This window comes from Hymenobacter convexus (assembly GCF_030580955.1).
Lineage (GTDB): Bacteria > Bacteroidota > Bacteroidia > Cytophagales > Hymenobacteraceae > Hymenobacter.
The window spans coordinates 340,091-397,761 of the sequence record NZ_JAUQON010000005.1 but is presented as its reverse complement, the minus strand read 5'-3'; the positions used below and the strand labels follow the sequence as shown (position 1 = coordinate 397,761).

The 57,671-nt window shown below is 62.0% G+C and carries 45 protein-coding genes (2 of these 45 running past the window's edge); 26 read left to right on the top strand and 19 right to left on the bottom strand.

What is annotated here, in order from left to right; translation table 11 throughout:
• From Q4S41_RS13405 to Q4S41_RS13380, 7 genes are all read right to left on the bottom strand, one after another.
• On the bottom strand, positions 1-970 hold the 5' portion of the coding sequence (locus Q4S41_RS13405) for a porin (RefSeq protein WP_305031632.1). Its footprint begins 194 nt before the window's first position; the window shows 970 of its 1,164 coding nt (coding positions 1-970); it begins with the start codon at positions 968-970; its stop codon lies off the left edge, out of view.
• Positions 971-1,040: 70 nt separating this feature from the next.
• Positions 1,041-2,519 carry an outer membrane beta-barrel protein gene (locus Q4S41_RS13400; protein WP_305031631.1) on the bottom strand — a complete coding sequence of 493 codons (1,479 nt, stop codon included), beginning with the start codon at positions 2,517-2,519 and terminating at the stop codon, positions 1,041-1,043.
• A gap of 85 nt (positions 2,520-2,604) precedes the next feature.
• Positions 2,605-3,165 (bottom strand): potassium-transporting ATPase subunit KdpC, encoded by a 561-nt coding sequence (gene kdpC / locus Q4S41_RS13395; RefSeq protein ID WP_305031630.1) that lies wholly within the window; start codon positions 3,163-3,165, stop codon positions 2,605-2,607.
• A 140-nt stretch (positions 3,166-3,305) separates the two neighbouring features.
• Positions 3,306-5,351, bottom strand: a complete 2,046-nt coding sequence (gene kdpB, locus Q4S41_RS13390) for a potassium-transporting ATPase subunit KdpB (protein WP_305031629.1) — start codon at positions 5,349-5,351, stop codon at positions 3,306-3,308.
• A 120-nt stretch (positions 5,352-5,471) separates the two neighbouring features.
• Positions 5,472-7,172 carry a potassium-transporting ATPase subunit KdpA gene (kdpA, locus tag Q4S41_RS13385; protein ID WP_305031628.1) on the bottom strand — a complete coding sequence of 567 codons (1,701 nt, stop codon included), beginning with the start codon at positions 7,170-7,172 and terminating at the stop codon, positions 5,472-5,474.
• Between the two features lie 123 nt (positions 7,173-7,295).
• Positions 7,296-7,373: a K(+)-transporting ATPase subunit F gene (gene kdpF, locus Q4S41_RS24590; protein WP_369811300.1), complete on the bottom strand. Its 78-nt coding sequence runs from the start codon at positions 7,371-7,373 to the stop codon at positions 7,296-7,298.
• Positions 7,374-7,680: 307 nt separating this feature from the next.
• Complete coding sequence (locus Q4S41_RS13380) at positions 7,681-7,848, bottom strand: hypothetical protein (protein WP_305031627.1); 168 nt, start codon at positions 7,846-7,848, stop codon at positions 7,681-7,683.
• Positions 7,849-7,988: 140 nt separating this feature from the next.
• Here Q4S41_RS13380 and Q4S41_RS13375 point away from each other — a divergent pair, with 140 nt between their 5' ends.
• On the top strand, positions 7,989-8,300 hold the full coding sequence (locus Q4S41_RS13375) for a hypothetical protein (protein ID WP_305031626.1): 312 nt from the start codon (positions 7,989-7,991) through the stop codon (positions 8,298-8,300).
• Positions 8,301-8,319: 19 nt separating this feature from the next.
• Here Q4S41_RS13375 and Q4S41_RS13370 read toward each other — a convergent pair whose 3' ends face one another.
• Positions 8,320-9,681 (bottom strand): sigma-54-dependent transcriptional regulator, encoded by a 1,362-nt coding sequence (locus Q4S41_RS13370; RefSeq protein WP_305031625.1) that lies wholly within the window; start codon positions 9,679-9,681, stop codon positions 8,320-8,322.
• A 355-nt stretch (positions 9,682-10,036) separates the two neighbouring features.
• Between Q4S41_RS13370 and Q4S41_RS13365 the strand changes: the two genes are divergently transcribed.
• Complete coding sequence (locus Q4S41_RS13365) at positions 10,037-10,246, top strand: hypervirulence associated TUDOR domain-containing protein (protein ID WP_305031624.1); 210 nt, start codon at positions 10,037-10,039, stop codon at positions 10,244-10,246.
• A 174-nt stretch (positions 10,247-10,420) separates the two neighbouring features.
• Positions 10,421-11,707, top strand: coding sequence for a DUF418 domain-containing protein (locus Q4S41_RS13360; protein ID WP_305031623.1), 1,287 nt, complete (start codon positions 10,421-10,423; stop codon positions 11,705-11,707).
• Between the two features lie 198 nt (positions 11,708-11,905).
• Here Q4S41_RS13360 and Q4S41_RS13355 read toward each other — a convergent pair whose 3' ends face one another.
• On the bottom strand, positions 11,906-13,489 hold the full coding sequence (locus Q4S41_RS13355; RefSeq protein WP_305031622.1) for an amino acid permease: 1,584 nt from the start codon (positions 13,487-13,489) through the stop codon (positions 11,906-11,908).
• A gap of 251 nt (positions 13,490-13,740) precedes the next feature.
• Here Q4S41_RS13355 and Q4S41_RS13350 point away from each other — a divergent pair, with 251 nt between their 5' ends.
• Both Q4S41_RS13350 and Q4S41_RS13345 read left to right on the top strand, forming a co-directional pair.
• Positions 13,741-14,163, top strand: coding sequence for a hypothetical protein (locus Q4S41_RS13350; RefSeq protein WP_305031621.1), 423 nt, complete (start codon positions 13,741-13,743; stop codon positions 14,161-14,163).
• 170 nt (positions 14,164-14,333) lie between these two features.
• Positions 14,334-14,777 (top strand): hypothetical protein, encoded by a 444-nt coding sequence (locus Q4S41_RS13345; protein WP_305031620.1) that lies wholly within the window; start codon positions 14,334-14,336, stop codon positions 14,775-14,777.
• A gap of 74 nt (positions 14,778-14,851) precedes the next feature.
• Here Q4S41_RS13345 and Q4S41_RS13340 read toward each other — a convergent pair whose 3' ends face one another.
• On the bottom strand, positions 14,852-15,787 hold the full coding sequence (locus tag Q4S41_RS13340; protein ID WP_305031619.1) for a T9SS type A sorting domain-containing protein: 936 nt from the start codon (positions 15,785-15,787) through the stop codon (positions 14,852-14,854).
• A 710-nt stretch (positions 15,788-16,497) separates the two neighbouring features.
• Between Q4S41_RS13340 and Q4S41_RS13335 the strand changes: the two genes are divergently transcribed.
• From Q4S41_RS13335 to sbcD, 3 genes are all read left to right on the top strand, one after another.
• Positions 16,498-17,874: an MBL fold metallo-hydrolase gene (locus Q4S41_RS13335; RefSeq protein WP_305031618.1), complete on the top strand. Its 1,377-nt coding sequence runs from the start codon at positions 16,498-16,500 to the stop codon at positions 17,872-17,874.
• A gap of 46 nt (positions 17,875-17,920) precedes the next feature.
• Complete coding sequence (locus tag Q4S41_RS13330) at positions 17,921-18,793, top strand: metallophosphoesterase (RefSeq protein WP_305031617.1); 873 nt, start codon at positions 17,921-17,923, stop codon at positions 18,791-18,793.
• 86 nt (positions 18,794-18,879) lie between these two features.
• The gene (sbcD, locus tag Q4S41_RS13325; protein ID WP_305031616.1) at positions 18,880-20,139 is read left to right on the top strand and encodes an exonuclease subunit SbcD; all 1,260 of its coding nucleotides are present in this window, start codon (positions 18,880-18,882) and stop codon (positions 20,137-20,139) included.
• A gap of 134 nt (positions 20,140-20,273) precedes the next feature.
• Here sbcD and Q4S41_RS13320 read toward each other — a convergent pair whose 3' ends face one another.
• A complete protein-coding gene (locus tag Q4S41_RS13320; RefSeq protein ID WP_305031615.1) occupies positions 20,274-21,197 on the bottom strand; it encodes an alpha/beta fold hydrolase in 924 nt (307 codons plus the stop codon).
• A gap of 226 nt (positions 21,198-21,423) precedes the next feature.
• Here Q4S41_RS13320 and Q4S41_RS13315 point away from each other — a divergent pair, with 226 nt between their 5' ends.
• Positions 21,424-25,140: an AAA family ATPase gene (locus Q4S41_RS13315; RefSeq protein ID WP_305031614.1), complete on the top strand. Its 3,717-nt coding sequence runs from the start codon at positions 21,424-21,426 to the stop codon at positions 25,138-25,140.
• Between the two features lie 10 nt (positions 25,141-25,150).
• Here the strand turns inward: Q4S41_RS13315 and Q4S41_RS13310 are convergent, their stop codons facing one another.
• Positions 25,151-25,390, bottom strand: coding sequence for an HNH endonuclease (locus Q4S41_RS13310; RefSeq protein WP_305031613.1), 240 nt, complete (start codon positions 25,388-25,390; stop codon positions 25,151-25,153).
• A gap of 268 nt (positions 25,391-25,658) precedes the next feature.
• On the opposite strand from Q4S41_RS13310, the gene Q4S41_RS13305 reads away from it, so the two are divergent.
• From Q4S41_RS13305 to Q4S41_RS13290, 4 genes are all read left to right on the top strand, one after another.
• Complete coding sequence (locus Q4S41_RS13305) at positions 25,659-26,102, top strand: hypothetical protein (RefSeq protein WP_305031612.1); 444 nt, start codon at positions 25,659-25,661, stop codon at positions 26,100-26,102.
• A 117-nt stretch (positions 26,103-26,219) separates the two neighbouring features.
• Positions 26,220-26,534, top strand: coding sequence for a thioredoxin (trxA, locus tag Q4S41_RS13300; RefSeq protein ID WP_305031611.1), 315 nt, complete (start codon positions 26,220-26,222; stop codon positions 26,532-26,534).
• 135 nt (positions 26,535-26,669) lie between these two features.
• Positions 26,670-28,985, top strand: coding sequence for a TonB-dependent receptor (locus Q4S41_RS13295; RefSeq protein ID WP_305031610.1), 2,316 nt, complete (start codon positions 26,670-26,672; stop codon positions 28,983-28,985).
• Between the two features lie 2 nt (positions 28,986-28,987).
• Positions 28,988-29,842 (top strand): DUF4249 domain-containing protein, encoded by an 855-nt coding sequence (locus Q4S41_RS13290; RefSeq protein WP_305031609.1) that lies wholly within the window; start codon positions 28,988-28,990, stop codon positions 29,840-29,842.
• Positions 29,843-29,940: 98 nt separating this feature from the next.
• Here the strand turns inward: Q4S41_RS13290 and Q4S41_RS13285 are convergent, their stop codons facing one another.
• From Q4S41_RS13285 to Q4S41_RS13275, 3 genes are all read right to left on the bottom strand, one after another.
• The gene (locus Q4S41_RS13285; protein ID WP_305031608.1) at positions 29,941-30,762 is read right to left on the bottom strand and encodes a purine-nucleoside phosphorylase; all 822 of its coding nucleotides are present in this window, start codon (positions 30,760-30,762) and stop codon (positions 29,941-29,943) included.
• 139 nt (positions 30,763-30,901) lie between these two features.
• Positions 30,902-32,674: a signal peptide peptidase SppA gene (gene sppA, locus Q4S41_RS13280; RefSeq protein WP_305031607.1), complete on the bottom strand. Its 1,773-nt coding sequence runs from the start codon at positions 32,672-32,674 to the stop codon at positions 30,902-30,904.
• 208 nt (positions 32,675-32,882) lie between these two features.
• Entirely contained in the window at positions 32,883-34,211 is a 1,329-nt protein-coding gene (locus Q4S41_RS13275) for a replication-associated recombination protein A (protein ID WP_305031606.1), read from the bottom strand.
• Positions 34,212-34,302: 91 nt separating this feature from the next.
• Between Q4S41_RS13275 and Q4S41_RS13270 the strand changes: the two genes are divergently transcribed.
• A complete protein-coding gene (locus tag Q4S41_RS13270; protein WP_305031605.1) occupies positions 34,303-35,235 on the top strand; it encodes a DMT family transporter in 933 nt (310 codons plus the stop codon).
• Here the strand turns inward: Q4S41_RS13270 and rhuM are convergent.
• On the bottom strand, positions 35,232-36,218 hold the full coding sequence (rhuM, locus tag Q4S41_RS13265) for a virulence protein RhuM/Fic/DOC family protein (protein ID WP_305031604.1): 987 nt from the start codon (positions 36,216-36,218) through the stop codon (positions 35,232-35,234). The two genes, Q4S41_RS13270 and rhuM, sit on opposite strands and share 4 nt — an antisense overlap.
• A 119-nt stretch (positions 36,219-36,337) precedes the next feature.
• Entirely contained in the window at positions 36,338-37,732 is a 1,395-nt protein-coding gene (gene lpdA / locus Q4S41_RS13260; RefSeq protein ID WP_305031603.1) for a dihydrolipoyl dehydrogenase, read from the bottom strand.
• Between the two features lie 224 nt (positions 37,733-37,956).
• On the opposite strand from lpdA, the gene Q4S41_RS13255 reads away from it, so the two are divergent.
• Entirely contained in the window at positions 37,957-38,907 is a 951-nt protein-coding gene (locus tag Q4S41_RS13255) for a tetratricopeptide repeat protein (RefSeq protein WP_305031602.1), read from the top strand.
• A 201-nt stretch (positions 38,908-39,108) separates the two neighbouring features.
• Here the strand turns inward: Q4S41_RS13255 and Q4S41_RS13250 are convergent, their stop codons facing one another.
• Positions 39,109-40,350: an NAD(P)/FAD-dependent oxidoreductase gene (locus tag Q4S41_RS13250; protein ID WP_305031601.1), complete on the bottom strand. Its 1,242-nt coding sequence runs from the start codon at positions 40,348-40,350 to the stop codon at positions 39,109-39,111.
• Between the two features lie 100 nt (positions 40,351-40,450).
• Between Q4S41_RS13250 and fabG the strand changes: the two genes are divergently transcribed.
• The 9 genes from fabG to Q4S41_RS13205 all read left to right on the top strand — a co-directional run bounded on the left by fabG (position 40,451) and on the right by Q4S41_RS13205 (position 54,114).
• The gene (gene fabG / locus Q4S41_RS13245) at positions 40,451-41,200 is read left to right on the top strand and encodes a 3-oxoacyl-[acyl-carrier-protein] reductase (RefSeq protein ID WP_305031600.1); all 750 of its coding nucleotides are present in this window, start codon (positions 40,451-40,453) and stop codon (positions 41,198-41,200) included.
• A gap of 123 nt (positions 41,201-41,323) precedes the next feature.
• Positions 41,324-41,983 carry a YiiX family permuted papain-like enzyme gene (locus Q4S41_RS13240; RefSeq protein ID WP_305031599.1) on the top strand — a complete coding sequence of 220 codons (660 nt, stop codon included), beginning with the start codon at positions 41,324-41,326 and terminating at the stop codon, positions 41,981-41,983.
• A gap of 67 nt (positions 41,984-42,050) precedes the next feature.
• On the top strand, positions 42,051-44,132 hold the full coding sequence (locus Q4S41_RS13235) for a VWA domain-containing protein (RefSeq protein ID WP_305031598.1): 2,082 nt from the start codon (positions 42,051-42,053) through the stop codon (positions 44,130-44,132).
• Between the two features lie 128 nt (positions 44,133-44,260).
• Positions 44,261-44,947 carry an NAD-dependent epimerase/dehydratase family protein gene (locus Q4S41_RS13230; RefSeq protein ID WP_305031597.1) on the top strand — a complete coding sequence of 229 codons (687 nt, stop codon included), beginning with the start codon at positions 44,261-44,263 and terminating at the stop codon, positions 44,945-44,947.
• A gap of 143 nt (positions 44,948-45,090) precedes the next feature.
• Positions 45,091-46,221, top strand: a complete 1,131-nt coding sequence (locus tag Q4S41_RS13225; protein WP_305031596.1) for an MBL fold metallo-hydrolase — start codon at positions 45,091-45,093, stop codon at positions 46,219-46,221.
• A gap of 91 nt (positions 46,222-46,312) precedes the next feature.
• Positions 46,313-46,900, top strand: a complete 588-nt coding sequence (locus tag Q4S41_RS13220) for a pseudouridine synthase (RefSeq protein ID WP_305031595.1) — start codon at positions 46,313-46,315, stop codon at positions 46,898-46,900.
• 16 nt (positions 46,901-46,916) lie between these two features.
• Positions 46,917-47,903 carry an alpha/beta hydrolase gene (locus Q4S41_RS13215; RefSeq protein ID WP_305031594.1) on the top strand — a complete coding sequence of 329 codons (987 nt, stop codon included), beginning with the start codon at positions 46,917-46,919 and terminating at the stop codon, positions 47,901-47,903.
• Positions 47,904-48,050: 147 nt separating this feature from the next.
• On the top strand, positions 48,051-49,634 hold the full coding sequence (locus Q4S41_RS13210; RefSeq protein ID WP_305031593.1) for a hypothetical protein: 1,584 nt from the start codon (positions 48,051-48,053) through the stop codon (positions 49,632-49,634).
• A gap of 109 nt (positions 49,635-49,743) precedes the next feature.
• A complete protein-coding gene (locus tag Q4S41_RS13205; RefSeq protein ID WP_305031592.1) occupies positions 49,744-54,114 on the top strand; it encodes an nSTAND1 domain-containing NTPase in 4,371 nt (1,456 codons plus the stop codon).
• 144 nt (positions 54,115-54,258) lie between these two features.
• Here the strand turns inward: Q4S41_RS13205 and Q4S41_RS13200 are convergent, their stop codons facing one another.
• Entirely contained in the window at positions 54,259-54,756 is a 498-nt protein-coding gene (locus Q4S41_RS13200; RefSeq protein ID WP_305031591.1) for a hypothetical protein, read from the bottom strand.
• Positions 54,757-55,049: 293 nt separating this feature from the next.
• On the opposite strand from Q4S41_RS13200, the gene dnaK reads away from it, so the two are divergent.
• Both dnaK and Q4S41_RS13190 read left to right on the top strand, forming a co-directional pair.
• Positions 55,050-56,975 carry a molecular chaperone DnaK gene (gene dnaK, locus Q4S41_RS13195; protein WP_305031590.1) on the top strand — a complete coding sequence of 642 codons (1,926 nt, stop codon included), beginning with the start codon at positions 55,050-55,052 and terminating at the stop codon, positions 56,973-56,975.
• Between the two features lie 163 nt (positions 56,976-57,138).
• On the top strand, positions 57,139-57,671 hold the 5' portion of the coding sequence (locus Q4S41_RS13190; RefSeq protein ID WP_305031589.1) for a hypothetical protein. 67 nt of this gene lie beyond the right edge of the window; the window shows 533 of its 600 coding nt (coding positions 1-533); it begins with the start codon at positions 57,139-57,141; its stop codon lies beyond the right edge, outside the window.

Sequence of the window (57,671 nt, the reverse complement as noted above, 5' to 3'; positions counted from 1 at the left end):
CGCCGGCCGGGTCGTGGTAATACTCTACCCGACCCACGATGCCGGTGCGCGCGGTGGTGCGGCGGCGCACGATGAGCGAGGCGCCTTGCCAGGCGTTGTAGCCGCTTTGCTGGTATTTTTCCTCCCAGCCGGTATCGAAGGCAGCCGCGAGTTTCCACTTCGCCGAGGGGTCGTAAGTGACGTAGAAATTGTGGAAATAGCGCAGCTGCCGGCTGATGGAATCGGGGGCGTTGCGGCCCTCGCCCACGAAGGTGCTGGAGTTGAGCAGCCACTTGGGGCTGGGCCGGAACTGCACCTGCGTGCCCACGGCCTCGTTCTGGTTGCGGTCGCGGATGACTTGCCAGCCGTTGATGGCTAGGAAAGACACCAGCCACTTTTTGCCGGGGTCGTAGGTGAGCTTGGCCCCGGCCTCGTAGTAGGGCGAGTTGTCGGCCATGATGGAGCGCGTCAGGGTAAGGTTGTCGCGCGAGTTCGGTCCTTCCAGGCCGATGTGCGAGAGGAAAATACCGGCGTCGAGCCAGAGGTTTTTGGCCACTTTCACGCCGCCCCAGGCCTCGTAGATGTTCTTGAACACCCCCGGCTCGGCGGCGTAGTTGGCATCGGGGTAAGTGCCGGTCTGGATGGCGAAGGTGCCCCGGAACCGGTCGCTGGTGTAGCGCGCGCCCAGCAGGGCCAGGTTCACGGCAAACTGGTTGTGCAGGTTTTCGGAGTAGATGAAGCCCGGCCGCGTGAGGCTGGCGGGGTTGTTGAAATCGTAGCCGTAGTACACGCCCACGTAGCCGAAGAATTCGGGCTTGGGGTCGGCCTGGGCCGTGTCGGCCGCGGCGCTGGCAGTTTGGGCGGCAGCAGTGGCCGTGGGCGCGACGGGCGGTGCGGTGGTCGTGGGCGCCGGGGGCACGGCTTGGGCCTGCAGGCGTGCCGCCGGCCAGCCAGCCGCGACGAGGGCACAAAGTAGCGCTGCTGATTTCATGAGAAGACGGAAAAAAAAGGGAAAACGGCCGGCTGCGTAAGCCGGCCGTTTTCGGCGTGAAGAATGGGCGTTAGAGCCGGAAATTAACCGCGAAGATGAGGCGGTTCTCGTAGTCGCGCAGGTCGGGCTGCCAGTTGGCGGGCAGGGGCTGGTCGGCGTAGCCGCTGGGCGAGGTGGTGCCGCCGGGCCCGGCGAAATAGGGCACGTTGGCCGAGCGGTGCAGGTATTCCACGCGGAGGGTCACGTAGTCGGAGGGCATCAGGTCCAGGGTTAGCGTGGCTTCCTTGGCGGTAAGCTTGCTGGCGTCCGCATCGGTGAAGCCCACCACCGAGGGGTTGAAGCTGAGGTAGCGCGAGGGGTTTTTCACGAAGCCCACGCGGGTGGTGAGGGCCATTTTATTCTTGGCAAACCACAGGCGGTTGGCAAAGGAGCTTCCGAACATGAAGTTGTCGCGGGCCTTCACCTCGTTGCCGGCCGCATCGGTGCCGCTCTGGAAGCCGTAGTGCGTGTTCAGGCTAAACGCGGCCTGGGTGATGCCGCGCAGGGCTTTTGCCTTGTCCTTGTGATAGTAGCGCGCCACGATGGAGTTGTCGTGGTGGAAGCGGTTGACGTTGGGGTAGGCCGCCCGGCCGATGGCCGCCGAGTCGGTGCCGGGGCGCGAGTCGTTGCCGTAGTAGAAGTTGGCCACCAGCTGCAGGTTCTCGTTGGGCCGGAAGTAGTTGGAATTGCCGATGGACGGGCGCTTGTTGAATGTATTGTAGGTCTGCCAGCCGTTCATCAGCCACAGCTCGGTCTTGAACTTCTTGCTGGGGTAAAACTGCGCCCGTGCGCCCTGGAAATAGAAGGGCGTGAAGTCGCACACCAACGAGCGTTGATAGCTCCAGTTTTCCTGCGTCACGTAGCTTTCCAGGCCGATGTAGCTCATGAAAATGCCCAACTCTACGTTCAGGCCGTAGGCCACGTTGAAGTGGTAGCCGGCCGCCGCCTCGCGGATGTACTTCAGGTTGTTGCCGGTAATGCCCGTGCCGTTGTTCACGCCATTGGCCCCGATGGTAGTGCCCGTGTTGCGCCCACGTAGCACCGAGCCGTCGGTTTCCTGTACCACATTTAGCATCGAGCCGGTTTGCAGCCACAGCCGGCCGATAATATTCTTGTAGTTCGACTCGATGCCGATGCTGGCCAGGGCCAGCGAAAACTCGTTGGCGCGGCCCGTCACGGCCGAAATCGTCTGGGTATGGTCGAGCGGCCGGGCGAAGTTGTAGTTGTAGTAGCCATCCAGAAAAGTGGTGGCCGTGAGTACGGTTTCGCCGTCCTTGTCCTGGAACTGGAGCGGGAAATTCTGCTGGCGGTTCTGGCCGTTCACCCAGCTCAAATCCATGCCGTCGAAGGGGACTTTAGCAGTTGAAGCAGCGGTGGTATCGGCCTTGGTGGCCGGGTTTTGGGCGGTGGCCGTTTCGGTGGTCTGAGCCAGCGCGGCGGGGAGGGTGGCAGTGGCCAGCGCGGCTGTCAGCAAGGTAGCAGGCAGGGCGCGGCGGGAAATGTTTTTCATCGGAGATGGGGTGGGAAATAGTGCCTCCACCGGCTGCTGGGGCAGCACGGGGAGGACTTTTGAAATAGGAAATGCAGTAGAAAGCTTAGCGGGCGGCCAGCGCATCCAGCGCCAGGTTCAGTTTCAGCACATTCACCCGGTCGGGGCCGATGAGGTTGGTTTCAATCTGTTGCTGCACCAGCGCCTGCACGCGGGCCGCATCGAGCTTGCGGACGCGGGCCACGCGGGGCACCTGCACCAGGGCGCCGGCCGGCGAGAGGTGCGGGTCGAGCCCCGAGCCGCTGGCGGTAATGAGCTCAGCGGGCACGTCGGCCGCTTTCACGCCGGGGTTTTGCAGCAGAAAAGTGTCGAGGCGAGCTTTCACCACGGCCAGGTATTCGGGGTTGCTGGGTCCCTTATTGGAGCCAGAGCTGGCGTCGGCATGATAATCGGCCGCCGAAGGGCGCGAGTTGAAATACGCGGGCTTGTCGAACTTCTGGCCCACGTTGGCGAAGCCCACCACGCGGCCGTTGCGGCTGATTTGGACGCCTTCGCCCTGGCCGGGCGCCAGTTGGGCCACGGCCCACACCAGGGCGGGATATAACCCGCAGCACAGCACCATCAGGGCCAGGGTGAAACGCAGGACGGAAAAGAGTTGGGATTTCATGGGAACTTGGTTTTTGTCATCCTGAGCGCAGCGAAGGACCTTATCCCGACTGCACAAGCAGGGTGTAATTGATTTGGCTGATAAGGAAAGATGCGCAAGCGTGATAAGGTCCTTCGCTGCGTTCAGGATGACAGATATGATTACAGAAACGCCCCGACAATCAGGTCAATAATCTTAATGCCGATAAACGGCACCACCACCCCACCCAAGCCATAAATCAGCAGGTTCCGGCGGAGCAAAGCCGAGGCCCCAATCGGCGTATAAGCCACGCCCTTCAAGGCCAGCGGCACCAGCGCCGGGATGATTAGGGCGTTAAAAATCACGGCCGAGAGAATGGCCGACTGCGGCGACTTCAGGCCCATGATGTTGAGCGCGCCCAGGGCCGGAATGGCCACCATGAACAGCGCCGGCACGATGGCGAAGTACTTGGCCACGTCATTCGCAATCGAGAACGTGGTGAGCGTGCCGCGCGTCATGAGCAGCTGCTTGCCGATTTCGACCACTTCGATGAGCTTGGTGGGGTCGTTGTCAAGGTCGACCATGTTGCCGGCTTCCTTGGCGGCTTGGGTACCCGAGTTCATGGCCACGCCCACGTCGGCCTGGGCCAGGGCGGGGGCGTCGTTGGTGCCATCGCCCATCATGGCCACCAGCTTGCCCTGCTGCTGCTCGGTGCGGATGTACTGCATCTTGTCCTCTGGCTTGGCCTCAGCGATGAAGTCGTCCACACCGGCTTTTTCGGCGATGAAGCGGGCGGTGAGCGGGTTGTCGCCGGTCACCATCACGGTTTTGATGCCCATCTTCCGCAGCCGCTCAAATCGCTCCTGGATGCCGGGCTTGATGATGTCCTGCAATTCCACCACGCCCAGCACCCGGTCGTTTTCGCTCAGCACCAGCGGGGTGCCGCCGTTGCTGGCAATGGTCACCACCTGGTCGGCGGTGGCCTGCGGGAAATCGTTGCCGGCCGCGTTGCTCAGGGTCCGAATGGCATCAGAGGCGCCTTTGCGGATGCGGGTGCCGTCGCCCAGCGTCACGCCCGACGAGCGGGTCTCGGCGGTAAATTTGATAAGCTCGGCGCCATCGAGTCGGCGCTGCAGCGACGTGGGGTCCACCTTGTTGTCGCGGGCCAGCTCCACAATGCTTTTGCCTTCGGGAGTTTCATCGGTTAGCGAACTTAAGGTGGCGAATTCCACGAACTGCGTCATCGCCACGCCCGGCGCGGGCCAGAAATGCGTGGCTTTGCGGTTGCCAATGGTGATGGTACCAGTCTTATCGAGCAGCAAAACGTCGATGTCGCCGGCAGTCTCGACGGCCTTGCCGCTTTTGGTGATGACGTTGGCGCGCAGGGCGCGGTCCATGCCGGCGATGCCGATGGCCGAGAGCAGCCCGCCAATCGTGGTCGGAATCAGACACACAAACAGGGCGATAAACGAGGCCACCGCAATGGGCGTTTTCGAGTATTCGGCGAATGGCTGCAGGGTCACGCACACAATCACGAACACCAGCGTAAACCCGGCCAGCAGGATGGTGAGGGCAATTTCATTCGGTGTTTTCTGCCGCGAGGCGCCCTCCACCAGCGCAATCATCTTATCCAGAAACGACTCGCCGGGCGCCGTCGTCACCTGCACCACAATGCGGTCGCTCAGCACCTTCGTGCCGCCCGTGACGCTGGATTTATCGCCGCCCGCCTCCCGTATCACGGGGGCTGATTCGCCGGTAATGGCCGACTCATCAATGGTGGCGAGGCCCTCGATAATCTCGCCGTCGGTGGGGATAATTTCCCCGGCTTCGACTACGAAAATCTGGCCTTTTTGCAGCTGGGCCGAGCTCACGGCCATCATTTTGCCGTTGTCGAGGCGCACGTTGGCGGGCGTGTCCTGGCGGGTTTTGCGGAGCGAATCGGCCTGCGCTTTGCCGCGTGCTTCGGCAATGGCCTCAGCGAAATTGGCGAAGAGCAATGTCAAAAACAGCACGATGAACACCGTCAGGTTGTAGCCGAAGCTGCCCTGCGCCGCATCGGGCCGAAACAGCAGGCCGAGGGTGACGAAGAACATGACCACCGTGCCGATTTCCACGGTGAACATCACCGGGTTGCGGAACATGGTGCGCGGGTCGAGCTTCACGAAGGCCTGGCCGACGGCTTCGCGGACCAGCGCGGGTTGAAATAAAGAGGGGGATTGGGTTGCCATGGGAAATGTCATCCTGAGCGCAGCGAAGGACCTTATCACGCCCTCACTACTGGAGTTACTTGATGCGACGAAAGCAGCCGTGATAAGATGCTTCCTTCGTCAGCATGACAGATTTTAGTGCTAGTACAGCGTGAAATGCTCGGCCAGCGGCCCCAACGCCAGGGCCGGGAAAAAGGCCAGCGCGGCGATAATCCAAATCACGAAGAAGACCATCACGCCGAACGTGGCGGTATCAATGCGCAGGGTGCCGGCACTTTCGGGGATGAATTTCTTGCGAGCCAGCAGGCCGGCGATGGCCACCGGGCCGATGATGGGCAGGTAGCGGGCCAGTATCATCACGATGCCCGTCGAGATGTTCCACCACGGCGTGTTGTCGCCCAAGCCCTCGAAGCCGGAGCCGTTGTTGGCGGCCGAGGAAGTGAATTCGTAGAGCATTTCCGAGAAGCCGTGGTAGCCGGGGTTGGCCAGCCAGCCGGCGTATTCGGTGGGGTTGCCAGCGTAGATATGCGCCGACATCGCGGTGCCGGCCAGGATGAGCAGCGGGTGCAGCAGGGCCACGATGATGGCAATTTTCATCTCTCGCGCCTCAATCTTCTTGCCCAGCAGTTCCGGGGTGCGGCCCACCATCAGGCCCGAGATGAACACGGCGATGATGACAAAGACGAAGAAGTTGAGAAAGCCCACGCCCACGCCGCCGTAAAAGGCGTTGGTCATCATGCCCAGCAGCTCGGCCATGCCCGAAACGGGCATGTGGGAGTCGTGCATAGAGTTCACCGAGCCGCAGCTGATGACGGTGTTGGTGATGCCCCAGTAGGCCGAGGCCGCTGCGCCGATGCGCACTTCCTTGCCTTCCATGGCGCCCAGGCGCTGGTCGGCTCCCATGTGGGCGATGGCGGGGTTGCCGTGCATCTCATAGTACACGGTGGGTGCCAGCAGCATCAGGAAGCCCACCGTCATCACGCCCATCACCATGTAGGACAGCTTCGGCCGCTTGAGATAGTAGCCGAAAGCAAACACCATGGCCAGCGGAATGAGCACCAGGGCGAAGTTCTCGACGGCATTGGTGAGATAGGTGGGGTTTTCGAGCGGGTGGGCCGAGTTGGCTCCGAAGAAGCCGCCCCCGTTGGTGCCCAGCTCCTTGATGGCAATCATGGCGGCGGCCGGGCCGCGGCTCACGTTCACGGAATCGCCCTGCACGGTCATGATGGGGGCTTTGCCGGCCCAGTTCATGGGCGTGCCCTGGAACACCAGCACCAGCGCCACCGCCGTGGCAATGGGCAGCAGCACGCGGGTAATGCTCTTTACAAAGTAGTTGTAGAAGTTGCCCAGCTTCTCGGTGGTGCCCTCTTTCAGGGCGTTGAAGACGACCACAGCGGCGGCCATGCCGGTGGCGGCCGTCACGAATTGCAGGAAGGTGATGGCGAGCAGCTGCGAGAAGTACGTCGCGCCCGACTCGCCCGAATAGTGCTGCAGGTTGCAGTTCACCAGGAAGGCAATGGCCGTGTTAAACGCCTGGTCGGGCGTCATCGAGGGGTTGCTGTCGGGATTAAGTGGCAGGCTGCCTTGAAAGCAAAACACCAGCATGGCCCAGATAAACCAGGCCAGGTTGATGGTGAGCAGCGCCACCAGGTGCTGCTGCCAGGCCATGCCCCGATTGGCATCGATGCCACCGACGCGAAACAGCAGCCGCTCCAGCGGCGCCAGAAAATCGGTCCAGCTTTTGTCGCCGCGGTAAATCGTGGCCAGGTAGCGGCCCAGCGGCAGCGCCAGCAGCATGGTGCTGCCGAAGACGACGAGGATGCCGAGGAGGTCTTTGTTCATGGGTTTTAGGGGTTGCAGTAGCGCGTCATGCAGAGCGCAGCGAAGCATCTCGCTTGGGGAAGTAATTCAATCTGATTAGGTGAAGCATGCGAGATGCTTCGCTGCGCTCTACATGACGCTTTATTAAAATTTCTCGGGTCTGAGCAGCACGTAGCAGAGATAGCCGAACGTGGCAATGGCGAGCAGCAGCAGGGCGAACATCATGGCAGCTGGGGATTAAATGTTATCGAAAAAGTCAACCGACTTATAGAAAAGCCAGAAGCAGCCGAGGCCGGCAACGTAGAGCACCGGAATGAAAATGAGCGAGTTCATAAGAGGCGTGAAATGATGTCCAATACCCGCTGGCAAGGACTGGCCCCAACCTGGGCCAAGCGCCAGATTTTTGCTGTAAAAGCTTGACAAACAGAGGATATAAATTTTTATTCACCTCCTGAATGCCACTGGGTGAGGGCTTGTGCCGTAGCGTTTTGCTACGGGTGTCCGTGCGAAACGCTACCCTCGCTCCGGCTTAGGGCAGCGGGGCGTAGTGTAGGCGGGTGTAGGCCTGATACAGGCCCACGGGCATGAGCGGGCGGGCGAGCTGGTTGCCGTAGGTGCTGCCGTCGAGGCGCCGCCAACCGGTTAGTGCTGCACCGAGCGGTTGGCCAGTGGAACCGATGGGTTGAGGGCCTGGCATTTTGCTAGGGCAGGACTTGCAATGTGGAAGGGGGAAAACTAGCTAAAACCTGTTTAGATGCCTGAAAACAGGCTTTGGAAGGCCTGGCACCGCGTTGGCTCGGCTGTGGCTTGCTCACCGCCCCAATAGCCTCCCGTTTTATGCCCGACCTGCTCACCGAAATCACGAACGCCGCCAAAGCTTACTATGCGCAAGCCGGCTCCTTCACCCTGACCGCTACCGATTTCTATGATTGGATGGCAGAGCTGCCCGTGACCCGACAAGCAGAGGTATCAGCCCGCGGCTTCGGGGCCAGCCACGCCGAGCCCGATTTTCTGCGTCGCTGCCTGGAATGGCGCGGCTATAGTATGCGCGAATTCATGGCCGGGCGGCTGTCCGCCGATGCCTTTGCGCTGTGGATGAGCAACGGTCAGTTTAACGGCGACTTGCCCCCGCACGCGGTATGCCGTTAGGACAATACCGTTTGGAATATTACAGCCCGTATTCCTGAATTTTGCGGTAGAGCGTGGTGTGGGCCACGCCCAGCACCCGGGCGGCTTCGGCTTTATTACCACCTGTTTCGTGCAAAATGCGCTGCACGTGCTGTTTTTCCACGTTGCGCAGCGTCCGCCAATCGTCGGATGCCTCAGCCGGAGATTCGGGCATCACGGCCAGCTGCACTTCGATGGGCAGGCCCGCCACGGTGAGTGGTTCATCGGCCGGGGTGAGGATGGAGGCGCGCTCCAGCACGTTCTTGAGCTCGCGGACATTGCCCGGCCAGGAATAGGCTTCCAGGGCCTTCAAGGCTTCGGGCGTAAGCTCCAGCGGCTGCCGGCGCAGCTTGGCGGCAAAGTGCTGGGCAAAAAACCGGGCCAGGGCGGGCACATCCGTGCGCCGCTCGTGCAGCGACGGCACGGCAATGACCACCACGGAGAGGCGGTAGTACAAATCGGCCCGGAAATGGCCGGCGTCCACTTGCTGGCGCAGGGCCCGGTTGGTGGCGGCCACCACGCGCACGTTTACACGCGTCGGTTTGGAATCGCCCAGCTTGGTGAATTCCTGCGTTTCGAGCGCGCGCAGCAGCTTGGCTTGCGCCACCGTTTCCAGCTCTCCGATTTCATCCAGAAACAGCGTGCCCCCATTGGCTTCTTCAAACAAGCCTCTCTTGTCCCTGTCGGCCCCGGTGAAGGCGCCCTTGCGGTAGCCAAACAGTTCCGATTCCAGTAGCTCCTTCGGGAAGGCGCTGCAGTTCAGGGCCACAAACGGCTTGCTGCTGCGCGGGCTGGCGTGGTGAATGGCCTGGGCGAAAAGCTCCTTGCCCGCGCCGGTGGGGCCTTCCAGCAGCACGGTGGCCTCGGTCAGCGCCACTTGCCGCGCGGTCTGTTTGGCCTGCTCCAGCGTCGGCGACTGGCCAATCATAGAATCGAAGCTGTACTGCGCGCCCACGCGTTTTTCCAGGCTGGCGACGCGGCGTTGCAGGCGGGCTTTTTCGGCCGCCCGGTCCACCACCACCACAATCTGCTCGTCGGCATCGCCCTTGGTCAAATAGTCGAACGCGCCGAGCTTCATGGCCCGCACGCCATCGGCAATGGTGCCGTAGGCCGTCATCAGCACCACTTCGGCCAGCGGCGCGAGGGCTTTGTAGCGGGGCAGCAGGTCGAGGCCCCGGCCGTCGGGCAGCTTCACGTCGGAGAGCACCACCAGCACCTCTTCGGCGTGGTCGCGCAGCGTTTCCAAAGCGCGGTGAGCGTCGGGGGCTTGCAGCACGGTGTAGCCTTCCAGCTCCAGGGTGCGGGCCACGGCCTGGCGCAGCACGGTTTCATCGTCGATGAGCAGTAGGGTACCGTGGGGCATCAAAGAGAGTCAGCTAGAAAGCCATGGACGAGTCTCAAAAAACCAATAAAAGACTCGAGGGGCGCAAATAACGCCACGGAATGCTACATCAGGGCAACTGAACCGCTTTCATTGGGCTGCGCAGCAAAATGGACCGTGCGTAATAGAAGATTCAGGAGCAGTTCAGCCATAGGCAAATTCCTACGCACGATTCCAGCCCAGCGCACGAACTTTTGCGAATGTCCCCAACTCATATTTGCTCAATAGCGCTTGATATTTATACCCTGGCTGACAACGGTTCAGGCAAAATGCAAGTAATAATTACCTGACGCGGGTTCCGCCCACCGTTCTTATCCATCCTTCCTCCCTCCTTACCATGCGCAAAGGCACCAAAGTCACCTGGAAATACGGCACCGGCACGGCCACCGGCAAAATTGAGTCCGTCCACAAAGAACCCATTGCCCGCACCATCAAGGGCGCCGAAATCCATCGCAACGGCTCGGCCGACGACCCGGCCCTCGTCATCGTGCAGGAAAACGGCGACCGGGTGCTCAAGCTAAAAAGTGAGGTAAAATCGGCTACCTAAACACTTCACAGGGTCCCATCACGGCTGGAGCACGCTCATTCAGCAGCGGTTGTGTGCGAGCACCTACCTGACCAGAGTGTTTAACAAAGAAAAAACAAGTCGTTAAAAGTCAAAACAATCTGTATTATTTACTAATATTACAGATTGTTAATCGCCTTGCTTTTTTCTTTTTGAATGAATAACACCGTTACTCCATCAGCCGCCGCGCCACTGGAAGAGTCAGACCGTTCCGACCTTTTGGACGCCCTGCGCGGGTTCGCCCTTTTCGGCGTGTGCCTGGCCAATTTGTTCACCTCTTTTTCCCTCTGGGGCGAAACCGGTGCGTCGGCGCCGGCCAGCCTGGCCACCGCGGCCACCGACCCTACCGCCGCTTTCCTCATTCGAGCCTTGGTTGACGGCAAGTTTTACTCCCTGTTTTCCTTACTGTTTGGCATCGGCTTCGCAGTGCAGCTCCAACGCGCACAGGCCCGCGGCGATACCAAGCTGCGCACCTACCGGCGGCGCCTGTGGGTGCTGCTGGCAATTGGGCTGGTGCACCTGCTGCTGGTCTGGAACGGCGACATTCTGGCCTTTTACGCCCTGGTCGGCCTGCTGCTGGTGCGGCTACGCAATATTTCCGACCGGGCCCTGCTGCGCTGGGTCGTGGTGTTGCTGCTACTGCCGGTGCCACTCTGGGCTGTTTTCTGGCTGGGCGGTGGCTGGAAGGCCCCCGTGCCGCTCACGCCCGGCTTGCCGTTTTACGCTGTTGGCGGTGCCCTCGCCACTTCAATGAAGATGACCACCTTTTACCAGGCCGTAGCCACCAAAAACTGGGGCACATACCTGCGCGTTCTGCAGGGGCTGGTTTTCTTCCGGTTTGGCGGCTTGCTCTTTCAATGGCGGATTTGCAAGGTACTGGCCATGTTCCTGTTAGGACTTTGGGTGGGTCGGCACCAGATTTTCCGCAGTCCGGCGGCTCACCTGCCGCTGCTGCGGCGCGTGGCCGTGTGGGGCCTCGCCCTGGGCCTCCCCGCCAACCTGCTCAGCGCCTACCTCAATGCCGGCAGTGCCTACGACAATGGCGAGGCCCTGGGGCTGGCCCACGCCGCGCTCTATGCGCTGGGGGTGGGCCCCCTGGCCCTGGCGTTTGCGGCGCTTTTTGCGCTGGCCTGGCTGGGACCGGCCCGGGGCGTGCTGCGCCATTTGGCCCCAATGGGCCGCATGGCCCTCACCTGCTACCTTACCCAGAGCCTGATAGGCGTTTTTCTTTTCTACGGCATCGGGCTGGGCTGGATGGGCCACGTGGGCCCCACCCTGCTTTGGCCGCTGGCCATCGCCATCATTGCCGCGCAGCTCATGGTTTGCCGCTGGTGGCTGGCGCGCTTTCGCTTCGGGCCCGTGGAATGGCTGTGGCGCAGCCTCACCTACCGGCAGTGGCAGCCGTTGCGCCGGGCGGCTCCCGTGGCAGTCGCAGTTGGCTAGTTTTGCTGGTTGAAACGCGGAATGACGGGTACGAAGCAGCACCGGGCCGGGGTGCCATGGTTCATCCCATCAACTAAGTGCTTCCCTTCGCGTCTCCAACTTGTGCCATTCGTCTTCTTTTTCAGTATGGAAATAAAAAGGCATAAAAAAATCCCCGCCAGGTGACTAGCGGGGATTTTTTGTTTTAAGCAGACTCCATTACCGGTTATTCGGGTCGGGCTTGATGAAGGCTTCTTCCTCCATTTCGGTGGGCACCACCACCACACCCTTCTGGAGCATGGAGTTTTTCTTGCCGTAGAGGAAGTACACCACGAAGCCGAGCAGCATCCAGCCCAGGGCCAGTTTCAGCGTGTTCGAGTCGAGGGCCAGAATCATGAGCGTGCAGATGGCCGCGCCCAAAATGGGCACCAGCGGGAAACTGGCCGACGAAAGCGGCGAGCGGAACGGCCGGGGCTGGTCGGGGTCCGATTTGCGCATGAGCCACACGCCGATGCTCACCAGCACGAAGGCCAGCAGCGTACCAAACGAGGTCAAGTCGCCGGCCACCGAGCCGGGCACGAAGGCCGCAAACGCGCCCACGAACACCAGCAGGGCCAGGTTCGACTTATAGGGCGTGTTGAACTTCGGGTGCAAGTCGGAGAAGGCTTTGGGCATCAGGCCATCCTTGGCCATCGAGAAGAACACACGGCTCTGGCCCATGAGCATCACCAGGATAACCGACGAGAAGCCGAGCAGAATGGCCACCGTCACGGCCGTGCCGAGCCACTCGTAGCCGGGCATGTGCGCCTTGATGGCGTAGGTCACCGAAGCTTCGCCGCCCAGGGCCGGGTCGGCGAATTCGCGCCAGTTGGCCACGCCCGTCAGCACGTGGCCGAACAGGATGTAGAGCACCGTGCACACGGCCAGCGAGCCGAGAATGCCAATGGGCATGTCGCGCTTGGGGTTTTTGGCCTCCTGGGCGGCCGTGCTCACGGCATCGAACCCGATGAAAGCGAAGAACACAATGGCCGCGCCGCCGAGGACGCCGCCCCAGCCGTGCTTGTTCCAGGCGGTGTACTCGCGCACCACCACGCCGGCGGCGTTTTTCACGGGCGCGGCGTTGTCCGGAATCAGGTAGGGCGTGTGGTTGGCGGGGTTGATGAACTGCCAACCCACGGCAATGAACACCAGCACGATGGCTACCTTCAGCACCACCACAATGGCGTTGAACATGGCCGATTCCTGTGTGCCCTTGATGAGCAGCAGCGACAGCATCACGATAACGAACAGGGCCGGCAGGTTGATGAGGCCGTGTTCCATCACGCCATTGACCACGGCGCTTTCGAAGGGCGAGTGGCTGAGATTATACGGTAAACTGGTCCCGAATACCTGCAAGAGCTTGTTGAGGTATTCGCTCCAGGCAATGCTCACGGTGGCCGCGCCCAGCGCGTATTCCATAATCAGGGCCCAGCCAATCACCCAGGCCACAAACTCGCCCATGGTGGTGTAGGCATAGGTATAGGCCGAGCCGGCAATGGGAATCATGGCCGCGAACTCGGCGTAGCACAGGCCGGCGAACACGCAGCCGATGGCGGCCACAATGAAGGCCAGCGTCACGCCCGGCCCGGAGGCTTGGGCGGCGGCGGCGGCGGTGCGCACAAACAGGCCCGCCCCGATGATGGCGCCCACGCCCAGGGCCACGAGGTTGCCGGCGCCCAGCGTGCGCTGCAAGGTGCCGTGCCCGGTGGAGTTGGCCTCGCCCAGGAGCACGGCCAACGGTTTTTTGGCGAAAATACTTGCCATGTGTTAGGTGTAAAGGAGGAAGAAGTGTGAAATAAAAAAAGGTTGAAACAAGATGTTCCGACACCAATTGCCCAGGATTTCAACCACGGCACCAGCGGCGGGCCCGAAATATAGGCAGCAAACGTCCTTCTAGTTGGCCGGGAGGCTTCGCTCCGCAAACGTGGCCGGGGTTTCGCGGCGGCTCGTCGGCGCTTAAACCCGCCCAAGCGGCCGCCGTCCAAGCCCGTGTTTTACTACTTCCCTGCCCCTCCATGAAAAAGATACTCGTTTTGCTCGCCACGCTGCTCACCGTTGGCCACGCCGCCTCGGCACAGGCGCCAGCCAGCGCGGGTGCCACGCCGGCCCCGCAAAAATCGCCCGACCAACAAGCCGACCGCCGGGCCCAGTACCTCGCCAAGGAGCTCGGCCTCAGCGCCGACCAGCAGGCCCGGCTCACGCCCATTCTGCTGGCCCAGCGCCAGGACATGCTGGCCCTGCGCGACAAAGTGCAGGCCACCGGCCGCCAGCGCGGCATGGGCCAGGAGATGAAAGCCACCCAGGCCAAGTACATTGACCAAATCCGGGCCGTGCTCACGCCCGAACAGTTTGCCAAGTTTGAGCAGTTGAAAGATGAGCAGTGCGACAAGCTGCGCGAGCGCCGTGCCAACGGCCAGGGCCTGGGGGCAAGGCAATAATCGGTGGCCTTCATCTGCGAAAAAAGGCCGTTTATCGATGAATAAGGGACGGCTCAGCCGGTGCCTCACACTTGGCATACTGCTTGCAAATACCCTGGCAAGCAAACGCAGCAAGCCGCTTGTTGCTCTTTCCCTCTAAAACCACCCTTCATTCCTTCTTCTTAATCCTCATGAAAAAGACCCTGATGTTGCTCGCGGCCCTGGCCTTCACCACCGCCGGCACTAGTTTCGCCCAAACCGCCCCGACGGCTACTACCAAAGTAAAAATGCACGGTGGCAAAGGTGCCCACGGCCCGAAAGACCCCGCCAAGATGGCCGACCACAAAGCCGGCAAAATGGCCAAAGAACTGGGCCTCAGCGCCGACCAGGAAGCCAAAGTAGAACAGCTTTTCCTGGCCCGCCAGCAGGAAACCCAGGCCCTGAAAGCCAAGTACGGCGCCGACCGCAAAGCCGGCCGCACCGAGATGAAAGCCTCGCACGACAAATACGAAGCCCAGCTCAAATCCATCCTCACGCCCGAGCAATACGCCAAGTTCGACCAGATGAAGGACGAGCACCGCGGCCACGGCGGCAAAGGCCAGGCCGGCAAAATGAAAGTAAAAGCCAAAGCCTAATTGACCACTTGCAACCATAAAAAAGCCCCCACCTAGCAGTGGGGGCTTTTTGCGTTCATTTGTTTTCGTTGTGCCTAATGCATCACCGAGATTCGTTGCGTCGTAGCCACCCCACTGGGCTTCTTGATGGTAATGAAGTATAGCCCGGTAGGGGCAGCCGAGAAATCCAGCTCACCCGACATGCCGGTGAATGCCTGCACCCGGCCCGTCGCGTCATAAACCCTAACGGTGCTTCCTTCGCTATCGGGCAAATGAACGCGCCCGGTGGTCGGATTAGGATAGGCCAGCGCACCACTGGCCTTGGCGCTCTGGGTTGCCAATGGCGAGCCGGCATAGCGCAACACTACATCTGTTCCGGGAAACCCCGATGGAGGACTGTATGGAGCATTGTTCAGAAAGTTAACGGCCGACCAAAGTTGGTCGTCGGCGCCCAATGCTAAATCGACATAAGGCAAAGTATCAACGACTCGGGTTTGCCAGGTCAGGCCGTCGTCGGATGAAGTAGATATTGTACCAATCCCCGTCCAGAATAAGGCGCTGACATAGGTACCCGATGTGCCAGGTTTCGTCGTCATGCTATTTACCCCGTAGGGTAACGCGTTCACGACGGGCGTCCAGGTAAGGCCGCCGTCGGTGGTGCGGGCCAGGTGTTGGTAAGCATCGAAAGCCAACCCATTGAGAGCATCCCGAAATGCAATCCCGTGCAAGGTGGTACCCACTCCCGTACTGGTATAGGCCCAGGTCAGGCCACCGTCCAGCGTTTGCAGCACGCTGCCATTGGAAAGGGCGAACCACAGGTGTGAACCTTTGGCTGTTTTGGCTACAATGGTGCCCCCACCCGGGGGGACTGGCAGGGTAGCTGGCAGCATCGTCCAGGTAACGCCCGCATCGCTGCTACGGTAAATTTGCCAGGTGGTGCCATTGCTGCCCAAGGCCGGCGCAACGCCCGTCGTGGCATCAAAAAAATGTATTTTCTCAAAAAATGCGGGCAATGGTGAGGCGATAGTCACGAAACCAGGGGTAGCCGGGTTATTGCTGATACCGCTTGTAGTTCGTCTTAACGAGGCAGTTATAGGTGTAGGCCCACCATTCGTCCAACGATGGGTGAGTGACCACGCCGTATTGCCGTCAAGGGCGGACAAGTCCCATGGTACGTCGCCATCATACGTTCCACCAAAAGAATAATCTCGCTCACGTTGCCAGGTTAGTCCATTGTCAGAGGTCTTGAAAAACCCACCATACCTGATACGAAAGTCAAGGGTAGTATAGGTACCCCACAGAACGCCCGGCCCTGAGGCGACAATTTTAGTGACTTCAAATCTATCACCCGCATACTTGGGCGCATTGGGCATGGTTACCCAACTTTGGGCATGAGCTCGTTCGGGCAGGGCCAGGCACACGGACAACGCCGCCATTGCCAGCCCTTTGCGCATAGTAGAGTTAGGTAGCATCGGAATATAGAAAAAGTGGAGGACAGATAAATGTAGTTCGTTTTCCCCGATTCAATACAATAACACTCAATAACTAGCTTGCACCCGCACAGCTTTTTATTATTTAATTATTTTACAGAATAGTGGTAATCGCGCAAAATCATGCCGGCTCTGATTTCGGATGTTTGAAGCGCCACAGTTCACCGAACATTGACAAGCTAAATCTGTCTATGCTTTCCGCTGCTTGCTTATATTTGGCCAAACCACCCGGTTAAAAACCACCCCTCGCTATGCCTCCCCTCCCCAGTAGCACGGCCTCGGCCGTGCAAATACAGCAGTTTTACGACAAGGGCCTGGCCCATGCCAGCTACGCCGTACGCTGCGGCCGTCAGGTCGCCATCATCGACCCGGGCCGCGACCCCCAGCCCTACTACGACTTTGCCGACGAGCACGAGGCGCGCATCATCGCCGTGATTGAAACGCACCCGCACGCCGACTTTGTGTCGTCGCACCTGGAAATTGCCCAGGAAACCGAAGCCACCATTTACTGCAGCCAGCTGGTGGGCGCCAAGTACCCCCACAAAACCTTCGACGACGGCGACCGCCTCAAGCTGGGCAACTACGAGTTGCACGCCATCAACACCCCCGGCCACTCGCCCGACAGCATCAGCATCCTGCTGATGGACGACATGGCCCAGAGCCGGGCTGTGTTCACGGGCGACACGCTGTTTGTGGGCGACGTGGGCCGGCCCGACCTGCGCGAAGACGAGGCCGTGGGCGGCCACAAGCGCGAAGAGCTGGCCGCCCAGATGTACCGCAGCACCCGCAACAAGCTCATGACCCTGCCCGGCAGCACCAAGGTGTACCCCGCGCACGGCCCCGGCAGCCTTTGCGGCAAAACCACCAGCACCGACCTCGACTCCACCATTGCCAAGGAGCTGAAAACCAACTACGCCCTGCAACCCATGTCGCAGGATGAGTTTATCAAAGTTCTGCTCGAAGACCAGCCCTTTGTGCCCAAGTATTTCGGGCACGATGTCAAAATCAACAAGCTGGGCGCCCCCAGTTTCGAAGACAGCATCCGGGCGGTGCCGCACCCCGGCAGCGCCGCCCTGGAGCCCGGCGTGCTGGTTATCGACGCCCGCCCGGCCGCTAAATTCCGCGCCGGCCACCTGCCCGGCGCCATCAACCTGCAGGACGGCGGCAAATTCGAAACCTGGCTGGGCTCAGTGGTGGGCCCCAATGAGAAGTTCTACCTGCTGGCCGACTCGCAGATTGCGCTGGACACGGTGGTGCGTAAAACCGCCAAAATTGGCTACGAAGGCAACATTAAAGGTGCCCTGCTGGCTCCCACGCTCCTGCCCGAAACCGCCCCGGCCGTGGATGTTGAAGCCGTGCGTCAGCACCCGGAAGCTTTCACCATCGTCGACATCCGCAACCACGCCGAAGCCAAAACGCCGGTTTTTGACAATGCCCTGGTCATTCCGCTCCCCGAGCTGCGCGAACGAGCCCACGAAATCCCAACCGACAAGCCCGTCCTGATTCATTGTGCCGGTGGTTACCGCTCGGCGGCCGGGGCCAGCATTGTGCAGGCGGCGCTGCCCGGCGCGCAGGTGCTCGATTTAGGCGAGGCCATTACGGAGTTTCAGAAAGCGGCGGTGCATTAGCTGTCATTAACTAGTAGCGAGCAGTGCCGTCAGATAAATCCTGCATTTGTTTGACGGCATTGCTTGTTTAAAACAGCATCTTCTATTTCATTCTGTGGGAAAGTCCCGGCGCAGTTTTATCAAATATGGCTTAGCCCTCACAGCTGGAACAGTTGCAACGGACGCATTTTGGATTGAGAAGCATTTCTTTGAAATCAATGAGTTTCACCTCCGGGCTGCAACTGCGCAAGCCCCTAGTATCAAGCTTGTTCAGCTCTCGGATTTACATCTTCAGACTATCGATTCTCAAATATTTCGCCTGTCTCAAAAGATTAATGAGCTAAATCCTGACCTGCTTGCTATAACCGGCGATGCGCTGGATAAAACGGACAATATCTTGTTGCTTGACGATTTCTTAAGGCTAATTAATCCGTCTATTCAGAAGGTAGCTATTCTGGGAAACTGGGAGTACTGGGGTAAAATTGATTTAATTCAGCTGAACAATATTTACAAGCAATACAACTGCGAATTATTAATTAACCAGACTAAGCAGTATTCCTTTGCCGGCAAAACAATAGCCATTACAGGAATAGATGATTTCGTTGGCGGCAATTCCAATTTTGGCTTAGCAACAGAAAAAATTCAACCGAGCGACTACCACGTGGTGCTGAACCATTGCCCCGAATACAGCGCCCACATTGCCGCTGCAGCCAATGAGGCCCTTCCGATTGACTGTATTTTGTCGGGCCACACGCACGGCGGACAAATAACGCTGCTGGGCTATGCCCCTTTTCTCCCCCCGGGAAGTGGGAAATTTTTAAAAGGTTGGTATGAGTTTGACAACTGCCGGCTTTATGTGTCAAAAGGAATGGGTACCAGTATGATACCGGCCCGATTTGGAGCCCGGGCTGAAATAGCTGTTTTCCATTTCCCTGTTTAGCAGTTTCTTTCCCCAGCTATATTCTGGTTTTTTCAATTCTTCCTTTTCCTTCGCGTCTTGGGTATCTTTGAGATTCACTCTACCCTATGCGCGTCCTTCACACCGCCGATTGGCATCTTGGCCAGCATTTCCTCACCGGGCAGGAACGCACCACCGAGCAGCAGGCTTTTCTCGACTGGCTGCTGCTGACGGTGCAAACGCAGGCCATTGACGTACTGGTCATTGCAGGCGACATTTTTGATACCCAAACGCCGTCGTACACGGCGCAGGAGTTGTATTACACCTTTTTGGTGAAGATGCAGGCCACCGGCTGCCGCGACATCGTGGTGGTGGGCGGCAACCACGACTCCCCCACCATGCTCAACGCCTCGCGGCAGTTGCTGCGGCGCCTGCGCATCCATGTGGTGGGTGGCGTGCCCATCGACCCCACCGAGCAGATTCTGCACCTGAACGCGGCCGACGGCCGGCCGGGACTGGTGGTGTGCGCCGTACCTTTTTTGCGCGACCGCGACATTCGGCTGGCCGTGGCCGGCGAAACGCTCGACGACCGCCAAATCCGCATCCGCCAGAGCATTGCCGACCACTACGCCGGTCTGGCCAACCATGATTCGGTGCTGCGGCTGCGCGAGCAGGACGTGCCCGTGCTGGCCACCGGCCACCTCTACGCGGCCGGCGGCGAAGCCCGCGAAGGCGCCGAGCGTGACGTGCACATCGGCGGGCTGGGACTGATTGGGGCCGAGCATTTCCCCACGGCGTTCGACTACGTAGCGCTGGGCCACCTGCACCGCCCGCAGCTGGTGGGCGGGCGGGCGCATATCCGCTACTCGGGCTCGCCGGTGCCGCTGTCGTTCACCGAAGCCAACGACAAGCAGCAGGTGTTGCTGCTGGAGTTTAAGGGCGCGGGCGTGCCGGTCATTACTAGCCTGCCGGTGCCCGTGACGCGGCGCCTGCAGCGCTTCCACGGCACGCTGGAAGAAGTGGAGGCCGACATTCTGGCCTACGACAACTCGGCGTTTCAGCTGGTGGCCTGGGCCGATGTGCTGGTGCGCTCCGACGAAACGCCCGCCGAAGTGCAGCGCCGCGTGCAAGCCGTGCTGCAACTGCAAAAAGCCCAGGTCCTGGCTCCGAAAGGCATCCGCCACCAGCGCGCCACCGAAGCGCCAGACCTGGCCGAAAACGCCATCCCGCTGGCCTTGCTGCACGAGTTGACGGTGGATGAGGTGTTTGGCCGGCGCGTGGCGGGCCTGCCGCCGGAGCGGGCGGCGGCCCTCACGGCCACTTTCGGCGAGCTGCGACAACTGCTGAATGAGACCGACCCGCAGGCCTGGGGCGGTGAGTCGCTGTGAGAGAGCCAAGCACAACAAGAACGTCATGCTGAGCGCAGCCGAAGCATCTCACCCGCGCAAGTAATTGATTTACTATGGCATGCGAGATGCTTCGGCTGCGCTCAGCATGACGTTCTTGTTGTGCTTGGCGATTCTTAACTAGCCCGCTTCCTTCCCAATAGCCACAAGCTACCCAGCATCAGCGCCGCCACGCCCGCTGCCACAGCGACTACTGAAACTTGCTTTTTAATCACAGCGCCAGTTGGCTGCCGGGCAATATCCGCATCGCGGAAATTCTGGCCTGCGGTGGCGGCCAGAATTAGACGCACGGTTTCGGCGGGTTGGTCCCACTGCGGAAAGTGGCCGCAGTTTTCGAACCAGTAGAGGCGGGCGTCGGGGAATTTTTCGAGGGCTCGCGGGGCCTGGCGCGTAAGGCAAACCCGGTCCTGCCGGCCCCAACCGATGACCAGCGGCGCGTGGATGCTGCCCGCGGGCGCGCCCTGCTGCACCTCGCCGTAGGCCAGATTATCTAGTAACTCGTCGAATGAAGGCGCGTGCGCAAAGCTGCGCATCTCATCGAGCGCCACGTGGGCGGGCAACTGCCACGGGTGGGCCGAAAACTGGGCAAACAGGGCCGTGCGCGTCACGGCGTTGCCGGTCAGGAAGGGCATGACGGGCTGCAGGGCCCGTACCAGCTTCGTGGAAACCGCCACGCTGTGGTAGAAAACCGGAATTTCCCAGCCCTGCCAAAAGCCGCCGGGGTCGAGCGATACCACCGCGCCCAGCACGCCGCCCCGCCGGGCCAGCTCCAGCACCAGCCGGGCGCCCATGGAGCTGCCCACGGCGTCGATACCGAGCAGGTTTTGTTCGCGCAAAAATGCCGTTACGGCATCGGCCAGGGTGCCGATGGTGACGGGGCCGGCCAGCGGCGGCGTGTTGCCGAAACCCGGCAAATCGACGGCAATGACTTGGCGCTCAGCGGCCAGGTCTTCGATGATGGTTTGCCAGGAGCGCCAGCTGCCGCCGATGCCGTGCAGCAGCAGCAGGGGCTTGCCCGCTCCGCGTCGGATGTGATTCATAGTCATTGGATTGATTTTAGCGGCTTATTCGAGGTTGGCCTGCCGCCCGGGATTGGCAATTGCCGGTATGGGAGTGCTCAACGGCGCGGCGCGGGGCAGAGTTGTGGCCGGGCAGAGCGGCGGGCGCCCGATGCAGGGAACCCAAACCGGCCGGGCGGCCTTTTTCAGGCCGATTCTGCCGGGGGCCGCCGTACCTTCGGGAAAGTATTTTGGGAGAATTATCCGCATGAAAATTATCAGCGTCCGCTTCGCTAACCTGAACTCGCTGCCTGGTCCGTTCCTGATTCGCTTCGATGAAACGCCCCTGGCCGATACGGGGCTGTTTGCCATCACGGGGCCCACCGGCGCGGGCAAAAGCACGCTGCTCGACGCCATTTCGGTGGGCCTCTACGGCCGGGTGCCGCGCCACGACCGCCAGGTGGGCGAAATGGTGAGCCGCCACGCCAAGGACGCTTTTTCGGAGGTCGAATTTGAGGTGCACGAAACCAACGCCGACACCGGCGTGGTGGACCGGGTGCGCTACCGCTCGCGCTGGGAAGTGAAGCGCAAAGTGCGCGGCGAAGACAAAGGCGCCCTCAACCCCGATGCGATGACGCTGGTTTTCAGCCCCTCTAATGTGGCCGTTATCAGCGGCAAAGAAGCTGTGCCGAAGCGCGTGGGCGAGCTGTCAGGGCTGGATTTTGGGCAGTTTGAACAGTCGGTGCTGCTGAGCCAGGGCAAGTTTGCGCGCTTCCTGCACGCGCCCGAAAAAGAGCGCAGCGCCCTGCTCGAAAAGATGACTAACGTGGGCATCTATTCGCGGCTGAGCGTGGCGGCCTTTGAGAAAGCGAAGGAGGAGGAGCTGAAAACCAGGCTGCTGCGCGCCAAGCTGGACGCCACCCGCCTGCTGACCGAGGAAGAGCGCGCCGAACTGGAACGCCAGCTCGATGTGCTGAACGAGGCCGCCGAACAACACCACGAGGAAGAGCAGGAACTGACCGTGTGCCTGACCTGGCGCACCATTCTCGACCAGCTTGACCGGCAGCTCAGCGAAACCACCCGCGAAGCTGAGCGCCTGCGCCGCGACGACGAAACCCTGCAACCCGAGTTTGCCCGGCTCGATGGCCACCTGCGCGCCGCAGCCGTCGACAAGCCGTTGGAGCTGGCCGAAGCCGCCGAAAAAGAAGTCGGCAGCGACGAAAAGCAGCTCCACGAGTTGGAGGAAGCCCTTCCTCGCCTGACGCTGGCCGCCGAAACGGCCGTCACCACTCATACTGCTGCCACCGCAGCCCACGCCCAGGCCCAAGCTGAGGAAGACCGCCTGCGCCCGCTGCTCAGCCTAGCCCAGCAGCAGGATGCGGCCATCGCCGCCGCCCGCCACCAGCTCAAGCTGAAGCGTGATGCGCATGCCCAAAATCAGCTTGCGCATCAGAAAACGGCCGATGATTTGGGCCAGGAAGCCCGGGAAATTGAATCGCTGCAAAGCCGGAATGCTACGCTGGACCGCTGGCTCATTGAGCACAGCGCGGAGGTCGACCTGAAAAATCAGGTGCTGGCGCTGGACCGCGAAATCATTGACCTGCAGGGCGCACAAAAGGAAATAGCGGCCCGCGACGCCCGCCGCGCCGAGTTGCGCAAAAGCCAGGAGCAAACAGCCGCCGACCTGCGCCGCCAGCAAACCCTCGAAGCCGAGGCTAAGACCCGCAAACAAGCCATTGAGGACGAAGGCAAACCCTGTCGAATTGAGCGCGACGCCTTGCTGCTAGGCACTACGGCGGCGGAGCTGGCCCAGCGCGCCGATGACCTCACCGCCCGCCAGCAGGCATTGCAACAGCTGCTCCCGAAAGCCGAGGCTGCGCACGAGCACCTAACTCGCGCCGAAACGCTGGCCGCTCAGATTGAACAGGAAACACCAGCCCTGACCAAGGCCGAAACCGCCGCCCGCCACCTCGAAATCCGCCGGAGCGACGGCCAAAACCTCCTCGAAAGCTACCGGCGCGAACTGCGCGCCCAGCAGGCCCTGGCCGACCTCAACCAGCACCGCCAGCACCTGCAGCCGGGCCAGCCCTGCCCGCTGTGCGGCGCGCTGGAACACGCCTTCACCGCCGATTTTGCCGCCGAAGCCGACGAACAGGAGCAGCGCGTGACGCAGCAGCAACTGGCCCTGGCCAAGCTCGACGAAGAGCTGCGCCACGCCGCCACCGCCCTGGCCCGCTGCCAAACCGAGCAGCAGCAGCGCCAGAAGCTGCGGGCCGAAGCCCTGGCTGCGGCCGATATGGCCCGGCAGCAGGCTGCGGCGCTGGCCGCCGCGCTCACCCTCGCTCCGCCCCAACCCACCGACCCCACCGCCGTGCGCGCTCTGCTGGAAACCGCGACCCGCGAGCAGGCCACCGCCGTGGCGTCCCGGCGCCGGGTGGCAGAGCTGGACGAGCAGTTGGCCAAGCTGCGCGAGCAATATCTGAAGGAAGGCGAGGCCACCACGGCGGCCCAACGCGAGATTCCGCGCCTGCTGGAGCGGCAGGAAACCACCGAAGCCGACCTGGCCAAGCTGGCCGAGGAACTGCTACATTGGCAGGACCAGACCGATATTTTCCAAAGCACCATTCGCGATTTTCTGGCGCCGCACCGGTTGCAGCTGCCCAAGCAGCCGCCCTACGATGGCATTCTGGCTACGCTCCGGGAGCGGGCCGACCACTATGAGACGCAGGTGGCTGCGCTGAATGAGCTCGGCAAAATGCTGCTGGAAAAAACCAGCCAGCACAAAGCCCGCGCCGAAGCCCTGGCGCAGCAGGCCGCCCAACTCAACGCCGTCGCCGAGGCGCTAACAACTGAGCAGCAGGCTATCGACCAGCAAATGGCAGCCCGGCAGGCCCATTACTCCGGCCCCGACCCCGCCGCCGAAACAGAACAGCTACGCCAGGCCACCCAGCGCCTGGCAGATGCCGCCCAGCGCGCCCAAACGCAGCTGGCCGACCAGCAGAAAGCCTTGGAAATTCAGCAAAACCGACAGCGCGACCTACATGCGCAGCTGACCACGCACCGCGCCACCCACGCCCAGCGCCACACAGAGCTGGCCGCCGACCTGGCCGCCGCCGGCATTGCCACGGCTGCCGAAGCCCGCGCCCTGCTCCTGCCCGCGGCCGAAGCCGAGCGCCTGACGCAGCGCCGCCAGGACCACCTCACCGCCCGGGCGGCCACGGCCCGCCGCCTCACCGACCTCACCGCCGAGCTCACCCACCATGCCGAAGCCGGCCTCACACCTCACACCGCCGCCGAGCTTACTGCTCAACTCAATGCCCTATCGGCGGCCGACGACATTTTGCAGCAGAAGCTGGGCGCCGTGGGCAACCAACTGAAGCAGGACGACGACGCCCGCCAGCTGCTGTCGGCCGGCTTGCAGGAGCTGACATTGCGCCAGCAGGAGGAGCAGCGCTGGCAAGACCTGAGCGAGCAGATTGGCTCGGCGCGGGGCGACAAGTTCAGCCAGTTTGCGCAGGGCCTCACCCTTACGCACTTGGCCCGGCTGGCCAACCTGCGCCTGCGCCAGCTCACGGGCCGCTACACCATCTTCAAAACGCCCAACCGCAACCTGGAGCTGCAAATCATCGACCACGACCAGGCCGACACCGTGCGCCCCATGGCCTCGCTCTCGGGCGGCGAAAGCTTCCTGGTGAGCCTAGCGTTGGCCCTGGGCCTGAGCGAGTTGGCCGGCCACAAGGCCCGCATCGAGTCGTTGTTTATTGACGAAGGCTTTGGCACCCTCGACCCCGAAGCCCTGAACACGGCCCTCGATGCACTGGAACGCCTGCAGCATTCGGGCAAGATGATTGGCATCATCTCCCACGTCTCCGACCTCAAAGACCGGATAGGCACCCAAATTCGGGTGCGGCCCGGGGCGGGCGGCAACAGCACGGTGCATTTGGTGGGCATCATGGGCAACGAAACCAGCTGCGCAGTGCCGTAGCCGGCCGGCATCAGCGCCGGCCGCGCCGGCTGGTGATGCGCTCCACGCGCTGCTTGCGAATCCAGTTCAGGTAGGTTTGCAGGCCCTCGGCGGCGCGCAGGGCCTCCACGGTGGGATAGAGCCGGGCCAGCTCGCGGTTGCTCAGGAAACGGTGGACGCTGCTGTGGCAGGGCTGGCACAGGTCGACGGTAGGGCCGTACCTACCGCCTTCTTCGCGTGGCACCAGGTGGTGGCGTGAGGTGCTTTGCACGGTGCGCTCGCACAGGCCGCACCGGGGCTGGGCACTGGTTTCGGGGATGGGCCAGGCTGGGGGTTAGGAGCGTCGTCTTGGCATTACTTGCAACAAACCTATTCACGGGGGGGATTCTGTACTTGCGGAATTGAACAGCAGCGGCGGGCCGCAAGTTGCGGATTTGTTTTCAAGGCGTTAACTTGGCCTGTATTGAGCTTACTTGCATTTCTATGGTCGATTAGCTCCATCCCTCCATTTGCATTTTCCCCACTTTTTTCTTCGCCCCATGACAACAACTGTACGCTCTTTTTTTGCCATGCCCCGGGCCCGTCGGGCGGTGGGCGCGCTGGTGGCCTTGTGGCTGCTGAGTGCCACCCCCGCCGCCCACGCCCAAACGTGGATGGTGAGCACCACCGCCCAAATCAAACTGGGCATTCTCGACAAATACGGCCAGCTCGGGCCCTACACGGCCACTTTTGTGGTGCACAACGAAAAAACCGGCAAGGATTATTTCCTCGTGAAGCAGCTGGTGAAAAACCAGACGGGCATCGACGTGCTCTTCCCCACCGACCCGGCCGACCCTGATTATTTCAAAACCGAAGGCGGCGAGGCCGCCAACGCCACGCCCGGCCGCTACACTTGGGAGTGCCGCGTGAAAGGCGTGAAAGCCGTGAGCGGCCGCTTCGTTTTCCCGGAAGTGGGCAACGACGTAACGGTGATTAAGCAGTAGTTGCGATACTCCGTCGCCATTGCCTCAAGCCAAAAATCAGCGAAAGCCCGGCCACCTGCCGGGCTTTTTGCGTTTAAAGTCCTCTGCGTCTTCGCCACTTAATTCAGATTCCTCATCATGCCCCGCAAGTCCTTTTCCGAACTCATCAACAGCCCAGGAATGCCCGTTCTGGTCGATTTTTTCGCCACCTGGTGCGGCCCCTGCAAAACCATGGCCCCCATTCTGGAGCAGGTGGCAGCCCAGCACGGCGGCAAGCTGCGCGTCATCAAAATCGACGTGGATAAAAACCAGGCCGTGGCCCAGCAATACCGCGTGCAGAGCATTCCTACCCTGATTTTGTTTCATCAGGGGCAGCCGGTGTGGCGGCAGGCGGGCGTGGTGCCGGCCGCCCAAATCGCGCAGGTGCTGCAACCATTCGTGGGGAAAAGCTAATCGGTTGGGCGGTAGCCTGGCCGCCGGCAAACTATCTGGCTGACCCCGGCGTTGGGGAGGTGGCTACCTTTGCGCTACCCTCTCACTCGCTCTATGGTTTTTAGTTATTCTGCGCGTTATCTGTTTCTTATTCTTTTGCTTAGCTGGGCCGGGCCGCACGTAGCCCAGGCGCAGCAGCAAGCCCGTTTTACTGTCAGCGGCACTGTTCGCAGTGCCAAAGGCGAAGCATTACCCGGGGCCAGCGTGGCGGTACCGACCCTTGGCACGGGCACGGCGGCCGATTCGCTGGGCCATTTCAGCCTGAGTTTGCCGGCCGGCCGCCACCAGTTGCTCATCGCCTTCATCGGCTATCAGCAGCAAACCCGCGACCTCAACCTCACGCGCAACCAGCGCCTGAGCTTCGCCCTCGAAGAAGGCGGCAACGAGTTGGGCGAAGTGGTGGTGGAAGGCGCCGCTACGCTGCAGGAAAAGCTGAAAACCACCCAGATGGGCGTCGAACACATCAGCATGCGCGAGGCCAAGCTGCTGCCCGCGCTTTTTGGCGAAGTTGACATTCTGAAAACCCTGCAGCTCAAGCCCGGCGTGCAAAGCGGCGGTGAAGGCAGCAGCGGCTTATTTGTGCGCGGCGGCTCCTCAGACCAGAACCTGGTACTGCTGGACAATGCGCTGGTGTATAACCCCAACCACTTGTTTGGGCTGTTTTCGGTGTTTAATTCCGATGCGGTGCAAAGCGTGGACCTGTACAAATCGGGGTTTCCGGCCCAGTTTGGCGGGCGGCTGTCGTCGGTGGTGGATGTGAAGCTGCGCGAGGGCGACCGGCAGCACTACGTGGCTACGGGCGGCATCGGGCTCATTTCGTCGCGCCTCACGTATGAGGGACCCATCAACAAGGGCAAGGGCTCGTTCATCGTGAGTGGCCGGCGCACGTACTTCGACATTTTCACGCGGGCCCTGAACAAGGCCAATGAAGGAAAGGAGGACTACAGCCCCATTCCCGACTACTATTTCTATGACATGAACGCCAAGGCGAACTACACGCTGGGCGAGCATGACCACCTCTTTCTGACCGGCTACCTGGGGCGCGACGTGTTCGGGTTCAGCAGTACCGGCGGCTTCAACTTCAATTTCAGCTGGGGCAACACCATAGGCTCGCTGCGCTGGAACCACATTTTTTCGCCCAGGCTGTTCGTGAACACCAGCGTGTCGGTATCCGACTACCAGTACAACCTCACCAACAAGCTCGACACGTTCACCTTCGGCCTGGGCTCCAGCATCCGCGACTACACGGCCCGCACCGACTTCGAGTACACACCTTCCGACCGCCACCTCATCAAGGCCGGTGCCCTGGCCACGCAGCACCGCTTCGGCGTGGGCCGCCTCGATGCCAACTCCGGCGACGGCCGCGTGAACTTCGGCTCCGACGTGAACTACTACGGCCTGGAGGGCGCCCTCTACGCTTCCGACAACTACAAAGCCACCGACAAGCTGCAGCTCGAAGGCGGCCTGCGCCTCACCGGATTCCGCAGCGGCAGCGACCAGTACGGCGGCCTGGAGCCCCGCGCCGCCGCCCGCTACGCCCTCAACGACCGCACGTCGTTCAAGGTGAACTACGCCATGATGTACCAGTACGTGCACTTGGTGACGAACTCCGGCGCCACGCTGCCCACCGACATCTGGTACCCCTCGCGCCTGTCGGTGAAGCCCCAGCAGTCGCAGCAGGTGAGCGCCGGCGGCAGCTTTTTGCTAGGTGGCGGCAAGTATTTGCTCACTAATGAAGTGTACTACAAATGGGGTCGCAACCAAGTTGATTTTCGCGACGGCGCGCAGCTGTTCGTGAACCCAGAGCTGGACGCGGAGTTCATTTTTGGCAAAAGCTGGAGCTACGGCAATGAAATTTACCTGGAAAAGAAAACCGGCAAAACCACCGGCTGGATAGGCTACACCCTGGCCTGGAGCTGGCGCAATTTCCAGCCCCAGCGCGGCACCAACGGCGTGAACAACGGCCAGGATTTCCACCCCAACTACGACCGGCGCCACAACCTGACCGTGGTAGTGCTGCACCAGCTCAACGCCCGCATCAACCTCACGGCCAGCTTCATCTACACGTCCGGCAACCTGACCACACTGCCGCTGGGCCGCTTCGGAGTACAGGATATTCCCGGTTCCAGTGTGGGCATCGACCCGCGCCCGGTGCCCATCTACCCCGACCGCAACTCCTATCGACTCATCCCCTACCACCGCCTCGACCTGGGTGTGGTGTACAAAATCGGCGCCCGCCTCAACCAGGACCTCACCCTGAGCATTTACAACGCCTACAACCGCCGCAACGCCTACTTCGTGTTTTTCGACACGGTGAAGGACAAGGCGACGGGGCGCACCACCGGTTTTGCCGCTAAGCAGGTGTCGCTGTTTCCGGTAATCCCTTCGCTGACGTACAATTTCCGGTTCTAACCATGTTCAAGAAACCAACCGCCGCCTTGCTGCTGGGCCTGCTCGCGCTGGCCGGCTGCGGCAAGCTGCAAAACGACATCAACGTGCCGCTGCCCGTTTACTCGGCCGAGCTGGTGGTGGAGTGCTACCTCGAGCCCGGGAAGGTGCCCAGCCTGGCCGTCTCGACCTCGGTGCCTTACCTGGGCGCAGTTATTCCCCAGATTCCCACCGATGTCACCGTCACGCTCACCATGCCCAATGGCACGCAGGTGCCCCTGCCCTTCCAGCCCAACTACCAGGCATTGATTGACACGGTGTCGGGGGTGAAATTCCACTCGCACATCGGCCGCACGCCGCTGGTGGCCCGGCCCGGTGATGTGTTCAAAATCGACGTCGTGGACACCAAGGGCCGGCACGTGACGGGCACCACCACCATGCTGGCCCCCATCCCGATTGATTCGCTGAACTACAAGTTCAACGACAAAACCGGCTCCGAGCGCAAGGCGTATTTCCTCACCAATTTCCGCGACCCCATCAGCCTCGACGACTGCTACCGCCTGCAGCTGCACAAGGGCAATCCCGCCAAAGGCGCCCTGCTCAAAAGCCCGGAAGTGGACATGTCGGTGGAGGACCGGCTGCTCAACGGGCAGCCATTCGTGCTCGGCACCAGCTACCGCTTCAACGCCGGTGACACCGTGACGGCCACGCTCTACCACATCGAGCGCGCGTTCTACCGCTTCCGCCAGTCGACGCGCGACGCCCGCAACGCCAACGGCAACCCCTTTGCCCAGCCCTCGGCTATTTACAGCAACGTGCAGGGCGGCGTGGGCATTTTCGCCGTGCTGAGCGGCACTACAGCGACGAAAGTAGTGCGGTGACTTTGAACGTCATGCAGAGCGCAGCGAAGCATCTTGCCCGCGTAAGTAATCGGTTACTATTGCGGGCAAGATGCTTCGCTGCGCTCTGCATGACGTTCTTACAGCCCCGCTACTACGGCTTTTATCAGCGCCGTCAAACGGGGCTCGGCCGCGGCGGCGGCGGCAAAAATATCGGCCAGCACTACGGGTTTGAGGTGGCCGGGCGCGCACAAATCGGTGATAACCGACACGGCCAGCACCGGCAGGTTGAGCTGGCGGGCAGCAATGACTTCGGGCACCGTGCTCATGCCCACGGCATCGGCCCCGATGAGGCGCAGGTAGCGGTATTCGGCGGGGGTTTCGAGCATGGGGCCGGGCACGCTCACGTACACCCCGCGGCGCGTGGTGCCGACCTGACCCAGTGCACCGGCCGCCGCTTCGGCGCGGTCCAGCAAGCCGGCGTCGTAGGGCGCATACATGTCGGGGAAGCGCGGGCCTAGCTCGTCGAGGTTCGGACCGATGAGGGGGTTGGTGGGCTGCAGATTGATGTGGTCGTCAATGAGCATCAAATCGGCAATGTTGAAATCGGGGTTCAGCCCGCCGGCCGCATTACTCACCAGTAGCTGGCCGATGCCCAGCAGCTTGAGCACCCGCACCGGCATGGCTACCTGCTGCATGGTGTAGCCTTCGTAGTAATGAAAGCGGCCTTGCAGCACGGCCACCTTCCGGCCGCCCATACGGCCCAGCAGCAGGCGCCCGGCGTGGCTTTCCACGGTGCTGAGCGGGAAATGCGGGATGTCGGCGTAGTTGATTTCGTATTCAACTTCGACTTCCTTCGCCAGCGCGCCCAGCCCGGTACCGAGGATGATGCCCGTTTCGGGCTGAAAAGCTTGGGAGTTTTCCTTGATGTAGGCGGCGGCTTCGTGGAGTTGGTTGAGCATGGTGAGCGGTTGGTTGTTACGATAAGTTAAACGCCTGTCATCCTGAGCGCCGCGAAGGACCTTACCACGTCGGAACAACTTGTTCTTCGTTGATAAGGTCCTTCGCGGCGCTCAGGATGACAGGCGATGACGGGTTAAACTACTGAATGTCCAGCGTGTACGGCAGGCGGGCCTGCACGCCGCGCATCTGCATCAGCTGCTGGTACTGCGCATAGGCCGGGTAGAGCGGGCCAAGCTCCGTTTTCAGGGCGCGGGTTTTGGCTTCGTCATCATCGCCGGCGCCAAAGCGGGCCAGCAGGCTTTCGAGGCTCGATTTCTGGCGGGGCAGGCGCTGCACGCGGTAGTCATCGGCTTTGAGGTGGGCGCGGGCGGCGGCAATGTTCAAGGCATCCTGGTAGTCGCCCAGCACGTCCACGAGGCCGTTGCCTTTGGCTTCGAGGCCGCTCCAGACCCGGCCCGAGGCCAGACGGCGCAGGCGCTCCACGGGCATGTGGCGGCCCTGGGCGGCCTTGCTGGTGAAGTCGGCGTAGATGCGGTTCACTTCTTCCTGCAGCGTCCGTTTCTCAAACTCCGTGAGCGGGCGGGTGATGGTGGGCAGGTCGGAAAACTTGCCGGTGGTCACGCGGTCCACGGTAATGCCGAGCTTGTCGGCCAGCAGCGGCTGGATGTTGGGCAGTACGCCAAACACGCCGATGGAGCCCGTGATGGTGTTCGGATGGGCCACAATGGTATCGCAGGCCATGGCAATGTAGTAGCCGCCCGACGCCGCCACGTCGCTCATGCTGGCGATAATGGGCTTCACTTTTTTGGTCAGCAGCACTTCGCGGTAAATAATGTCGGAAGCCAGCGAGGAGCCACCGGGCGAGTTGATGCGCAGCACTACTGCCTTCACTTTTTCGTCGAGGCGGGCCTTGCGGATGGCCTCGGCAAACTTGGTACTGCCGATGTTGTCGTCGGAGCCGCGGCCGGTCACGATGTCGCCCTCGGCATATATCACGGCAATGCGGTTGCCGGTGGTTTTGCCCTCGCGCTCGTCGGCGTCCTTGTCCTCGGTATAGTCGCTCAGGCTCACGATGCTGGGCTTTTTGTCTTTTGCCAGGCCCAGCTTGCCGCGCATATAATCCTGGGCCTCATCGAAGTAGCCGAGCTTGGTCACCAGCTTCAGGCGCAGGGCGTCGGGGGCGTTATGCACCAACATCGAGTCGGAAATAACCTTGAGGCGGGCCGGGTTGATGCCGCGCGACTTGGCCACCTGCCCCACCATATAGCCGTTGATGGAGTTCAGGAACGACACGGTCTGGTAGCGGGCCGAATCGGAGAAATTCTCCCGAAAAAACGGCTCCACGGCGCTCTTGAACGAGCCCACGCGGAAAATGTAGGGCTCAATGCCGGCCTTGTCGAACAGCCGCTTGTAGAACATTACCTCCGAGCTCAGGCCGTTGAATTCGAGCGTGCCCTGCGGGTTGAGGTAGATTTCGTTGGCCACCGAGGCCAGGTAAAAGCTCTTCTCGGACGCGATTTCGTGGTAAGCCACCACGAATTTGCCACTCTTTTTGAAGTCAATCAGGGCGTCGCGCACTTCTTCCAGCGAGGCCATGCCGCCCTGCACAATGCCCAGGTTCAGCAAGATGCCCTTGATGTCGTCGTCGGACTTGGCCCGCTTGATGGCGGCTTTCAAGTTGACGAGGCCCGTGGAGGTATCGTTACCACCGAAGCTGAATTTACCGTCGCGGCCCCGCTCGGTGAGCGGCTCGTTGAGCTTGAGCTCCAGCACCGAGTTCGAGGCCGTTTCCTTGTGGTCGCCGGCGCTGGCCGCGGCCCCAATGATGCCAGCCAGCACCAGGAAACCAATGAAACTGAAAGCAACCAGCCCCACGATGGTGGCCAGCACAAACTTCAAAAATTGACGCATAAGAACGCAGGATTAACGGATTTCAACAGATTGGGGCGGCTTATTTGTGGCTTGGCGCCCTCGCACCAATTCCGGCCTGCCGCCCAATTGGCTGGCAAGTTACACGCGGTTATATCGTTTGACTTCGCCCGCCATTACAATGCCGGGCATTTGCCTGCGGAACCACAAATAATCCGTCCCAATCCGTTAAAATCAGCCGAATCTGCGGTCAGTAACCATACTTCTCGCCCCACCAGCCGCGCAGCCGCTCCTGAATCTTCGCCTCGCTGGGATTGTGGCCCGGTTCGTAAAAGCGCCGGCCGCTGAGCGCGTCGGGCAGAAACTCCTGCTCCTCGAAATTGCCCTCGCCGTTGTGCGAGTAGGCGTATTCCTTGCCGTAGCCGAGCTGCTTCATCAGGCGCGTGGGGGCGTTGCGCAAGGGCACCGGCACGGGGTACACGCCGTTGGCTTTCACCTCGGCCTGCGCCGCCCGGATGGCCATGTAGGCAGCGTTGCTCTTGGGCGAGGTGGCCAGGTAAATAACGGTCTGAGCCAGAATCAAATCCGACTCGGGCAGGCCGATGACGGTGCAGGCCTGGAAGCAGCTGGTGGCCAGCATCAGAGCGTTGGGGTTGGCGTTGCCGATGTCTTCGCTGGCCAGAATAAGCATGCGGCGGGCAATGAATTTTACGTCCTCGCCGCCTTCCAGCATCACGGCCAGGTAGTAGAGCGCCGCGTTGGGGTCGGAGCCGCGCATGCTTTTGATGAAAGCAGAAATCACATCGTAGTGCATTTCGCCGCCCTTGTCGTAGCGCGCCAGCGGGCGCTGAGCCACCTGCTGCACCACGGCATCGGTGATTTCGATGACGCCTTTTTTGTCGGGTGGCGTGCTTTGCACCACAATTTCCAAGAGGTTGAGCAGCTTGCGGGCGTCGCCGCCGCTCAGGGCCAGCAGGGCGTGGTCCTCCTTCAGCTTCACTTTTTTTTGCTTCAATGCAGCGTCTTCGGTCAGGGCTTTTTGCACCAGCCCGCGCAGGGTTTCCGCGCTCAGCGCCTCCAGCACATACACCTGGCAGCGCGAAAGCAAAGCCGGAATTACTTCAAACGACGGGTTCTCCGTGGTAGCCCCAATCAGCGTTACCGTGCCGTGCTCCACCGCGCCCAGCAGCGCATCCTGCTGCGCCTTGCTGAAGCGGTGGATTTCATCAATGAATAGCACCGTCCCGCGCTGCCGCTTCGCTTTTTCGATGACGTCGCGCACGTCCTTCACCCCGGCATTGATGGCGCTCAAGGCCGAAAACGGCTGTTTCAACTCCGAGGCCAGCAGGTGGGCCAGGGTGGTTTTGCCCACGCCGGGCGGCCCCCACAGAATGAGGCTGGGCAGCCGGCCCGAATTCAGGTAGCGGCGCAGCACGCCGGTTTCGCCCACCAGGTGCTGCTGGCCGGCGTAATCGGCTAGGCGGCGCGGGCGCTGGCGCTCGGCCAGGGGCGCGTCCGGGCCGGGCGCGGGCGCTGGGGTGAAGGCAGTGGGTTCGTCGTCGGGAAATAAAGAGGCCATGGGGAGCGAAGTAGCGCGAACTTTGTAGCTCGCGTCCCCGCGCCGTAACAACGACTCGGTTGGGGACGCGAACTACAAAGTTCGCGCTACCATGTCCAATCAACTCCGCGTCCACGCGGCCCTTTTCCTGGTCACCCTCATCTACGCGGCCAACTACTCGCTCTCCAAAGATGTGATGCCGGTGTATATGACGCCGTTTGGCATCGTTACGCTGCGGGTGCTGGGGGCTTCGAGCTTCTTTGCCCTCATCAAATACTTCGTGGCGCCGCAGGACAAAATTATCGGCTGGGCCGACAACCGGCGGTCCATCATCTGCGGCATTTGCGGCATTGGGGTCAACCAGCTCCTGTTTTTTTCGGGCCTGAACCTGACCTCGCCCATCAGCGCCTCGCTGCTGCAAACCATCGCGCCCATCGTGGTGGTCATTGCCTCGGCCATTCTGCTAAGCGAAAAAATCACGCTGCCGCGGGTGCTGGGCATTGCGGTGGGCGCCGCGGGGGCAGCCACACTCATCCTGAGCCGCAACGCGCAGGCGGCTGTGTATCCGCACGCCACGCTGGGCAACCTGTTCATTCTGGCTAATGCCACCGTGTTCGGCCTGTATCTGGTGCTGGTGCAGCCGCTCATGCGCAAATACCACGCCTTCACGGTGTTGGCGCGGGTGTTTCTGGTGGGGGCTATTATCGCCGTGCCTTTCGGCTGGCGCGATGCCCTGACGGCCAACTACGCCAGCTTCCCCCTCAAAATCTGGCTCGAAATCGGCTACATGGTGGTTTTCCTCACCATCCTGGCCTATCTGCTGAACAACTGGGCTCTGAAGTACGCCTCCCCGGCCCTGTTGGGCGTCTACATCTACCTGCAGCCGGTGCTGGCCGTGCTCATCGCCGTGGGCCTGGGCAAAGACCACCTCACCTGGGGCAAGGCCGGACAGGCGGCCCTCATCTTCCTGGGCGTGTGGCTGGTGAGCCAGAAACCTAAGGCAGCGAACGTGCCCACCGTAGCGGCGGAAGCGGTGCCGGATTAGTTATCTTGGTTAATCAGATTTACCACCAGCGTCACCATTGTGGCCTTGTCCTCCGGCTTGCTTTCGGCTATGAGCAGCGTGAGGGCCACCAGCGCATTGTCGGCCAGCCGGCGGGTGCCGTCGGGATGATACAGGCACTTATTGCGGTCGAGAAACCATACGAACAGAAAGGCCGCGATGCGCTTGTTGCCATCTGAAAACGAGTGGTTTTTCACCACAAAATACAACAGATTAGCGGCCTTCTCTTCCACGCTCGGGTACAGGTCTTCGCCATCAAAGCTCTGGTAAATCGTACGCACCGAACTTTGGAACGAGGCATCCTTTTCGCGCCCGAACAAAGCACTGCCGCCAAATTGCACACGGAGGCTGTCTACTGCTTCCAGCCCGGCTTCATAAGTCAGCTCAAAGGGTTCCTCCGTGGCCGTGCCGCGCACGAGCAGGCGTTGGTGGTCGTACTGGTCGAGCACATCGAGGGCGCGGGCGTAGTCGCCCAATACCCGCAACAGGGCATCCGATTGGTCAGAGGTCAATTCCTGATTCGCGGCTACTTCTCCTTGTAACTGCACGAGCCGCTTGAGGTCAGCTAGCTGGCGGGAGCTTTCGCGCAGGCGCTTTTCATTCAGGGCATACCCCTGCACGAGGTACTGGCGCAATATGTTGGTCGCCCACTGCCGAAAGTGCGTGCCGCGTAAGGATTTCACTCGGTAGCCGACGGAGATTATGACATCGAGATTGTAGTGTTGCACCAAGTAGTTTTTTCCATCAGAAGCAGTTGTCCGGGATTTCCGGACAACTGCTTCTGACACCAATTCTCCTTCTCGAAAAATATTTTGGATGTGTTCACTGACGGTTTTTTTCGAGACATCAAACAGTTCAACCATCTGCGCCTGCGTCAGCCACGCCGTTTCATGGTCGAGCTGCACTTCCAGTTGCGTTTGCCCATCAGGAGCTTGGTAGAGCAGAATATTATCGGCAGGATTCATGGATTGGATAGAAATTTGGATAGAAATATTTCCAGCAAGATAGCAACTCCAATCTTCGCTAAAACACAAGGAGGCCCGGCTGAATCAGCCGGGCCTCCTTGTGTTCAATCGAAATAAATCTACAAGTGAATCACCTCGCCATAAGCCGCTGCGGCGGCTTCCATAATGGCTTCCGACATGGTGGGGTGCGGGTGCACGGCCTTGATGATTTCCATGCCGGTGGTTTCCAGCTTGCGGGCCACTACGACTTCGGCAATCATCTCGGTCACGTTCATGCCAATCATGTGGGCGCCAAGCCACTCGCCGTATTTCTTGTCGAAAATGACTTTCACGAAGCCGTCTTTGGCGCCGGCGGCGCTGGCCTTGCCCGAGGCCGAGAAGGGGAATTTGCCCACCAGCACATCGTAGCCTTTGGCTTTGGCTTCGGCTTCGGTGTAGCCCACGCTGGCGATTTCGGGCGAGGCGTAGGTGCAGCCGGGGATGTTCTGGTAGTTGAGGGGCTCGGGGTGGTGGCCGGCAATTTTCTCAACGCAGATGATGCCCTCGGCCGAGGCCACGTGGGCCAGCGCGGGGCCGGGCACGATGTCGCCGATGGCGTAAATGCCGGGCACGTTGGTCTGGTAGAAGTCGTCGACCAGCACGCGGCCGCGCTCCACTTTGATGCCAAGCTCTTCGAGGCCGAGGTTTTCGAGGTTGGTGGTCACGCCCACGGCGCTCAGCACCACGTCGCAATCAATCACCTGCTCGCCTTTGGCGGTTTTGATGGTCACTTTGCAGCCTTCGCCGGCGGTGTCCACCTTGGTTACTTCGGCGCTGGTGAGCACGTTCACGCCGATTTTGCGGAACGACTTCTCCATCTGGCGCGACACTTCCTCGTCCTCCACGGGCACGATGCGGGGGAGAAATTCCACCACCGTCACCTCCGAGCCCATGGTGCGGTAGAAGTAGGCAAACTCGACGCCGATGGCACCCGAGCCCACCACCACGAGGCGCTTGGGCAGCTGCTCCATGGCCATGGCCTTACGGTAGCCGATGATTTTCTTGTTATCAACCGGCATGGTGGGCAGCTCGCGCGAGCGGGCGCCGGTGGCCAGGATGATGGATTTGGCCTCCACCGTTTCCTTACTGCCGTCGGCTTTGGTTACTTCCACCTTGCCGGGGGCTACCACTTTGCCGGTGCCCATCACGGTTTCAATCTTGTTCTTTTTGAACAGGAAGTTGATGCCCTTGCTCATGCCATCGGCCACGCCGCGGCTGCGCGAAATCACGGCCCCAAAATCGTAGCCAACCCCTTCGGCCCTCAGGCCGTAATCGGCGGCGTGGTTGAGGTATTCGAACACCTGCGCGCTCTTAAGCAGCGCCTTGGTGGGAATGCAGCCCCAGTTGAGGCAGATGCCGCCCAGCGACTCGCGCTCAATCACCCCCACTTTCAACCCCAACTGCGACGCCCGAATGGCGGCCACGTACCCTCCGGGGCCGCTGCCGACCACGACCAAATCAAATTGCAATGCCATAAAATGCTCGGAAAGAAAAAAGTACACCGGGTCCGGCTGGGGGACCCACCCATTTAGCGGAGCAAAGATAGCCGCCCTCCCCCACCGCGCCGCTATCCCGGCGGCGCCTCGTTATATTGCCTGCACTATTTTGGCTCGATGCGTGCTAGCAGCCAATCTTGGCAGTCTTCCGTATAAGCCCCCGGTTGCGGATTTGCTGCCCCGCACCTCACTTTTTTGACCTTATGAAATCACGTCTTCGCTTCCCATTGACCGCCCTCGGGCTGCTGGGTTTTCTCTCGAACTGCGCTACCACCGTCACGGAAAAGGAAAAACCTTCGGTGACGAGCCAGCCCATGGCGGCCCCCGTGGCTACCGGCGCCACCCGGCCTGACTCGACTGGCGCCGCGGCCACGGCTACCGATGCCCGCGTGGCCACCCCGGCCGCCGAGCCGGCTGCTGCCACCGCCGCTACCGACCTGCCGGCCGAAATGGCGGGCGCCCCGGCCACGGCCGCCCCGAACACTCCCACCGCCTCGGTGGCTTCGGCCGAGCGCGCCAAGGAGAAAAAAATGACGGCCGCCGACTACCGTATGATGCTGGAATCGGCCGACTCGCGCCTGAAAACCAGCCCACGCGACCCCGCCGCGCTGCTGCAGCGGGCCAAGGCCAAAAGCTACCTTAAGCAATACAAAGAGGCCATCCCGGACTACACGGCCGCCATCAAGTACCAGCGCAACAACCCCGACGCCTACTACAACCGCGGCGTGAACCGCCTGATGATGAAGCAGTACAAAGCAGCCGCCACGGACTTTTCGGGGGCCCTCAAGTACCGCCCCGACGACAAGGAATCGTTCTTCGGCCGCGGCGTAGCCAAGATGCAGATGTACCAGTACAAGCCCGCCGTTACCGATTTCACCCGGGCCATCCAGCTCGATTCGGCCTACGCCGACGCCTGGGAGTACCGCGGCATCAGCTACTCCTCGTTCGACAAGCTCTCCGAAGCCCGCCGCGACCTGGAGCGCGCCGCCAAGCTCAACCCCGAAGCCGAAAAGAGCCTGAAGCGCTACGTGGGCAACGACGGCCACGAGCCCATCAAAGCCGCGCCGGTGGCCAAGCCGGGCACCGGCTACCACCCGCGCCCTGGCTACAAAAAACCGGCAACTACGCCGGCGGCAAAGGCCCCAGTCCAGTAAACATGAAAGGCGCGAAACGTAGGTTTCGCGCCTTTTTTTGTTGAGTATATCTGGGTTGCAGACCTACTACACGTCATGCTGAGCGCAGCCGAAGCATCTCTACCGCAATACCAAATCCTGTCGATTGGATTGCTGTTGCGGTAGAGATGCTTCGGCTGCGCTCAGCATGACGTTCTTTTTTTATGGCCGGCGTTCGTTGCCCTACTTCCCGCCAAAAACCAGCTTGAAGTAGAAGCTGGGCTTGCGCAGCTGCTCGCGCAGGTCCAAGTCCATAAACATCATGGAGAGCGTGGCGGCCAGCGTGGGGTTGCTCACGGCGCGGTTGGCCACGATGTTGAACAGGCTGGGAAAGTTGAGGAGCCGCTGCATCACGCGGCTCAGGCGCAGTTCCTGGCCGAGGCGGTTGTACACGGCTTTGTCATAATTCTTAAGGAATTCGGGGCTGAAATCGGCCTTTTTCAACGCTTCCACGGCCCACACGGCGGCGTGACGGCCACTCACCATGGCGTGCGAGATGCCCTCGCCCGAAAACGGGTCGATGAGCGAGCCGGCGTCGCCGAGCAGGAAATAATGAGCGCCCGATAAGGCGCGCCGCTTCGAGCCCAGCGGCAGACCGAAACCTTTCACCGCGCCCAGCCGCGTGGCCCCGGCGAAGCGCGGCGCCAAGGCTGGGTGCGTGGCCAGAATCTCGTCGAGGCGCTGACGCAGGTTCACCTTTTTATCGGCCACGGTTTTGGAGAGCATGCCCACGCCCACGTTGGCTTGGCCGTTGGGCAGCGGAAAGACCCAGAGGTAGCCGGGCAGAAAGTCTTTAATGAAGTGCAGCTCGATGAAATTATCGGGGCTGAGGCCGCTCACGCCGTCGTAATAAGTGCGCAGGCCGGCGCAATGGTGGTCGGGCTCCAAGGCATGGCCGGCCACTTTGCGGGCAAATTCGGATTGGGCGCCGTTGGCGACGAGTAGCAGGCGGCAGGTGGCTATTTCATTTCCCCCTTTGTCAAATAATTGCCAGCCGTCAGGCGTGCGCTCGGTACGGGCCACATCCACGTTTTCGCGGAAGTCGATTTCGGGGCGCTGGCGCACTTCTTCGACCAGGAAATTATCGAAGTCGATGCGCTTGGCTACGTGGCCGGCGGTGGCGTCGTGGGCTTTGTCGAACTTGGGCTTGAAGGGGATGCTGAGCTTGCGGCCGTTGGGGGCAATGAAGTCGATGCCCCAGCTCGGAATCTGGATGGGCGAGGCGGCCAGCTTGGCGTGCAGGCCGGGCTCGATGCGCTTCAATTCGTTGATGACCTTGCCGCTGAGGGCGTCGCCGCAGGTTTTGTCGCGCGGGAAAGCGGCGCGGTCCAGCAGCAGGCAGCGCTGGCCGGCGTTGGCGAGGTGCAGGGCGGCGGCGGCCCCGCCGGGGCCCGCGCCCAGAATGCAGATGTCGTGGTGGGGCATAATATGCGGCGAAGTTAGCCTGCTGGAGCGCGGACTTTTAGACCGCGCCTGCGCCTTTCTGACTCGCGGACTAAAAGTCCGCGCTACTTACCTTCGCCCCATGACCAACACACTCACCGGAAAAGTGGCCCTCGTGACGGGCGCTTCCAAAGGAATTGGCCGCGCCATCGCGGCGCATTTTGCCCAGCTCGGCGCCGATGTCGCCTTCACGTATTTGTCCTCGGTTGAAAAAGGCCAGGCGCTGGAAACCGAACTTTCGGCCAACGGCACCAAGGTAAAAGGCTACCGCTCCGATGCTTCCGATTACGGCCAGGCCGAGAAGCTGATTGACGACGTGGTGGCCGATTTCGGCAAGCTCGACATCCTCGTCAACAACGCCGGCATCACGCAGGACGGCCTGCTCATGCGCATGAGCGAGCAGCAGTGGGACAACGTGCTGCAAGTCAACCTCAAGTCCGTGTTCAACCTCACCAAAGCCGCCACCAAGCCCATGATGCGCGCCAAAGCCGGCTCCATCATCAACATGACCAGCGTGGTGGGCATCAAGGGCAACGCCGGGCAGGCCAACTACGCCGCCAGCAAGGCCGGCATCATCGGCTTCACCAAATCGGTGGCCCTGGAGCTGGGCTCGCGCAACATTCGCTGCAACGCGGTGGCCCCCGGCTTCATCGAAACCGAAATGACCGACGCCCTCGACCCCAAACAGGTCGACGAGTGGCGCAAAGCCATCCCGCTCAAGCGCGGCGGCCGGCCCGAGGACGTGGCCAAGGCCACGGCGTTTCTGGCCTCGGATGATTCCAGCTACATCACCGGTCAGGTGCTGCAGGTAGATGGCGGGATGCTGACGTAGGATTTTATTTACTGAATGACAATAAAAAGCAGGGGTGCAGCGTATTGCGCCCCTGCTTTTTATTGAATAGCCGCTCAGTTCTTTAGCAAGTATTTAGCCATGCCCATCGCTCAGCCCTGAGACATGAAAAGAACTTCCCTCCTGCTTCTGGCGCTGGCCCTGCTCATTTCCGTCATTGCCCTCCGGCCCGTGCGCCGCGCCTACAGCCACCGCTTTGGGCAGGCGGCTGCCAACCGCCGGCTGTTCCGCGACGGTGACCTGGTTTTTCATACCAGCCGGTCCGAGCAAAGCCAGGCCATTCAGCTGGCTACGCACTCGCCTTACAGCCACTGCGGCCTGCTCTACCAGCAGAATGGGCAGTGGCTGGTGCTGGAAGCCATGCAGCCGGTGAAGGTGACGCCGCTGATGGAGTGGACCGGCCGGGGCCGCGGCGACCATTACGTGGTGAAGCGGCTGCGCGACGCGCAAACTGCCCTCACGCCCGCGGCCTTGCAACGGATGAAAGCCGTGGGCCAAGCCATGGTCGGCCGCGACTACGACGGCACCTTCGGCTGGTCCGATGACCGGATTTACTGCTCCGAACTCATCTGGAAAGTGTATGAGCGCGGGCTGGGCCGGCGCATTGGCCAACTCCAGCACCTGCGCGACTTCGACCTGAGCCACCCGGCCGTGCAGGCCAAGCTGCGCGAGCGCTACGGCAACGATTTGCCACTGAGCGAAACGGTGATTTCGCCGGCCAGCATCTTCAACAGTCCCGAACTGGTTACGGTGCTCAACCGTTGATGCAGCGGCAGGCTGCAACTTTAGCCGCGCCGGCCGACCTTTAGGCCTGATTCAATCCGATTTTCGTTTGCTGACCACCCAATATTCCCCCTGGCTCCTCCTCGTTTGCCTGCTCGTGGGCGCGGGCTATGCGGCCCTGCAATACTCGGCCAAAGCGCCCTGGAGCAAGCACCTGAACTACGCGCTGGCGGGCCTGCGCTTCGCCGTGGTGAGCTTTTTGTGCTACCTGCTGCTCGGGCCGTTTATCAAAAGCACCACCACGCACACCGAGCAGCCCACCGTGGTACTGGCCGTCGACAACTCGCAGTCGGTGGAGCTATTTACGCCCAAAAACGTGCTCAGCCAGGCTACCAGCGGCTTGGGCAAGCTGGCCGAAACGTTGCGCGGCCGGGGTTTCACCGTCGAAACCCGGACGCTGACGTCCACCACGGCGCGCCCGGCGGCGCTTGATTCGCTGCGCTTCGGCGCCGCCACTACCGACCTTGACCGGTTGCTAAGCGACACCCGCGAAACCTACGACGGCCGCAACCTGGCCGGGGTGGTGCTCCTGAGCGATGGCCTCGTGAACCAGGGCCGCAGCCCGGCTTATTCCGAGTTTAGCTTCCCGATATACAGCGTGGCGGTGGGCGACACCATCCCCAAAAAGGACCTGCGCCTGACCGGCCTGACTTATAACAGGGTAGCGTTCAGCGGCAATAAGTTTCCGATTGAGGCCGAGTTGGGCTTCGAGGGCTACGCGGGCGGGGCGGCCACCGTGGAGCTGCGCGACGGCAGCCGCGTGCTCGACTCGCGCCGGGTGGCCCTGCCCGCGGGCCGGCGCCGGGTGCGCACTACGTTCCAAATAGTGGCGCCCGCGCCGGGCAAACGGCGCTACGACGTCCGCATCGTGCCCCAGCCGGGCGAGTTTACGGCCCTGAACAACCAGCGCACGGCCTTCATCGAGATTGTGAAGGGCAAGCTGCGCGTGTTGCTGGCCGGGGCCGCCCCGCATCCCGACCTTAAGGCCCTGCGCGCCGCCATTCTGGCGAACGACAATTTCGACCTCACCCTGGCGCTGCCCGGCATGGAGCCGCTGAAAGCCGGCGCCGACTTCGACGTAGCCATTCTGCACCAGCTGCCGGCGCAGGGAGGCTTGGGCAACGAAATTCTGGCCCAGGTGAAGGCCCGCAAAACGCCGGCCTTCTACATTCTGGGGGCCCAATCGGACCTGGCGGCTTACAACCAGCTGGGCACGGGCCTCACCATTCAGCCGCGCGGCAGCCAGACCGATGAGGTGACGCCGGTGCCGAACCCCGGCTTCGCCCGCTTTGCCACAGACGAGGAATCGGCCCGCCGCTTTGCGCAGTACCCGCCCGCGCCGGTGCCGTTTGGCGACTACCGCCTCGGGGCCGGGGCCGAGGCGGCGCTCTGGCAGCAGGTGGGCCGCGTGGCCACCCAGAAGCCGCTGCTCGTGTTCGGTGGCCCCGCCGATGCCCGCCGCGCCACGCTGCTCACCGACGGCAGCTGGCAGTGGCGCCTGAGCGAAGCCGTGGCCCACGACGACCGGCCCGAAGCCTACGACCGCCTCGTCATCCGCACGCTCCAGCTGCTCACTCAAAACGCGAACAAAAAGCGCCTCGATGTATATCCTACGCAGGACGCTTTCGGCACCCAGGACGACGTGACGCTGGGCGCCGAAACCTATAACGCGGTATTCGAGCGGCTCTATAACCAGAAAATTGACCTCGTTTTGACAGATGGGAAGCAGCAGGCCCGCCGCTTTTCGTTTGCCAACGCTGAGGATGGCGCGCCCCTGCACCTGGGCCCGCTACCGGCTGGCCTGTATAAGTACCAGGCCCGCGCTGCCCTGGGCGGCCAGGCCCAGCAGGATGCGGGCGAGCTGCTGGTGCAGTCGCAGCCGCTGGAAGCACTGGAATCGAAGGCTGACCACAATTTATTGGCGCAGCTTTCGCGTCGCAACGGCTCGCGGCTCTATTACCCGGCGCAGCTCGATAAGCTGGCCCAGGACATCCTCAAGGCCAATTATAAGCCGGTCATTACGGCCGAGGAAGACCTGAAGGACTTGATAAATCTGAAGTGGCTTTTCTTCGTGATTCTGGCCTTTCTGACGGTGGAATGGGCCGTGCGGAAGTATTCGGGCAGTGTGTAAATCGGCACAATGTAAAACGTCATGCAGAGCGCAACGAAGCATGACGCGTCAGTTTCACCGTTCTTGTGGCTCCGGCGTAAAGTAGAACGCCGCCTTGCGCGTCCTCTCTCCTACTTTACCGCACCGATATGAAACTACGAGTCATCCTAACCGGCGCCACCGGCATGGTGGGCGAGGGCGTCCTGCTCGAATGCCTGCAAAATCCTACCGTGGAGCACGTGCTGGTGCTCACGCGCAAGCCCACCGGCCGCACGCACGCCAAGATGCGCGAGCTGCTGGTGCCCAACCTAGCCGACCTGAGCGCTGTGGAAACCCAACTGACGGGCTACAACGCCTGTTTTTTCTGCGCAGGCATTTCCTCGGTAGGCATTTCCAAGGAAGAATACGAGCGCATCACCCACGACATGACGCTGGCCGTGGGCCAAACCCTGGCCCGCCTCAACCCGGACCTGACGTTCATCTACGTATCGGGCGCGGGCACCGATAGCGCCGAAAAAAGCGGCCAGCACTGGGCCCGCGTGAAGGGCCGCACCGAAAACGAGCTGCTGGCCCTGCCCTTCCACGCTGCCTACATGTTCCGCCCGGGTTTTATGAAGGCCACCGAGGGGCAGCGCAACATTTTGAAGTGGTACGGCGCCATTGCCTGGCTCTACCCGCTGGCTCGGCGGCTGGCTCCAAACTTCGTGAGCACCATGCAGGAAGTGGGCCGGGCCATGATAAACGCGGCAGACTTTGGGTACTCCAAACCGGTGCTTGAAGTGCGCGACATCGTGGCCCTGGCCGGGGCGAGGTCCGTTACGGCTGGTGGTCAATAAAATGACTGTCATCCTGAGCGCAGGGAAGGACGTTCTCACCGCTGAGCCGGTGAAGCTACCGCAAGCCGTTCTGACGTGAGAAGGTCGTTCGCTGCGCTCAGGATGACAAACGTTCAAAACCTGTTTGCGCCCCATGCTACCCCATGCGTAAATCCTTAAAAATCTTCTTTATGGCGAGCAGCAGCTTACTCGGCGCGGCCATGATTGCCACGGCGGCCTTTGTCAGCCTCAGTCCGCAGCTGGGCGGCAAATCGACCAAGGCTGAGCGACAGGCCTATGTCAAATCGGGCCATTACAACGCGAAGAAGGGCGAATTCGTGAACCTGATTCCGACCCGGGAGATGACCGGCGGCAGCATGCCTTCGGTGATGTGGAAGTTTCTGTTTCATAAATCGCCGCAGGCCGCGCCGCCCGGCCCGCTGCCTCAGCAAGCACTCGATTCGCTGGCCATTACCCGCAAAACACCCGACATGGTGCGCGTGACGTGGTTCGGCCACTCGGCCAGCCTGGTTGAAATCGGTGGCCAGAACGTGCTACTCGACCCCATGCTGAGCGTGGAGATGGGCCCCGTGAGCTGGGCCACGCCCAAGCGCTACAACCCCAGCCTGGTCATTACGCCGGAAAAGCTGCCAGCCATTGCCGCCGTACTCATCTCGCACGACCATTACGACCACCTCGACTACGCCACCATCCGCAAAATCAAGGACAAGGTGGGCCATTTTTATGTGCCACTGGGCATAGCTCCGCATTTGCGCCGCTGGGGCGTGCCGGCCGCCAAAATCGTGGAGATGAACTGGGCCGACAGCGCCCGCGTAGCTCCCGGCCTGTTGGTGCGCTGCACCCCCAGTCGCCACTTTTCGGGCCGCGGCTTGGGCAACCGCAACTCCACGCTGTGGAGTTCGTGGGTGTTGCAGACGCCCGCCAAACGGGTATTCTACACCGGCGACGGGGGCTACGGGCCGCACTTCGCCGCTATCGGCCAGCAATTCGGGCCGTTCGACTTGGCGCTGGTGGAATGCGGACAGTACAACGACAGCTGGGCCGACATCCACATGCGCCCTGAGCAAAGCGTGCAGGCCGCCCGCGACGCGCGCGCCGCCGTGATGCTGCCCGTGCACTGGGGCGCCTTCACCGAGAGCCTCCACGCCTGGAACGAGCCCGTGACCCGCGCCACCGCCGAAGCGGCCCGCCTGGGCCAGCCCATCACCACGCCGCACCTGGGCGAGCCGGTAACTTTGGGCACCGAGCTGCCGAAATCGCGCTGGTGGGAGTAGCGCGGACTTTTAGTCCGCGACCACACTGCATTTGCTGGCCGTGCATGCCTCCACACCGTTATTTACTCGCGGACTGAAAGTCCGCGCTACTATGCGCTACATCCTGCTGAACAAGCCCTACGAAGTTCTTACTCAGTTCACCGACGAGCACGGCCGTGCCACGCTCAAGGATTTTGTGCCCGTGCCCGGTGTGTACCCCGTGGGCCGGCTCGATTTCGACAGCGAGGGTCTGCTGCTGCTCACCGACGACAAGCAGCTTCAGCACCGCCTCAGCGACCCCAAGTTCAAGGTCCCGAAAACTTATTGGGCGCAAGTGGAAGGCACGGTTTCGGAGCAGGCATTGGCGCAGCTGCGGCAAGGCGTGCAAATCAAAGAGGGCCTCACCGCGCCCGGCCAGGCGGCTGAATTGCCCGAGCCCGCCCACCTTTGGGCCCGCAACCCGCCCATCCGCTACCGGGCCAGCATCCCCACCAGCTGGCTGGAAATTCAGATTTCGCAGGGCATGAATCGGCAGGTGCGCAAGATGTGCGCCGCCGTGGGCCTGCCCTGCCTGCGCCTGGTGCGGGCGGCCATCGGCCCGCTCGGACTGGGCGAGCTGCAGCCCGGCCAGTGGCGCGACCTCACGGCCGCCGAAGTGGCGGAGCTGCGCAAAATATCGGGGGCATTGCGCCGTTACTAGCCCATTTTTCGCGCTTATGCAACGCCCCCAACGCCGCCGCTGGCTACTGCTGCTGTTTCTCGGCCTATTCGGGGCGATGAATACCGTGGCCTTTTTCCACGCCTGGCGCTTCACGCATTTCTCCAACGAGCCCGGCCTGCACTCCCCTAATCCCGAGCAGCTCAGCCCCGGCCAGAAGCTGTGGCTGCTCCTCACCGGCATCCGCAACCCCAAACCGCACAACGGCGCCAAGCCCGCCTTCCCGGTCGAAACCGTGACCATTACCAGCCCCAACGGCCCGCTGGAAGCCTGGTACGCCCGGCCCGACAGCGGCCGGGCCCGCGGCACGGTGGCCTTATTTCATGGCTACACCAGCAGCAAGTCGCACCTCACCCACGAGGCCGGCTTCTTCCGCCGCCTGGGCTACAACGTGCTGCTCGTGGACCAAGCCGGCAATGGCAACTCGGCCGGTTTCCGCACCACCGTGGGCTACCGCGAGGCCGACGACGTGGCCGCCGCGTTCCATTGGCTGAATGATTCAACCGCGACCAAAACCCAAAAACAACCAACCGAAAACCAGCCGCTGATTCTCTACGGCGTCAGCATGGGTGCCGTGGCTATCCTCCGTGCCGAGGCCGAGCTGGGCATTCACCCCGCCGCCAACATCCTGGAATGCCCCTACGGCAACATGCGCCAAACGGCCTACAACCGCTTCGAATCGATGCACGTGCCCGGGTTCCCGATGGCCGATTTGCTGGTGTTCTGGGGCGGCGTGCAAAACGGCTTCTGGGCGTTTGGCCTCAACGCCGAGCGCTACGCCACCCAAATCCACGCGCCCACCCTCCTGCTCTGGGGCACCGCCGACCCGCGCGTGAGCCGCGCCGAGACCGATGCCATCTTCGCCCATCTGGCCGGCCCCAAGGCCCGGCACGATTTCCCGGGCGTGGGTCATCAGCCCTATTGGCAGCGTTACGCCGCGGACTGGGAGCAGCAGATTGGGCAGTTTCTGGCGCGGCGGCGGTAGTGAGCGACCACAGGCGGCCATTGGCTTTGCTTCGTTGGCAACAAGGATGCGCCAAAGCGGCTAATTCGAACCAGTTATAATCCTGCTTATGCTCTATATTTGGAGGCCTGCAAGCATTGCTTCAGCGGTTCTATTTCTCTACCTCTCATGGCCGCGTCTCTACCTGATTTTGAGTATGATATTTTCATCAGCTACCGGCACAACGACAACCAATTTGATGGTTGGGTAACGGAGTTTGTGACCCATTTGAAGGACGAGCTGCGGGCCACCGTGAAGGGGGAGCTTCGGATTTATTTTGACGGCGACCGCACCGATGGGCTGGGCGAAACCCATCAGGTCGATGCCAGCCTGGGCCACCGCCTGCGCTCGCTCATTCTCATGCCGCTGCTCTCGCTCACGTACTGCGATACGGAGCGGTTTTCGTGGCAACACGAGTTTCTGCCCTTCCGGCAGCTCGCCAGCACCGACGCGCTGGGTCTCAACCTGCCCCTGGCCTCGGGCAACGTGGGCTCCCGCATCCTGCCCCTGCGCATCCACAACCTCGACGCCGACGATGTGCGCCTGCTGGAACACACCATGGGCGGCCCGCTGCGCAGCATCGATTTCGTGTACCAGGAGCTGGGCGTGAACCGCCCCCTGCGCCCCAAGGACGACGAACTGCCGCGCCCGCCCGGCGGCCTGCTCTACCGCAACCAGATTAACAAGGTGGCCAACGCCGTGAAGGAGCTGGTGCTGGCGGCGCGGCAGGCCACGGCAGCGCCGACCAGCCCTTTGCCTGTCGCGCCCGTGGTGGCCGCCGGTGCGGGCGCCGTACCGGCCGGTATAGCATTGCCACCCCTGGCCGCTGCGCCCCCGGCCGGGCCGGTTGTTTTTCTGGCCTGGACGTCGAAGGAACTGACGGCCCGCCGCGAAGAACTGGCGCTGGTGTGCGCCAAGGCGGGCCTGCGGGTAGTACCCGGCTTCGACTGCCCGCCCGACGAGGACGAGTACCGCGCCCGCACCCGGGAGGCCCTGGCCGAAGCCGACTGCGCCATCCACTTGCTGGGCAACGAGTTTGGCCGGCGCTTCGAGGACGACGAAGACTGCTCTTTTCCGATGTTTGCCTACCGCGAGGCCCGGGCCCGGGCCACCGACCGGTCGCTGTTCCGGCAGGTGGTGTGGTACAGCCCCGACGACACCCAGCCGGTGCGCCCGGCCCAACAGGCTTTTGTGGACGCCATCTACAACGAGTTGACCAAGCAATGCACCCTCACCACCGTGGGCAGCGCCATGCAGGTGGTGGAAAACGTGCGCGCCGCCCTGACCCGCGCTACCCCGCCGCCGGCCGCCGTTGAGAAAGAAAACGACATTTTTTTTGTGTACAACGAGCAGGACAGCGAGGAAGCCAACGCCATTACCGACCGCCTGAGCGAAGAATTTCCGCTTGATACGCTGGCCATCGAGCCCGACAGTGAAGAACTGTACAAGAATTTGGCGGTGCAGGCCATTCCGAAAAGCCGGCTGGCGGTGGTGTATTTCAAGTACAGCGCCGATTGGGCCCTGCCCTTCGTGAAGCAGGTGTGGCGGCTGGTGGGCGGCGCCCAATCGACCACCTCCATCCTGTTTGTGGGCGAAGACGACCCGGCCCAGAACCGAATGCGGGGCTTCAAGGCCCCGCGGGTGATTTCCAGCATCCGCCCCCATCTCGACGTGAGCGAGGAAGTGCGCCGCGTGCTAGGCATGCAGCCATGAGTGTAGCGCGGACTTTTAGTCCGCGACCCTGGCGGAAACCCTACCAATTTTAATGATGCGGGGACGCGGACTAAAAGTCCGCGCTACTGCCCCCAACATTCCCTTGCCCATGACCCCCGACGCCCCCATTTGCCCCTACACCGGCCTGCGCACCTTTACCGAGGACGAGGCCATTTACTTCCGGGGGCGCGAAGGACACGTGAGCAGCTGCCTGGAACTGCTGGCCGCGCAGCACTTCGTGATGGTGACCGGCGCGTCGGGCGATGGCAAGTCGTCGCTGGTGTTTGCCGGCATGCTGCCCGAGGTGCGCGCCGGCTTTGTGCGGGCGCGCTACAGCAACTGGACAGTGGCCACCTTCCGGCCCGAGCGCAGCCCGCTGCGCAACATGGCGGCGGCGCTGGCCGAAGCCCTGCGTTTGCCTGACCACGCCGACATCGTCGAAACCGAATTGCAGCAGGGGTTCTCGGCCCTCGTGCAGCTCTACGAAACGTCGGCGCTGTGCCCCCCACCACCCGACCCCGCCCTTCCCCCCGCCGAGCAGCGCCGCCAGCAGCGCCAAGCGGCTAATCTGCTGTTGGTAGTCGACCAGTTCGAAGAGTTCTTCACCAACCCCGAAAACTACGACGGCCCCGCCCCCAACGCCGCCGCTCAAGCCGTAGTGAACCTGCTGCTGGAAACTACCCGTCTGGCCCGGGAGCGCGGGTTGCCCATCTACATCGTCTGCACCATGCGCTCCGATTTTGTGGGGCAGTGCGCCGAGTTTCAGGGGCTGATTGAGCAGGTGGGCGCCAGCCAGTACTTCGTGCCCCGGCTGTTGCGCGAGGATTTTGTGCAGGTGATTCAGGACCCGGCCGAGTTGAGCGGCAACCGCATCAATGAGCGGCTGGTGCAGCGCCTGCTGGTGGATACAAACGAGGGCCAGGACCAGTTGCCGGTGCTGCAACACGCACTGCGCCGCATCTGGCTGGCCGCCGACGAGGGGCGCGAGGAAATGGACCTGCTGCACTATGCCATGGTGGGCGGCCTGAGCAGCGCGCTGCCCGCGGCCGACCGCGCCCGCTTCGCCAAATGGCAGGCCACGCTGCCGGCCGGCCAGCGCGCGTTTTTGCTGGATAATCCGTCGCTGCAAAACGTGCTCGACGCCCACGCCAACCAGCTTTTCGCCGAGGCCGAAGCCCTGTACAACCGTGACTTCACGCCCGCCCTGCCCCCCGGCGCGGCCGCCCGGGTAATTGAGCAAACCTTCCGGGTGCTGACGCGCACCGACGGCAAGCGCGTGGTGCGCAACCGCCTGACGGGCGCCGAAATCACGGCCATTCTCGACGACCCGGCCCTGCCCTGGCCGGTGGTGTGCCGCGTGCTGCGCCCCTTCCGCCTGCCCGATGCCACGTTCCTGTCGCCCTTCATCGGCCCGGACGACGACCCGATGGCGGTGCTGCCGGAAGACACCATCCTGGACATTACCCACGAAAGCCTGATTCGCAACTGGCAGCAGCTCAGCGCCTGGGCCGAGGCCGAGGCCCGCGACGTCCGCATCGCCACCAACCTGCTGCAGGAAGCCACCCGCTGGCAGGAAAACGGCGAAAGCCGCGGCTTCCTGCTGCCCATCGGGCTGTACTCGGTGTTTGCCCAATGGGTGGGAAATAAGAATAAGCACCGGCTCACCGGCTGGCTGGCCTACTACTTCGACGCCGCGCCGGACCCCGCCCAGCGCTGGGAAAAAGCCGAGCGCCAGTACGTGCTGCTCACGCGCTACCTCGACGCCAGCCGCCGCCGGCTGCGGGCGCAGCTGGTGCTGGCCCGCTACGGAATGTGGCGGTTGGCGCTGGCGGTGCTGGTGCCGCTGCTGCTGGCCGGCCTGGCCTGGCTGGGCTGGCAGTGGCGGCAGCGGCAGGACGACTATGTGGCCTACCACATCATCGAGCAGCGGGCCCCGTTGCTCACGTCCTCGTACGTGTCGGTGCGGGAGAAAGCGCTGTTTCTGCTGGCCGCCGACCGGCTGGGGGGCATGGCCTACCAGCCCTGGCTGGGCGGCCGCAACCCGAACGAGTACGCTTTCCCGCGCATGCTCAACGAGCTACACGACGACACCCTGGCTGCTGGCATCGCCCTGAGCATGTATTCGGCGGTGGATGCGGGCGGGCTGAGCTTCGATTCGGTGGAGCGCGAGAACCCGGCCGCCCTGCGCCTGGTCGGCGACCTGGCCACCCGCCTCGACCGGGCCAGCCACCTCGGCGAGGAGTCGGCCGCGCCGCTGGATGCGCGGGCGCGGGCGCTGGCCGTGCTCACGGCCCGCACCATCATGGCCCTCACGCACTACCAGCTCACGAGCGCCGAGCGACGGGAAGCCAAGCCTGCCCCGGCCACCACACGCCGCGCCCAGCTCGATAGCGTGGCTCGGCTGCGGCAGCACCTGCTGGACCGGCTGCTGGGCTACGTGCGCCGCGAGGTGGCCACCACCACCGGCCCCACGCCCGCGCCGGTGGGCCTGAGCTTCTGCCTGCGCGTGCTGCTTGGCCAGGGCAATTTTTCGCCTCATGAGCTGGCTTTTTTGCAGGGGCTGAACCCGCTGGGCACGGCGGCGGCCCGGCGGCAATTTGCGCGCCTCTACCCCGCCGACGATTACCTCTACGATGAGCACGGGGCCTATACCGGCCACAGCGGCGGCTACCTCACGGCCGCCATTGTGCTGGCTGCGCTCAGGCAGCCGGCCCAGGTGCAGCAGTGCCTGGAGCTGCTCCAACGGGACGTGCAGGGCATTCGCGAGGCCGATGGAGCCTTCGTGCTGCTGCCCTACCTGGTGAAGTACGAGCTGCTGACGCCGACAACTTTGTACCCCTTGCTGAACGCGTGCAGCCTGGTGGGCGATTTCTCGCTGAATGAAACCTACGCGGCGCTGGTGTACGGGCTGCTGAGCGTGCGGCCGGCTATCCAGTCGCACGAGGTGGGCCAGGTGGCCAGCTCCGTCATCCTCAACCAGCCCGACCAGGCGCGGCTGGGCGGCGTGAGCCCGGCCGGTCTTAATATCGACCGGGTGAGCTACTCCATCCCGTTGGCCAGCCGCGACCGGGCCTGGCAGGCGGCCCTGGCCGCCGTGCCCACCATTGCCGAAAACACCTTGATTTTCACGGGGCGTAAACCGGGCAATAGCTACGTCCGGGAAAAGGAGCTGCGCCGAACCGACGCCGACATGATGGGCAAGGTGGTGGCCGTGCGCACGCGGGGCCAGCTGCTGTTTCTGCGGTCTTTCACAGTGGCGCTGCACGGCATTTACCAGGAAACGCTGCAGCACCGGCCCACCGAAGCCGACCGGAGTTTTGTTGAGGCCGCCGCCGCCACCGAAGCGTTGCGGGCCATGCTCGCGGCGCTGGGCGGCTTCCGCAGCTATGCCCTCATTAACCCGGAGGAGTGGAACCTGGGCCTCGACCAGGCGGCGCGGTCAGTCACCGATGCCGTGGGGCAGGACCCCATCAGCTTCCTGCACCAGCCCAGCCGCCCCAAAACGCGCGACTTCGCCGGCTACTACACCTGCCCCTTTGACGCCTTGTTTGTGGACGAACTGCGCCGGGCTACCACCCCCGCCACCGCCGACCCGCAGCTGGTCCGCCAGCTCGACAGCCTGGCCTTCGTAGAAGCCGTCTTCCCCGACCGGTATTCGCGCACCCGCGCCCACTCGTTGTGGGCGTCGGCGCTGGGCCGGCTGCCCCAGTTCCAACCCAACCTGCGGTGGATGCGCGCCGTGGCCCGCTACCAAGTACCCGGCGACACCATCCGCCAACGGCGCAACGCCATGCTCCTGCGCCTGTCGGCGGCCATTCAGGATTCGGCGCGGCTGCACCGGGTGCGCCTCACGCCAGCGCTGCGCGCCTACATCCACCAGGTAGACCAGCGCCACGACTTTGCCCACGACAACTTTCAGGTGCTGCTTTCCGACCTGGCCGTGGCGCTGGCCCACGCCGGGCGCGAGGCCGACGCCTTCGCCCTGGCCGGCCTGCTCGACAAGTGGGACGCCACGCCCACCCGGCTGCGGGTGGCCGAGCAGATGCTTTTCACCGGCTACAGCGTCCGGCAGGGCCTCGCCGACAGCTTCCTGCTGGCCTACGGCGAGCGGGTGCGGCGCACGCCTCGCATCACACCCCTCAATGCCTTCGCCCTGTTCTACGGCCGCAGCTACCTGCGCACGCCCCGCGCCGGCCAGCTGCGCGACCTCGTGAACCGGCTGGCCGAAGAGGTGGACGTGCCCTACCTATTCTGCGAGCGGGCCATTGGCTATAGCCTGGCCGGCCAGAGCTACTTGGCCGTGCGCGAAACACCCACCAACCTGCCCGAACACCAGCGCCAGATGTATTACAACAACATCCTGCTCAGCCTGGCCCACATCCACGCCCAGTCCCACCTCAACGGCTGGCACGAGTATGACCACACGTTCCTCTCGGCCCCTATTCCCGGCACGCCTGACTATATCGGGCCGATGTATTAGGGCATTTCATGTCTGCGTGACGTAGGGGGCTGGCCCCCGCCCGCCGTTGAACGAAATCGTTCAGGCGTTGCAGAGGCTTAGAAACTTTACACCGCCGATTGGAAGCAACAGAAACTGGCATTTCTGAGCTGCTAAATGCGCTTTCTAGTTCGCGGTATTCTCGAAGAAAGAGTTAATTCTTTGTAGCAGTGGCGCTATTGATTTCCGACCAATCATGATGCTGTAAAACTGATTATTGACGGATAAATCGTGAACCTTACGGCCCTCGATTTTGAGCAAATACGGAAAGCCTTTTCGCGCTTCAATCCGGTAGAGCATGGTCGAAATGAATTTGCTATCGTCCCCGAAGTCCACTCTCTTTCCATTCACAAATACAACGTGCACGGCGGGGCCCAATTCCGGGACGATAACATCGCGGGCAAATTCAACGCTGCTTTTGCGACTGTTGTAGCAGAAGAAACAGGCCCCATTCATCCGAGCTAAAAATGAGGTGTATTCCTTCTCAAACTGTTTGTCATTAAAATAGGAATGGAGCAGCAAGAAAGGAATGAAGGGGATAATAACGATTGCAAAGAGTAGAACCACCGGCACAATGACCAGCAGCGCGGCGTTATCTGACAATTTTCTCCATAGCTGTCTCATCTGTTGTGCAAGAAAGCTGAATGCGAAGGTTTCGTTCTGCTGCTGCTAAAGGTAGCCAGCAAACCAATTGTGCCCGGCGGCCACCATCTCTCCGCCCCCTTGTCAGGAAAATTTTGGCCGCTTGCAACAAATCCCGCCACCGCGTCGGATAATCTTCCGCGCCGGGCCGAATCGGTGACAATCTGTCACCAAAACGACGCTGGTACGTTGCTTGTAATCCCCCGGTAGCGGCTGGAAAGCTGCTTCCAACCTGACAACATTCCCTTCTCAATCTTAACCAACACACCCCTCTCATGGGCAAAATAATCGGCATTGACCTCGGCACCACCAACTCGTGCGTAGCCGTAATGGAAGGCAACGAACCCGTTGTAATTCCCAACAGCGAAGGCCGCCGCACCACCCCCAGCATCGTCGCTTTCCTCGACGGGGGCAAGGGCGAGCGCAAAGTGGGCGACCCGGCTAAGCGCCAGGCCGTGACCAACCCCAAGAATACGATTTCCAGCATCAAGCGCTTCATGGGCCGCCACTTCAACGAAGTGACCGCCGAGCAGAAGCACGTTTCCTACGACGTCGTAGCCGGCCCCAACAACACGGTAGCCGTGAAGATTGGCGACCGCAACTACACGCCGCAGGAAATCTCGGCCATGGTGCTCCAGAAAATGAAGCAAACCGCTGAGGATTACCTCGGCACGACCGTAACCGAAGCCGTTATCACGGTGCCCGCTTACTTCAACGACGCCCAGCGCCAGGCCACCAAAGAAGCCGGTGCCATCGCCGGCCTCGACGTGAAGCGCATCATCAACGAGCCCACCGCCGCCGCCCTGGCGTACGGCCTCGACAAGAAGCACAAAGACCAGAAAATCGCCGTGTACGACCTCGGCGGTGGTACGTTCGATATTTCCATCCTGGAGCTGGGCGACGGCGTGTTTGAAGTACTGAGCACCAACGGTGACACCCACCTCGGCGGCGACGACTTCGACCAGGTTATCATCAACTTCTTGGCTGACCAGTTCAGCAGCGAAAACGAAGGCCTCGACCTGCGCAAAGACCCCATGGCCCTCCAGCGCCTCAAAGAAGCCGCTGAGAAAGCCAAAGTGGAGCTTTCCAGCTCGACCGAAACCGAAATCAACCTGCCCTATATCACCGCTACGGCCTCGGGCCCTAAGCACTTGGTAGTGAAACTGAGCCGCGCCAAGTTTGAGCAGCTCGCCGATGACCTCGTGCGCCGCTCGATGGACCCGGTGAAAAAAGCGCTGCAAGACGCTGGCCTGAGCACTTCGGACATCGACGAGGTTATCCTGGTGGGTGGTTCAACCCGCATTCCCCGCATCCAGGAGGAAGTGGAGAAGTTCTTCGGCAAGAAGCCTTCGAAAGGCGTCAACCCCGACGAAGTAGTGGCCATTGGTGCTGCTATCCAGGGCGGTGTACTGACCGGCGAGGTGAAGGACGTGCTGCTGCTCGACGTGACCCCGCTTTCGCTGGGCATCGAGACGATGGGCGGCGTGATGACCAAGCTCATCGAGTCGAACACGACCATCCCGACCAAGAAATCGGAAACCTTCTCGACGGCTTCGGACAACCAGCCTTCGGTAGAAATCCACGTGCTGCAAGGCGAGCGTCCGCTGGCTAGCCAGAACCGCACCATCGGCAAGTTCCACCTCGACAGCATCCCGCCCGCACCCCGTGGCGTGCCGCAAATTGAGGTAATCTTCGACATCGACGCCAACGGCATCCTGAACGTAACCGCCAAGGACAAAGGCACCGGTAAAGAGCAGAAAATCCGCATCGAAGCCAGCAGCGGCCTGAGCGAGGACGACATCAAGCGCATGCGCGACGAAGCCGCCGCCAACGCCGACGCCGATAAAGCCGAAACCGAGCGCATCGGCAAGATGAACGCCGCCGACTCGATGATTTTCCAGACCGAGAAGCAGCTGAAAGAGTACGGTGAGAAGCTGAGCGGTGGCAACAAAACCGCCATCGAAGGTGCGCTGGCCGACCTCAAATCGGCCCACGAAGCCAAAGACCTCGCCCGCATCGACACCGCCATGGAGGCCATCAACGCCGCCTGGCAGGCTGCCTCGCAGGAGATGTACGCCGCCGGTGGTGCCGAAGGTGGCCAGCCTGGTGCCGACGGCCAGCCGCAAGGCGGCAACGGCCAGCAGGGCCAGCCCGCTGACCACGTGACCGACGTGGACTACGAAGAAGTAGACGGCAAATAATCCCTGGTTATTGCCTGAATTGAAAAGGCCGGAAGCTCACGCTTCCGGCCTTTTTGCTTTATTTGTTGGGCCGTATTTGGCGGCGTGTTCTCCTATTTCTATGCTTGACTTTCTACCCTTCCAATCGTTCCCGTCAGCGGAGGCGGCGCAACCATTGCTTGCTATGTTGCGCCAACACGCCATCCCTTTTGAAACGGGGACCGATACGGGCGAGCCCGTGTTCAACCCGGCGTTCACTTTCAATAACACCTACGCCACCTTCGTGGTGAAGCTGCACGGCGCGGACTTTGAATGGGTGCGCCGCCTGCAGGAAGACGCCAACCGCGACGCCCTGGCCAACCTCAGCCCCGACCATTATCTATTCAGCTTCTCCGACGCCGAGCTGTTTGACCTGCTCGCCAAGCCCGAGGAGTGGAGCCCGCTCGATGTGACGCTGGCCGGGCAGCTGCTGCGGCAGCGCGGGCGCGATGTGTCGACTGATACCGTCCGGCTGCTGCGCGAGCACCGCGTAGTGGAGCAGAATAAGCCGGAGCCCAACAACGCCGGCCGCATTCGGCTGGGCTATTTGTTTGCGCTGCTGGGCGGGTTCGGGGCCATTTTCATGGGCTGGGAGCTGTATTCGCACAAGAAAATGCTGAACGACGGCCGCCAAATCCCCGGCTATTCGGCCCGCGACCGGGTGCACGGCCTGCGTAT

Bases quoted from the DNA above. Each gene is read 5' to 3' on its own strand.
- trxA (WP_305031611.1), top strand. From the start codon at position 26,220: ATGCCCCGCAAGTCCTTTTCCGAACTCATCAACAGCCCAGGAATGCCC.
- lpdA (WP_305031603.1), bottom strand. From the start codon at position 37,732: ATGGCATTGCAATTTGATTTGGTCGTGGTCGGCAGCGGCCCCGGAGGG.
- kdpC (WP_305031630.1), bottom strand. From the start codon at position 3,165: ATGAAATCCCAACTCTTTTCCGTCCTGCGTTTCACCCTGGCCCTGATG.
- fabG (WP_305031600.1), top strand. From the start codon at position 40,451: ATGACCAACACACTCACCGGAAAAGTGGCCCTCGTGACGGGCGCTTCC.
- Q4S41_RS13355 (WP_305031622.1), bottom strand. From the start codon at position 13,489: ATGGCAAGTATTTTCGCCAAAAAACCGTTGGCCGTGCTCCTGGGCGAG.
- Q4S41_RS13200 (WP_305031591.1), bottom strand. From the start codon at position 54,756: ATGAGACAGCTATGGAGAAAATTGTCAGATAACGCCGCGCTGCTGGTC.
- Q4S41_RS13255 (WP_305031602.1), top strand. From the start codon at position 37,957: ATGAAATCACGTCTTCGCTTCCCATTGACCGCCCTCGGGCTGCTGGGT.
- kdpF (WP_369811300.1), bottom strand. From the start codon at position 7,373: ATGTTCGCCCTGCTGCTGCTCGCCATTGCCACGTTCGGCTATCTCTGC.
- Q4S41_RS13370 (WP_305031625.1), bottom strand. From the start codon at position 9,681: ATGCCCCACGGTACCCTACTGCTCATCGACGATGAAACCGTGCTGCGC.
- Q4S41_RS13290 (WP_305031609.1), top strand. From the start codon at position 28,988: ATGTTCAAGAAACCAACCGCCGCCTTGCTGCTGGGCCTGCTCGCGCTG.
- Q4S41_RS13210 (WP_305031593.1), top strand. From the start codon at position 48,051: ATGGCCGCGTCTCTACCTGATTTTGAGTATGATATTTTCATCAGCTAC.
- Q4S41_RS13250 (WP_305031601.1), bottom strand. From the start codon at position 40,350: ATGCCCCACCACGACATCTGCATTCTGGGCGCGGGCCCCGGCGGGGCC.
- dnaK (WP_305031590.1), top strand. From the start codon at position 55,050: ATGGGCAAAATAATCGGCATTGACCTCGGCACCACCAACTCGTGCGTA.
- Q4S41_RS13225 (WP_305031596.1), top strand. From the start codon at position 45,091: ATGCGTAAATCCTTAAAAATCTTCTTTATGGCGAGCAGCAGCTTACTC.
- Q4S41_RS13315 (WP_305031614.1), top strand. From the start codon at position 21,424: ATGAAAATTATCAGCGTCCGCTTCGCTAACCTGAACTCGCTGCCTGGT.
- Q4S41_RS13360 (WP_305031623.1), top strand. From the start codon at position 10,421: ATGAATAACACCGTTACTCCATCAGCCGCCGCGCCACTGGAAGAGTCA.
- rhuM (WP_305031604.1), bottom strand. From the start codon at position 36,218: ATGAATCCTGCCGATAATATTCTGCTCTACCAAGCTCCTGATGGGCAA.
- Q4S41_RS13365 (WP_305031624.1), top strand. From the start codon at position 10,037: ATGCGCAAAGGCACCAAAGTCACCTGGAAATACGGCACCGGCACGGCC.
- sppA (WP_305031607.1), bottom strand. From the start codon at position 32,674: ATGCGTCAATTTTTGAAGTTTGTGCTGGCCACCATCGTGGGGCTGGTT.
- Q4S41_RS13240 (WP_305031599.1), top strand. From the start codon at position 41,324: ATGAAAAGAACTTCCCTCCTGCTTCTGGCGCTGGCCCTGCTCATTTCC.
- Q4S41_RS13320 (WP_305031615.1), bottom strand. From the start codon at position 21,197: ATGAATCACATCCGACGCGGAGCGGGCAAGCCCCTGCTGCTGCTGCAC.
- Q4S41_RS13285 (WP_305031608.1), bottom strand. From the start codon at position 30,762: ATGCTCAACCAACTCCACGAAGCCGCCGCCTACATCAAGGAAAACTCC.
- Q4S41_RS13375 (WP_305031626.1), top strand. From the start codon at position 7,989: ATGCCCGACCTGCTCACCGAAATCACGAACGCCGCCAAAGCTTACTAT.
- Q4S41_RS13270 (WP_305031605.1), top strand. From the start codon at position 34,303: ATGTCCAATCAACTCCGCGTCCACGCGGCCCTTTTCCTGGTCACCCTC.
- Q4S41_RS13205 (WP_305031592.1), top strand. From the start codon at position 49,744: ATGACCCCCGACGCCCCCATTTGCCCCTACACCGGCCTGCGCACCTTT.
- Q4S41_RS13305 (WP_305031612.1), top strand. From the start codon at position 25,659: ATGACAACAACTGTACGCTCTTTTTTTGCCATGCCCCGGGCCCGTCGG.
- Q4S41_RS13345 (WP_305031620.1), top strand. From the start codon at position 14,334: ATGAAAAAGACCCTGATGTTGCTCGCGGCCCTGGCCTTCACCACCGCC.
- kdpA (WP_305031628.1), bottom strand. From the start codon at position 7,172: ATGAACAAAGACCTCCTCGGCATCCTCGTCGTCTTCGGCAGCACCATG.
- Q4S41_RS13230 (WP_305031597.1), top strand. From the start codon at position 44,261: ATGAAACTACGAGTCATCCTAACCGGCGCCACCGGCATGGTGGGCGAG.
- Q4S41_RS13335 (WP_305031618.1), top strand. From the start codon at position 16,498: ATGCCTCCCCTCCCCAGTAGCACGGCCTCGGCCGTGCAAATACAGCAG.
- Q4S41_RS13275 (WP_305031606.1), bottom strand. From the start codon at position 34,211: ATGGCCTCTTTATTTCCCGACGACGAACCCACTGCCTTCACCCCAGCG.
- Q4S41_RS13400 (WP_305031631.1), bottom strand. From the start codon at position 2,519: ATGAAAAACATTTCCCGCCGCGCCCTGCCTGCTACCTTGCTGACAGCC.
- Q4S41_RS13380 (WP_305031627.1), bottom strand. From the start codon at position 7,848: ATGCCAGGCCCTCAACCCATCGGTTCCACTGGCCAACCGCTCGGTGCA.
- sbcD (WP_305031616.1), top strand. From the start codon at position 18,880: ATGCGCGTCCTTCACACCGCCGATTGGCATCTTGGCCAGCATTTCCTC.
- Q4S41_RS13220 (WP_305031595.1), top strand. From the start codon at position 46,313: ATGCGCTACATCCTGCTGAACAAGCCCTACGAAGTTCTTACTCAGTTC.
- kdpB (WP_305031629.1), bottom strand. From the start codon at position 5,351: ATGGCAACCCAATCCCCCTCTTTATTTCAACCCGCGCTGGTCCGCGAA.
- Q4S41_RS13350 (WP_305031621.1), top strand. From the start codon at position 13,741: ATGAAAAAGATACTCGTTTTGCTCGCCACGCTGCTCACCGTTGGCCAC.
- Q4S41_RS13215 (WP_305031594.1), top strand. From the start codon at position 46,917: ATGCAACGCCCCCAACGCCGCCGCTGGCTACTGCTGCTGTTTCTCGGC.